We start from the raw sequence: 57,671 nt of genomic DNA, 5'->3' as shown, positions 1-57,671 counted from the left end.
AGCATGTCGCCCATTTCGGCGTCGAATTGAAGAACGTGGTGTTCGGCAAATCACAGCTGACACCCGAGGCCGACGACCGTCGTTTCAACGACCCGGCGTGGACCCAGAACCCGCTCTACAAACGTTACCTGCAAACCTACCTGGCGTGGCGCAAGGAGCTGCACGACTGGATCGGTGACAGCAACCTGTCGGAACACGACATCAGCCGCGGCCACTTCGTCATCAACCTGATGACCGAAGCCATGGCGCCCACCAACAGCGCAGCCAACCCGGCGGCGGTCAAACGCTTCTTTGAAACCGGCGGCAAGAGCCTGCTGGATGGCCTGTCCAACCTGGCCAAGGACATGGTGCACAACGGCGGCATGCCGAGCCAGGTCAACATGGGCGCCTTTGAAGTGGGCAAGAGCCTGGGCACCACCGAAGGCGCCGTAGTGTTTCGCAACGATGTGCTGGAGCTGATCCAGTACCGGCCGATCACCGAGCAGGTGCACGAACGTCCGCTGCTGGTAGTGCCGCCGCAGATCAACAAGTTCTATGTATTCGACCTGAGCCCGGACAAGAGCCTGGCGCGCTTCTGCCTGCGCAATAACCAGCAGACGTTTATCGTCAGTTGGCGCAACCCGACCAAGGCCCAGCGCGAGTGGGGCCTGTCGACCTACATCGAGGCGCTGAAAGAAGCGGTCGATGTGGTGAGCGCGATCACCGGCAGCAAAGACATCAACATGCTCGGCGCCTGCTCCGGCGGCATCACCTGCACCGCCCTGCTGGGCCACTACGCGGCGCTGGGCGAGAAGAAGGTCAACGCCCTGACCCTGCTGGTGAGCGTGCTGGACACCACCCTGGACACCCAGGTGGCATTGTTCGTCGACGAACAGACCCTGGAAGCGGCCAAGCGCCATTCCTACCAGGCCGGTGTGCTGGAAGGCCGCGACATGGCCAAGGTGTTTGCCTGGATGCGCCCCAATGACCTGATCTGGAACTACTGGGTCAACAACTACCTGCTGGGCAACGAGCCACCGGTGTTCGACATCCTGTTCTGGAACAACGACACCACCCGCTTGCCGGCCGCGTTCCATGGCGACCTGATCGAACTGTTCAAGAACAATCCCTTGGTGCGGGCCAATGCCCTGGAAGTGTGCGGCACGCCGATCGACCTGAAGCAGGTCACTGCCGATATTTATTCTTTGGCCGGCACCAACGACCACATCACACCGTGGCAGTCCTGCTACAAGTCGGCGCAGCTGTTTGGCGGCAAGGTGGAGTTTGTGCTGTCCAGCAGCGGGCATATCCAGAGCATTCTGAACCCGCCGGGCAATCCAAAATCGCGTTACCAGACCAGCGATACAATGCCGGGCAAGGCCCTGGACTGGCAGGAGAACGCCACCAAGCACACCGATTCGTGGTGGTTGCATTGGCAGGCGTGGCAGGCGGAGCGGTCGGGCAAGTTGAAGAAGGCGCCTGCGAACCTGGGCAACAAGACTTATGCAGCGGCGGAAGCGGCGCCGGGCACATACGTTCACGAAAGGTAGGCGGGAATGGGATCAAATGTGGGAGCTGGCTTGCCTGCGATGGCATCAACTCGGTGTGCCTGATACACCGTAGCGTCTGCATCGCAGGCAAGCCAGCTCCCACATTGACCGTGTTCCCGCAGGGAAATAGCGCCATTTTGCAGGGTAAGCCCATGCCGCAACCGTTCATCTTCCGTACCATCGACCTGGATGGCCAAGCCATCCGCACGGCGGTACGCCCGGGCAAGCCTCACTTGACGCCGCTGCTGATTTTCAACGGCATCGGCGCCAACCTTGAGCTGGTGTTTCCGTTCGTCCAGGCCCTGGACCCGGACCTGGAAGTGATTGCCTTTGATGTGCCAGGCGTCGGCGGCTCGTCGACCCCCAGCCGGCCTTATCGCTTTCCCGGCCTGGCCAAACTCACCGCGCGCATGCTCGACTACCTGGACTATGGCCAGGTCAACGCGGTGGGCGTTTCCTGGGGCGGCGCGCTGGCGCAGCAGTTCGCCTATGACTATCCGGAACGCTGCAAGAAGCTGATTCTGGCCGCCACCGCCGCCGGTGCCTTCATGGTGCCGGGCAAGCCGAAGGTCTTGTGGCTGATGGCCAGCCCCCGGCGTTATATCCAACCGTCCCACGTGGTGCGCATTGCACCGATGATCTACGGCGGCTCCTTCCGTCGGGATTCGAAACTGGCCGCCGAACACGCGAGCAAAGTGCGTTCGGCGGGCAAGCTGGGTTACTACTGGCAACTGTTCGCCGGGCTTGGCTGGACCAGCATCCACTGGCTGCACAAGATCAAGCAGCCGACCCTGGTGCTGGCCGGCGACGACGACCCACTGATCCCGCTGATCAACATGCGCATGCTGGCCTGGCGCATTCCCAACGCCCAACTGCACATCATCGACGACGGCCATCTGTTCCTGATTACCCGGGCCGAGGCCGTGGCGCCGATCATCATGAAGTTTCTCCAAGAGGAACGCCTGAGGGCGGTGATTCACCCGCAACCCGCACTTTAGACGGCGGCGGTCAGGACGACCGCGCCGCGCAACTTGGCCAGAACCGACTATGGTTCTGAATTGGCGTGCTTGTTGATGGCTTGACGAAGGAGTGTTGGCGCATGCGAGAAAGACCCGTATCGAACCCGGTGCCCACACCCGCCGCGTTCATCAATATTGAAAGTGCGATCACCGGCCTGCGCGGCCGGGATTTGCTCTCGACCCTGCGCAGCGTCGCCGCACACGGCTTGCGCAATCCGGTGCACACCGCCCGCCACGCCTTGAAGTTGGGCGGGCAATTGGGCCGCGTGCTGCTCGGGGAAACGGTGCACGAGCCGAACCCGAAGGACAGCCGCTTCGCCGACCCGACCTGGCAGCTCAACCCGTTTTATCGGCGCAGCCTGCAAGCCTACCTGAGCTGGCAAAAACAGACCCGCCACTGGATCGACGACAGCAACCTCAGCGCCGACGACCGGGCGCGGGCGCACTTTGCCTTTGCCCTGCTCAACGATGCGGTGTCGCCATCCAACACCCTGCTCAACCCGCTGGCGATCAAGGAGCTGCTCAACTCCGGCGGCAACAGCGTGGTGCGTGGCGTCAGCAACCTGTTCGACGACCTGCTGCACAACAACGGCTTGCCGCGCCAGGTCACCAAGCAGGCCTTTGAAGTCGGCAAGACGGTGGCCACCACACCCGGTTCGGTGGTGTTTCGCAATGAACTGCTGGAGCTGATCCAGTACAAGCCCATGAGCGAAAAACAGTACGCCAAGCCGCTGCTGGTGGTGCCGCCGCAAATCAACAAGTACTACATTTTCGACCTGAGCCCGAACAACAGCTTCGTCCAGTTCGCCCTGAAAAATGGCCTGCAAGTGTTTATGGTCAGCTGGCGCAACCCGGATGTACGCCACCGGGAATGGGGCTTGTCCACCTACGTCGCGGCTTTGGAAGAAGCGCTGAACGTAACCCGCGCAATCACCGGCGCCCGTGAGGTCAACCTGATGGGCGCCTGCGCCGGTGGCCTGACCATCGCCGCGCTGCAAGGCCATCTGCAGGCCAAGCGCCAGCTGCGCCGCATCTCCAGCGCCAGCTACCTGGTGAGCCTGCTGGACAGCCAGATCGACAGCCCCGCCACCCTGTTCGCCGACGAACAGACGCTGGAAGCCGCCAAGCGCCGCTCTTACCAGCAAGGCGTACTCGACGGCCGGGACATGGCCAAGGTATTCGCCTGGATGCGTCCCAACGACCTGATCTGGAACTACTGGATCAACAATTACCTGCTGGGCAAGGAACCGCCGGCCTTCGACATCCTGTACTGGAACAACGACAACACCCGCCTGCCCGCCGCGCTGCATGGCGACTTGCTGGACTTCTTCAAGCACAACCCGCTGAGCCACCCCGGCGGCCTGGAGGTGTGCGGCACGCCCATCGACTTACAGAAAGTCACGGTGGACAGTTTCAGCGTAGGCGGCATCAACGACCACATCACGCCGTGGGACGCGGTGTACCGCTCCACCCAGCTGCTGGGCGGCGACAAGCGCTTCATTCTGTCCAACAGCGGGCATGTCCAGAGCATCCTCAACCCGCCGGGCAACCCCAAGGCCAACTACGTCGAGAACCTCAAGCTGAGCAGCGACCCGCGCGCCTGGTACTACGACGCCAATCATGTCGAGGGCAGCTGGTGGCCCAACTGGCTGGAGTGGATCCAGCAGCGCTCCGGTGTACAGCGCGAAACACTGACCGCCCTGGGCAACCAGAATTACCCACCGATGGAAGCGGCGCCGGGCACCTATGTGCGAGTCCGCTGAGCCCCACGACGACTTTAAGAAGACTGGATGAAGACCCGCGACCGTATCCTTGAATGTGCCTTGCAGTTGTTCAACCACAAGGGCGAGCCGAACGTGTCGACCATGGAGGTGGCCAATGAAATGGGGATCAGCCCCGGCAATCTCTATTACCACTTCCATGGCAAGGAACCGTTGGTGCTCGGGCTGTTCGAGCGCTTTCAAAACGAATTGGCGCCGTTGCTCGATCCGCCGGAAGACGCACAACTGGCGGCCGAGGATTACTGGCTGTTCCTGCACCTGATCGTGGAGCGCATGGCGCACTATCGGTTTCTGTTCCAGGACCTGTCGAACCTGGCGGGCCGCCTGCCGAAATTGGCCAAGGGCATCCGCAACCTGCTGACGGCGCTCAAGCGCACGCTGGCCTCGTTGCTGGCCCGCCTCAAGACGGATGGGCAACTGGTCAGTGAAACCCAGGCGCTGGGGCAGTTGGTGGAACAGATCACCATGACCTTGCTGTTTTCCCTGGACTACCAGCGGATTCTCGACCGAGAAGGTGAGGTGCGGGTGGTGGTGTACCAGATCATGATGCTGGTGGCCCCGCATCTGCTGATGCCGGCGAGGCTGGCGACAGAGAGGTTGGCGCTGCGCTACCTGGACGACGCGGACTAAAATGTGGGAGCGGGCTTGCTCGCGAAAGCGGAGTGTCAGTCAATACATGTGTGACTGATCCACCGCTTTCGCGAGCAAGCCCGCTCCCACATTGGATTTGTGTTGTTCTGTAGATTCCATAAAAAACGCCCGACCTTCGCAGGCCGGGCGTTTTTATGTGTCCCGTAAAAATCAGGACTGACTGGTAGGCGTCGGGGTTGCCGGCGTTGCAGTCGGGGTAGCAGCAGGCGTCGGTGGCGTGACCGAGTTGGTCGCCGGCGCTGCAGTTGCAGGCTTGGCCGCTACCGCTGGCTTCGGCGCTGCTGGCTTTTTGGCTACGGCAGGCTTCTTCGCCGCAGCCGGTTTTGCAGCTGGCTTGGCCGCTGCAGGTTTTGCAGCCGCAGGCTTGGCGGCGGGTTTGGCAGCAACCGGCTTGGCTGCAGGTTTCGCAGCGGCTGGCTTGGCAGCAGGCTTCGCTGCAGCAGGTTTGGCGGCAGCGGTTTTCGCCGCTGGCTTGGCTGCTGCTTTTGCTGCCGGCTTGGCTGCAGGTTTCGCCGCAGGTTTTGCAGCTGCTTTAGCGGCCACTGGTTTAGCGGCAGGCTTGGCGGCCGGTTTAGCCGCTGCGGTTTTCGCCGCAGGCTTGGCAGCCGGTTTTGCAGCAGCTTTGGCCGGCGCCTTGGCTGCCGGTTTGGCGGCGGCCTTGACCAGCGGTTTAGCGGCGGTTTTAGCAGCAGGCTTGGCCGCTGCAGTTTTCGCCGCAGGCTTGGCAGCCGGTTTAGCCGCTGCAGTTTTAGCCGCAACTGGCGCAGCTTTAAGGCCGGTGAGTTTTTCGATTTGCCTGGTCAAGGTATCGACCTTGCTGTGCAGCGCTTTCACTTCAGTACGGCTAGGTACGCCGAGTCGCGAAATGGCACTGTTCAGGCGCTTGTCAAAAGCCCCTTCCAGTTCGCCCCACTTGTCGCTGATACGTGATTTGGCAGAACCGGCGGAAGCCTTTGCCGCATCGACTTGTTTACCCACTGTGCTCTTGGTCAACTTCTCGGCCTTCTCGCCGTCTTTAACCAAAGTCTCGAAGTATTTACCGCCGTCACTGCTCACCTTCGAGTACACGCCTAAACCGGCCAGCCAGATCTTGCGGGAGTATTTTTCAACTTCCCCGATCCACGAGCTGCCTTCTTTATCAGTAGTCTTTTTACCAGCCATCCCGTTGTCTCCTTAGTGTTTACGCGCGACACGTTCGAGCAATGCCGTCAGCTCATCGAGCTTAGCAGAGAGTGTCTCCACGTCATGTTTAGACGGAATGCCGATCCGATTCAAGGCACTTCCAACACGACTATCAAAAGCGCTTTCAACTTTATCCAGTTGCACTTCGACTCGACCTTTGATGCCGAAGACTTCGCTCTTGACTTGATCAATCTGACTGTTGGCTGCATCAAGTTGTTCAATCACAACTTTTTTGCCTTTAGTTTCAACATGTTGACCAGTCTTAACCAGCTCTTTGAAGTACTCGGCGCCCTCGCTTCCGACCTTGGCGTAAGCCCCCAAACCGGCCAGCCAGATCTTGCGGGCATAGGATTTAACGTCAGTCAGGGCGTTAGTTCCGGTAGCAATTTTTTTCTTCAAAATAACTTTGGCCATGGTGCACCTCACGCATAAAGGGGGGAGGAACTGCCCACAGAAGTTGGGGGCTTGGGCACAAAGTAGGCAGAAAAATTAGAATCGGCACCCTAAGAAGGTCGCAAATCAGGCCAGGGCTTTATCCAGTGCCTTCTCGATTTCGGACTTGATGGTGCCACTCATGGCCGACATCAACAGACCCAGCTCGACTTCAATCCGCAGGGAATCTTCCGCCACTTTCACGGTGCCTTTAACGCCCGAACGTTTGAGGTTCAGTGTGTCGCCGGCCCAGGAAGACTCCAGGCCATATTGCTCCTTGAGTTTGCTCGCCAACTTGTCGGCTTTTTCTCGGGCAGCGTCTTTGCCCAGTGTGTGGGCACGTTCAACCTGTATACGGGCCATTTGAATGACTCCTCGTTATAGAGACTTGTCGACCCGCCATGCGGCAAAAGGTCTCGGTGACCACCTATCTTACCTTCAGCCTTGCCAAGACAAAGCATGCCTTGGGGATTAGAATGCCCCCATTCTCTTTTGGTGACAGCGATATGACTGATCAGCGCAAAGGCAGCGATGCCGAACCCACCACTCACTTCGGCTTCAAGAACGTCCCGGAAAGCCAGAAAGCGGAAAAAGTCGCCGAGGTGTTCCACTCGGTCGCCGCCAAGTACGACTTGATGAACGACGTGCTCTCCGGCGGCATGCACCGTCTGTGGAAGCGCTTCACCATTGAGTTGTCGGGTGTACGCACCGGCAACCGTGTGCTGGATATCGCCGGTGGTACGGGCGACCTGGCCGCCAAGTTCTCCAAGCTGGTGGGCCCCACCGGGCAGGTGGTACTGGCCGACATCAACGGCTCGATGCTCAAGGTCGGTCGTGATCGCCTGCTGGACAAAGGTGTGGCGGGCAATATCGAGTTCGTCCAGGCCGACGCTGAAAAGCTGCCGTTCCCGGACAACCACTTCGACTGCGTGACCATCGCCTTCGGCCTGCGTAACGTGACCCACAAGGAAGACGCGCTGCGCTCGATGCTGCGCGTACTCAAGCCCGGCGGTCGCCTGCTGGTGCTGGAGTTCTCCAAGCCGACCAACGCACTGATGTCCAAGGTCTACGACACCTACTCGTTCGCCTTCATGCCGTTGATGGGCAAGCTGATCACCAATGACGCCGAAAGCTACCGCTACCTGGCCGAATCGATCCGCATGCACCCGAACCAGGAAACCCTGAAGTCGATGATGGTAGAGGCCGGTTTCGACCGCGTGACCTACCACAACATGACCTCGGGCATCGTCGCCCTGCACCGCGGCATCAAGCCCTGATGCTGTTCGCAGGCCTTCTCGCCAGCGTCGAACACGGCCTCAACCGTGTACTGCGCCTGGACAGCACCGCCCTGGCACGGCTGGCGCACCTGAACGGCAGGATCATCGCCGTCGACTGCACCAGCCCCGCCTTGCAGCTGTTTATCCTGCCCAGCGATGAAGGCCTGTTGCTGGCGTCCCACTGGGCCGCCGACGCCGACTGCACCCTGCGTGCTTCCGGCTCAAGCCTGCTGCGCCTGGCCCTGAGCCGGGACAAGACGGCGATCCTCCACGGCCCGGACGTGGAACTTGAAGGCGACAGCGCGGTGCTGATGGACCTGGCCGCCGTGCTGCAAGACCTGGAACTGGACTGGGAATACGAGCTGTCACGTTGGCTCGGCCCGGTGGCCACCCAACTGATCAGCGGTCATCTGCGCAGCCGCACGCGCTGGTACCAGCAGGGTTTCGCCAGCCTGAACCAGAACCTCGCCGAATACCTGAGCGAAGAATCGCGCACCCTGGTCGGACAACGGGAAGCGGAAGCGCGCTTTCGCGAACTCGACCAGGCCAAACTCGACCTGGAACGACTTGAGGCGCGCTTCGAGCGCCTGAGCCGCTCCCTTGATTCAAGCGATAACGCATGAAGCTGCTCGCCGTCCGCCGTTTATTTCGTATCCAGCGCGTCGTAATCCGCTACCGCCTCGATGACCTGCTGTTCGCCCTGCCGCTGCCGTGGTTCCTGCTGGCGGTGCGCTATGTGCTGCCGTGGCGCTGGTTCCCGCGCAAGACCCTCGAGCTGAGCCGTGGCGCGCGCCTGCGCCTGGCGTTGCAGGACCTGGGGCCGATCTTCATCAAGTTCGGGCAGATCCTCTCCACCCGCCGCGACCTGTTGCCCGAAGATATCGCCGACGAGCTGATGCTGTTGCAGGACCGCGTGCCGCCGTTCGACTCGCAACTGGCAGTCACGCTGATTGAAGAACAGCTGGGCAAGAAGATCAGCGAAGTCTTCAGCCGCTTCGACATCGCGCCGCTGGCCTCGGCCTCGGTGGCCCAGGTGCATGCCGCGCAACTGAAAAGCGGCGAAGAAGTGGTGGTGAAGGTGATCCGCCCGGGCCTCAAGCCGATCATCGGCCAGGACCTGGCGTGGCTGTTCATCCTTGCCCGCGCCGCCGAGCGCTTTTCTGCCGATGCACGCCTGCTGCACCCGGTGGACGTGGTGCTGGACTACGAAAAAACCATCTACGACGAACTCGACCTGCTGCGCGAAGCGGCCAACGCCAGCCAGCTCAAGCGCAACTTCGAAGGCTCGCAGCTGCTGTACGTGCCGCAAGTCTATTGGGACTGGTGCCGCCCGAAAGTGCTGGTGATGGAGCGCATCTACGGCGTGCAGGTCACCGACCTGGCGACCCTGGCCGACCAGCGCACCGACATGAAGATGCTTGCCGAGCGCGGCGTGGAGATTTTCTTCACCCAAGTGTTCCGCGACAGCTTCTTCCACGCCGACATGCACCCCGGCAACATTTTCGTCAGCACCGTGAACCCGTGGAGCCCGCAGTACATTGCGATCGACTGCGGCATCGTCGGCAGCCTGACCCCGGAAGACCAGGATTACCTGGCGCGCAACCTGTTCGCTTTCTTCAAGCGTGATTACCGCCGCGTGGCGCAGTTGCACATCGATTCGGGCTGGGTGCCGGCCGAAACCAAGCTCAACGAATTCGAAGCGGCGATCCGCACTGTGTGCGAGCCGATCTTTGAAAAACCGTTAAAGGATATTTCCTTCGGTCAGGTGCTGATGCGTCTGTTCCAGACGGCGCGGCGCTTCAATATGGAAGTGCAGCCGCAGTTGGTACTGTTGCAAAAGACCCTGCTGAACATCGAAGGCCTGGGCCGCCAGCTGTACCCGGACCTCGACCTGTGGAACACCGCCCAGCCGTTCCTCGAGCGCTGGATGCGGGACCGTATCAGCCCGAAAACCCTGCTGGGCAACCTGCAAAGCCAGGTCGAGCAACTGCCGCACCTGGCCAACATGACCCGCGACCTGCTGGAGCGCATGTCCCAGCCCCACGCCCAGGACCCGGCACCGCCGTGGCACAAGCGCAAGGACGACTGGTTCCTGCGCCTGCTGGGCGCCGCGCACCTGGTGGGCGGTACGATACTGGCCGCCGGCGGGCCGCTGAATGAACTGGGCCACTGGCCGGCCGGCATCATGGTCGCGGTGGGCGTGTATCTGATCGTGCGTCGATAGCCAATCCGGTTATACACTGTCGCAAATTGCCGGAGCCGAAAATGAAAGACTGGCTGGACGAGATCAAGTGGGACAGTGACGGCCTGGTGCCGGCCATTGCCCAGGACTACAAGACCGGGCGCGTGCTGATGATGGCCTGGATGAACCGCGAGGCCCTGAGCCTGACCGCCGCCGAGAACCGCGCCATCTACTGGTCACGTTCCCGTGGCAAACTGTGGCGCAAGGGCGAAGAGTCCGGGCACGTGCAAACCCTGCATGAGATGCGCATCGACTGCGATGCCGATGTGGTGATCCTCAAGGTCGAGCAGATCGGCGATATCGCCTGTCACACCGGCCGTCACAGCTGCTTTTACCGCGTGTTCCAGAACGGCGAGTGGAAGACCGTCGAGCCCGTGCTCAAAGACCCGCACGCTATCTATTCGGCAGGACACTGAACATGAGCGATACCCTCAACCGTGTGGCCCAGGTGCTGGAAGACCGCAAAGGCGCGGACGCCGACAGCTCCTACGTCGCCAGCCTGTACCACAAGGGTCTGAACAAGATCCTGGAAAAACTCGGCGAAGAATCCGTCGAGACGATTATTGCGGCCAAGGACGCGCAAATCAGCGGCGACTGCAGCGACGTGATCTACGAAACTGCCGACTTGTGGTTCCACAGTCTGGTCATGCTCGCCCAACTGGGGCAGCATCCACAGGCAGTGCTTGATGAACTGGACCGTCGCTTCGGCTTGTCCGGGCATGCCGAAAAGGCCTCGCGCCCGTCCGCCTGACCAACTTTTACAGAGGAATTGCAGCATGGGCATTTTTGACTGGAAACACTGGATCGTCATTCTTGTGGTCGTTGTGCTGGTGTTCGGCACCAAGAAACTGAAAAACCTCGGCACCGACGTCGGTGAATCGATCAAGGGCTTTCGCAAGGCCATGAACGACGACGAAAAGCCTGCCGACCCGGCCGTCAATCCGGTGCCACCGGCGCAGCCTGTACACCCGCAGGCCACTCAGCCGATCACTGAACGTCGCACCTTCGACGTGCAGGCCGAGCACGTCAAAGAGCAGAACCAAAAAGACTCGTGAGTACTGAATAATGTTTGGTATCAGCTTCTCTGAACTGCTGCTCGTCGGCCTCGTGGCCCTGCTGGTACTGGGGCCGGAACGCCTGCCCGGTGCCGCGCGCACGGCCGGCCTGTGGATCGGGCGCCTGAAACGCAGTTTCAACGCCATCAAACAGGAAGTTGAACGGGAAATCGGCGCCGACGAAATTCGCCGGCAACTGCACAACGAACACATTCTGTCGTTGGAGCAGGAGGCACGGAAGATTCTCTCGCCGGTGCAGGAAACGCCCAAGCCGGTCGAGCCTGTGGCCGAGCATTCGATTGCTCCGCCCGCCGCACCCGCGCCTGCACCGGTCGCTGAACCCGTGCACGCCGTCGAGCCTGCGCCCACTGCGCCCGTGCCCCCGACCGAACCCGCGCCGACACCTGCCGTGTCGCCCGCGCCCCACGACCCTACATTGCCGCCGCGAGCCCCATGAGCGCTGATAAACCGGAAACCGACCAGCACATGCCACTGGTCTCGCACCTCACCGAGTTGCGCACCCGCCTGCTGCGCTGTGTCGCGGCGATCTTCATCATCTTTGCCGGGCTGTTTGCCTTCACCCAGCAGATCTACACCTTCGTCTCCACGCCGCTGCGCGACTACTTGCCGGCTGGCGCGACGATGATCGCCACCGACGTGTCGTCACCGTTCCTCACGCCGTTGAAGCTGACGATGATGGTTTCGCTGTTCCTGGCGATCCCGGTGATCCTGCATCAGATTTGGGGCTTTATCGCGCCGGGCCTGTACAAGCATGAAAAACGCATCGCCGTGCCGCTGCTGGTGTCGAGCATCCTGCTGTTCTACACCGGGATGGCCTTTGCCTACTTCCTGGTGTTCCCGCTGATCTTCAAGTTCTTCGCCGCCGCCACCCCGGCCGGTGTGGAAATGATGACCGACATCACCAGCTACCTCGACTTCGTGATGACGCTGTTCTTCGCCTTCGGCGTGGCCTTCGAAATCCCGGTGGCCGTGGTGCTGCTGGTATGGATCGGCGTGGTCGACGTCAAATACCTGAAGAAAATCCGCCCGTACGTGATCATCGGCTGCTTCGTGGTCGGCATGATCCTGACCCCGCCGGACATCTTCTCGCAGACCCTGCTGGCCGTACCCATGTGGATGCTGTTCGAGATTGGCATCCTGTTCGGCAGCCTGGTGAGCAAGCGTGGCGATCACCCGGATGACCAACCCGCCGACGACGACCAGCCGCCAGCGACCCAGCCGTGAACCTGCTGCTGCTTGAGGAGGCCGACTTTATCGCGGCCGACCGGGTGGTGCTGCGTGATCGGCGCCTGGTGCATATGCAGGAAGTCCACCGTGCCGCCGTAGGCGACAGCCTGCGGGTCGGACGGATTGGCGGTTTGATGGGCAACGCGCAGTTGCTGCGCCTGGAAGCCCGGGAAGCCGAGCTGGAAGTGACCTTCGACCAGCCGCCGCCGGCCAAACTGCCCCTGACCCTGCTGCTGGCCCTGCCCCGTCCGAAAATGCTGCGCCGGGTGCTGCAAACCGTGGCGTCCATGGGCGTGCCGCGAGTGGTGCTGGTGAACAGCTATCGCGTGGAAAAGAGCTTCTGGCAGACGCCGTTCCTGGAGCCGGAAGCGATTCGCGAGCAATTGATCCTCGGCCTGGAACAGGCCCGGGACACGGTGCTGCCCGAGATCGTGATCGAAAAGCGCTTCAAGCCATTCGTCGAAGACCGCCTGCCCGCCATGGCGCAAGGCACCCTCGGCCTGATTGGTCACCCTGGCGACTATCCGCCCTGCCCTCGCGGGCTGGATGAGCCGGTCACCCTGGCCATCGGGCCGGAAGGCGGCTGGATTCCCTACGAGGTGGACCTGCTGGCCAAGGCCGGGTTGCAGCCGGTGCAACTCGGCGCGCGCATCCTGAGAGTCGAAACCGCCGTCACCGCGCTGCTCGCCCGCCTTTTCTAACACCGCCCTCTCCTGTAGGAGCGAGCTTGCTCGCGAAAAACTCAAGGACACCGCGCTCACTCAGAATGCCCGCGTTATCGTTGACGACCTTCGCGAGCAAGCTCGCTCCTACAGAAACATCCGAATCTGCCGATACGCTCTGAATAAGTCCAAGCCTTGTTCCAGGGGAGTTCGCAGCATGTATCGTTGGTTAGCCGAGAAACTGGGGAATGTCAGCGTCAACCGCAAGCTGAGCATAGGCTTCGGCCTGGTATTGGTCTTGACCCTATTGATCACCTTCACCGGCTGGACCGGCCTCAGCGGCGTGATCAGCCGTGGCGACAAGCTGGGCTACATCTCCAGCCTCAACGGGCTGACCAAGGACCTGCGCCTGGCGCGACTGGACTTCGAAATGCGCCGTGGCGAACAAGGCACCAGCGCGGTCAACGACCTGATCACCCAGCTGGACAGTGGCCTGAAAACCGCCGCAGACCTGATCGAGCAACCCGACGACAAGCTCGTGGTAGAGCAGCAACAGGATGCCTTGGGCCAATACAAAAAAGCCTTCGGCGCCATGGTGCAGGCCGGCCTCAAGCGTGAAGGCGCCCGCAGCAAACTGGGCGATACCGCCGACAACGCCGTCGCAAAAATCAACGAAGTGGAAAAATCCCTGCTGCAAGGCGACAGCGTCACCCTGTTCAACAGCGTGGTCGACCTGAGCAAACTGATCCAGCAAGCGCGCTTCCAGGTGCGCGGCTACACCTACAGCGGCAAGGTCGAAGCCGAACAACCGGCCCTGGATGCCATCGACAACGCCCTGAAGAAAATCACCGACCTCAACGACCAGTTGCCCGAGCAATATCGGGCCAACCTGCAAGAGGCCAGCGTCTCGCTGCAGGCCTACCGCGCCGCCGTGAGCCAGTACCGCGACTCCCAGGTGGCCAGTGCCGCCGCGATGAAAATCATGGGCGAGCAAGGCGATATCCTGCTCGACCGCAGTAACAAACTCACCACTTCGCAAACCGTGGTGCGTGATACCGATGCCGCCCACGCCAAGAACCTGCTGTTACTGGCCACCGCCCTCGCGCTGGCGTTTGGTGTACTCGCCGCCTGGGCCATTACCCGGCAGATCGTGATTCCACTGAACCAGACCCTCAAAGTCGCCGAGCGCGTGGCGTCCGGCGACCTGAGCCACAACCTGATCTCCCGGCGCCAGGATGAACTGGGGCAACTGCAACGGTCGATGCAAAGCATGACCGTGGGCCTGCGGGAGCTGATTGGCGGTATCAGCGACGGCGTCACCCAGATCGCCAGTGCCGCCGAGCAGCTATCGGCCGTTACCGAGCAGACCAGCGCCGGGGTCAACAGCCAGAAGGTCGAGACCGACCAGGTGGCCACCGCCATGAACGAAATGGCCGCTACCGTGCAGGAAGTCGCCCGTAACGCTGAAGAAGCCTCGGAAGCCGCCGTAGCCGCCGACCAGCAGGCCCGTGAAGGCGACAAGGTGGTCGGCGAGGCCATCGCCCAGATCGAGCGCCTGGCCAGCGAGGTGGGCAACTCCACCGAAGCCATGGGCCATCTCAAGCGTGAAAGCGACAAGATTGGCAGTGTGCTGGACGTCATCAAGTCGGTAGCCCAGCAAACCAACCTGCTGGCCCTTAACGCAGCGATTGAAGCGGCGCGCGCCGGTGAAGCCGGACGCGGTTTTGCGGTGGTTGCCGATGAAGTGCGCAGCCTGGCCCAGCGGACGCAGAAGTCCACCGAGGAGATCGAAGAGTTGATCGTCGGCCTGCAAAGCGGCACCCAGCAGGTGGCGACCATCATGGATAACAGTCGCGGCCTGACCGACAGCAGCGTCGAGCTGACCCGTCGGGCCGGCAATGCCCTGGAGAACATCACCCGTACCGTCTCGGCGATCCAGGCGATGAACCAGCAGATCGCCACCGCCGCCGAGCAGCAAAGCGCCGTGGCCGAAGAGATCAACCGCAGCGTGCTCAACGTGCGGGACGTTTCCGAACAAACCTCGGCGGCCAGCGAAGAAACTGCGGCTTCCAGTGCAGAGCTGGCGCGCCTGGGGGTTTACCTGCAAAGCCTGGTAGGTCGCTTCAAGGTCTGACCCGCTTGCGGCGGCCATCAGGGCCGCCGCTCCGACAATATGTGAAATTTCCTACGCGTTTTTCAGGTCGTGGATCACACACCTGGCGCCGAATAAAAGTAGCGTTTCAACTCCCCTGACCATTGTTGGCCGGACGCTTGAGACGCTCCTTTTGATTCGTTGGAGGTTCACCATGTTTCGTCCACTGACCCGCCTGCTCGGAAACATCAGCATCAGCCTCAAACTTGCCCTGGGCTTTGGCCTGGTGCTCAGCCTCAGCCTGATCATCGCCTCTACCGGCTGGCAAGCCTTGAGCGCATCCCTCGAGCGCTCCCAAAAACTCACGCTGCTCTCGCAATTGGCAGTCGTCGGCGAAGAGTTGCGCGCTGATCGCATCGTCTATCGCACCCTTAACGACCCGGCCAGCCTGTCCAAAATAGAGCTGCACATGGACAAGATCGACCAGTTCCTGGTGGATCTTTCCCCGCGATTTACCGACCCGGTCAACCAACAACAGCTGCAGGAAAGCCGACGCTTCGTCACCAGCTTCAAGACCGCCTTAAGCGGCCTGGAGGGGCTGATCAAGCAACGTGAAAACGCCCGTGAACAGCTCAAGCGCAGCTCAGTCCAGGGCAGTGACAGCCTCTCTGAACTGTCGAGCAACCTGCCCAATCAAGACGATGAAAAGGCCCTCGATGCCGTGGAACAATTGCGCCAGGCCCTGGAACAAGCCGAAGACCGCGCCCAGAGCCCCGCCTGGGCGGCTGCGTCATTGGACGCCTATGCCAAGGGCGTGGGTGATGCGCTACTGGCCCTGGATGGCGCCCAGGCGGCGGTAGGCGCGCTGCCGGTTGACGCCAGCGCCCTGAAAAAAGTTCTGCTCGATTTTCGGACTCACCTGACACGCCTCAAGGACGCCCAACTCAGCGCCGAAACCACCCAGAACCAGCTTGAACAGTGGCTGGATCAATTGCTCACGGAAAGCGACCTGCTGAGCCAGGACCAGACCGCCAAGCGTGACAACGAAGCCAGCCTCGCCCGCACCCTGCTGCTCAACGTTACTGCAGCGGCGCTGTTGCTCGGCGTCGTGGCCGCCTGGTTGATCGCCGGCCAGATCGTCGCACCACTGCGCCAGGCCCTGTCCGTGGCCAACCGGATTGCCGAAGGTGACCTGAGCCACGACATCCAGGCCTCGCGCCAGGATGAACTGGGGCAGTTGCAGCGCAGCATCGGGCAAATGACCCTCAACCTGCGGGGCTTGATCAGCGGCATCGGCGACAGCGCCCAGCAGATCGCCAGCGCCGCCGAGCAACTCTCGGCGGTCACAGAGCAAACCCGCGACGGGGTCGACGGCCAGAAGCAGGAAACCGAACAGGTGGCCACCGCCATGAACGAGATGCTCGCCACCTCCCAGGAAGTTGCGCGCCATGCCGAGCAAGCGTCGCTGGCTGCTGCCGAGGCCGACCGGCAGGCGGGCCAGGGCGATCAGGTGGTGGCTGAGGCCATTACCCACATCGAGCACCTGGCTCAGGAGATGGCGCGTTCAAGCCAGGCCATGCAAGGCCTGCAACAGGAAAGCCGGAAGATCGGCAGCGTGCTGGAGGTGATCAAGTCGGTATCGGAACAGACCAACTTGCTGGCCCTCAACGCCGCGATCGAGGCGGCCCGCGCAGGCGAAGCCGGCAGGGGGTTTGCCGTGGTCGCCGATGAAGTGCGCAGCCTGGCACAACGCACCCAGCAGTCGGCCGAGGAAATCGAGGAGTTGATCAGCGGCCTGCACCGGGGCACGCAGCAGGTGGCCGACATCATGGACAACAGTCGCAGCCTCACCGACAACAGCGTGCAACTGACCCGCCGCGCAGGAGAGGCACTGGCGGGTATCACCCGTACCGTGTCAGTGATTCAGGAGATGAACCCGCAGATTGCCGCTGCCGCCGAGGAACAAACCGCAGTCGCCGAGGAGATCAATCGCAGCGTGTTGAAGGTCAAGGATGTGTCGGAACAGACCTGGGCCGCGAGTCAGGACACTGCGGCGGCCAGTGTCGAACTGGCGCGCCTGGGGGCGGATTTGCAGGTGTGGGTGGGCAAGTTCAAGGTCTGAAAAACCCAACCTGTGGCGAGGGAGCTTGCTCCCGCTGGAGTGCGCAGCGCTCCTATCTTTTTTGGGAGCCGCTACGCAGCCCAGCGGGAGCAAGCTCCCTCGCCACAAGAAGCATTCCCACGCATTTATAGAACCTGGCGCAGGAAGGCTTGGGCGCGAGGGTCCTTCGGCGCATCGAAGAATTGCGCCGGGGCGGCGTCCTCCAACAGTTTGCCGTGATCGAAGAACAGCACGCGATCAGCCACTTCCCGGGCAAAGCCCATTTCATGGGTGACGCAGACCATGGTCATGCCTTCCAGGGCCAGGGTCTTCATCACGTCCAGCACTTCGCCGACCATTTCCGGGTCCAGGGCCGAGGTGGGCTCGTCAAACAGCATCACCTTGGGCTCCATCGCCAGCGCGCGGGCAATCGCGACGCGTTGCTGCTGGCCACCGGAAAGCCGCGACGGGAACTCGTGGGCTTTCTGGGCAATGCCGACTTTCTCCAGGAGCGCCAGGGCCTTGGCCTCGCGCTCTTTCTTGCCGCGCTTGCGCACGACTTTTTGCGCCAGGCAGAGGTTTTCCAGCACGGTCATGTGGGGGAACAGGTTGAAGTGCTGGAACACCATGCCGACTTCACGGCGATAGGCGTTCACGTCGGTCTTCGGGTCTGCCAGTTGCAGGCCGTCGATGCTTACCGAGCCGGAATCGAATTCCTCCAGGCCGTTAAGGCAGCGCAGGAACGTCGACTTGCCGGAACCGGACGGGCCGATCACCACCAGCACTTCACCCCTGGCCACCTGCGTGGTCACGTTATCCACCGCGCGCACGACGTGGCCACGGGTGTCGAAGACTTTTACCAGATCGCGGACTTCAATCACTTTGCGCGAGCCTCCGCTCAAGCCGGCTGGCGATTTTCGACAGCGGCAGGTTGATCAGCAGGTACAGGCCTGCGACGCAGAACAGGATTTCGAACGGCGAGAACGAGGTGGTGATGACCTCGCGGCCGCTTTTGAGCAGCTCGGTAATCGCGATCACCGACACCAGGGATGTGTCCTTGACCAGGCTGATAAATTGCCCGGCCAGGGGCGGCAGCACGCGCTTGAAGGCTTGCGGCAACACCACGTGGCGCATCGACTGGCCAGCACTGAGCCCCAGGGAACGTGCCGCCTCATTCTGCCCACGGGCAATCGACTGCACGCCGGCACGGATGATTTCCGCCACATACGCGCCGGTAAACAGTGACAGCGCGGCGATCCCGGCGAATTCCCGGGACAGGTTGAGCACCGTGCCGATAAAGAAATAGAAAATGAAGATCTGCACCAACAACGGCGTACCGCGTACCAGTTCGACGTAGATCGTCGACAGATCGCGTAAAGTCGGGTTGTTCGACAGGCGACACAATCCGGTCGCCAGGCCGATCAACAGTCCCAGCACCCCGGACACCACCGATAGCCACAACGTAGTCCACAAGCCCCACAGCAGAGGGCCCGCAGCCCAATGCCGGGTGACGCCGACCACATCGCCCTCGGCCACGTCATCGCCCTTGGCCACTTGCAGACTGTTCTCGGCCACGGTCAGGTGCTGTTCGTTGCCCTCGTCATTACGCAGGGTGACGTCAGCCACATCGCCCTTGCGTACCAACTCGCTGACGGTGGAAATGTCCGACGCACGCTGGGATTCTTCGGCCTGGTAGACGAAGTACTGCGGCACGCGGTTCCAGCGCCATTCGTAGGACATCAGCGAGGTGGCGTAATACAACGCGCCGGCCAGGCCGACCAGCACCAGCACCGTCAGCAGGTGCCAGGGCCATTGGGCTTTTTTCTGTTTCATTTCAGGTTCCGGGATGTGTATCGCCTGGCAGGCCCTATTCGCGAGCAAGCCCGCTCCCACATTTCGACCGCGATCTAATGTGGGAGCGGGCTTGCTCGCGAAGGGCTCGACTCGGTATTAAGCCAACCTTATTCCATGTCCTTGAGCCACTCAGAGCTCTTGAACCACTTGTCATGGATGCGATCGTAGGTGCCGTCGTTGCGGATCTGGTGCAGGAAGTTGTTGATGAAGTTGATGCTGTCGTAGTCGCCCTTCTTCAGGCCGAACGCCAGGGGTTCAAAGGTGAACGGCTGATCAAGGAACACCAGTTTGCCGGCGCCGACCTTGTTCACGGCCACCACGTTGTACGGGGCGTCATAGACGAAGGCGTCAGCCTTGCCGTTGACCACGTCCAGAACAGCTTCCTGCTCGTTGTCATAGCCGTGGTACTTGGCTTTGGAGATCAGCTTCTTGGCCACCATCTCGCCGGTGGTGCCGAGCTTGGAGGTCAGGCGGTATTTCTCGTCATTCAGGTCTTTGTAGGACTTGATGGTGCCCTCCAGCTCCTTGCGGATCAGCAGGGTCTGGCCGACCACGATGAACGGTTCGCTGAAGTTCAGGCGCAGGTTGCGTTCCTGAGTCAGGGTCATGCCGCTGCCGATCATGTCGAACTTGTCGGTCAACAGGGCCGGGATGATGCCGTCGTAACCGGTGGAAATCGGCTCGAACTTCACGCCCATCGACTTGGCCATGGCCTTGAGGATGTCGACTTCAAAGCCGATGATTTCACCGCGTTTGTTGGTCATCTGGAACGGCATGTAGGTCGGGTCCATGCCGACTTTCAGCGTACCGCGCTTGACCGCATCATCGATGGCGCCGGCATGTGCCGCGTTGACCGCCACCAGTGCGGTGACGCCCAGCAGCAGCATCGAAAGATACTTTTTCATCATCAAGTCCCCTGAACTCATTTTCTTGTGAGGTCGGCGCGCAAAAGGGCTGCACCATTTCGGGGTGCGATCCTAACTCACTCACCGCCGGGTACAAAGGTTTCGCCGGGATTTGTTGCCAAGGTATGACAGAAAAGCCCCACAACCGTGCAGAGAAAGGCATGGCTAGACACCTCGACCCACGGCCCAGCCAATTGCTTGATGTGTAAGCAGTTATGACTACCAGCCCACTTCCGCCATCCAACCCGAGTCCTTGAACCACTTGTCATGCAGCCGATCGTAGGTGCCGTCCTGGGCCACCTGGTTGAGGAAATGATTGATCCAGTTGAGGCTGTCGTAATCGCCCTTTTTCAAGCCGAACGCCAGGGGCTCGTAGGTGAAGGGTTGCTCCAGCGCCAACAGCGCACTGTTCTGGGGCTTGGTAATGGCGATCAGGTTATACGGCGCATCATGGATAAACGCATCGGCCTTGCCCTCCACCACCTGGCGCACGCCTTCTTCAGGTGTTGGAAAACTGCGCAGCCGTGCAGTGCCGAGAAACCTTTTCGCCGCCGCCTCGCCTGTGGTGCCTTCGGCGGCCACGATCCGGTAACCGGCCTCGTTCAAGTCCTCGATGCTCTGGACCTTGTCGGCCAACCGAGGGTTCAGCAGCACGGTCTGGCCGACGATGATGAACGAGTCGCTGAAATTGAGGGTCAGGTTGCGCTCCTGCGTGACAGTCATGCCGCTGCCGATCAGGTCGAACCGGCTGGCCAGCAGGCCGGGAATCAGGTCGATATACGGTACCGAAACCAGCTCCAGCTTGACCCCCAGCGCCTTGCTCATCTCCCGAAGCAGGTCAATTTCAAACCCGACGATCCGGCCTTTCTTGTCGGTCATCTCAAAGGGCACGTAGGCCGGATTGGTGCCGACTTTCAACACCCCCCGCCGAACGGCCTCATCTATGGCTCCGGCATGCGCCAGGTAACCGTGGGAAAATGTGACGATGCCGAGCAGCAGCATCGACAAATACCTTTTGATCATGAAAAAAGCCCCTGTTCCATTAAACACTCCCACACCCGGCCACGCGCAAGATCGCGTAAGCCGCAGGCTTCGAGTCAGATTTGGGGGGCGATGCTAACCCACTCGCAGGCACGGCAATATGCCTCGGAGAAGGGTCTTTTGTTTCGAAATAACAAGGAGTTAGCGCGATACAGCAGAAGGGAAAAACAACGTAGGACGGTTATCGCAAACGCCCCCGAGGTGGCACCTCGGGGGCGTCGGAATCAGGCCGGTTGAGCCTGGGACGACAGCGGCTTCAATGGCAGCAATGGCGCATGCGGATCGGCCTTGACCGATTCGCGCCAGGCGCTCAGCCACTCGGCGTGGCCTTCGCTCCAGACCTGCTCGTGCAAGCGTGCCAGGGCGACCGGGTCGCTGAGCAAGGCCAGGCGTTCACCGTTGTTGAGGCCGGCCGGGCCGACTTTCAACGCGTGGCGAACCCGGTCAACACGCAGCCACTCAATCGGCTCCGCCTGCCCGTGACGGGAAGTTGCCAAGGCGCACGCCAGGGCGTTCTGCTGCGGATCGACCACCGCCCGCACAAAACCGTCATTGAGCGCATGCCAACGGTTTTCGTGGGTGTACTTGTCGGTCGACAACAGCGCCTGGGGCGGATTGTATTCCTCGGGGATCAGGAACAGGCTCTCGTCGCGAGACTTGAGGCCCAGTTTGACCCGGCTGGAAATCACCGACACCGGAATCGACAGCATCAGCGAACCGACGATCGGCACCAGCCACCACAGGAAGCTTGGGTTCAACCACACCACCAGCAGCGCCCAGAAGAAGCCGAGCAGGGTCTGCGGACCGTGGCGCTTGACTGCCTCGCTCCATGGTGTGGAGTCGTCGTCACGCTGTGGCGAGTTCCAGGTCGCCGCCCAGCCGAGGAACGCGGCCAGTACGAAACGGGTGTGGAAAATCATCCGCACCGGCGCCAGCAACATGGAGAACAGCATCTCCAGCAGCATCGACAGGGTCACCTTGAACTTGCCGCCGAACTCTTTCGCGCCCTTGGCCCAGATCAGGATGATGCTCAGCAATTTAGGCAGGAACAGCAGCACGATGGTGGTGGAGAACAGCGCCACCGCCTTGTCCGGATGCCATTGTGGCCACAACGGATACAACTGGCGCGGCGCCATGAAGTACTGCGGCTCCATCAGTGTGTTGACCGCCAGCAAGGCCGTGGACAGCACCAGGAAGAAGAACCACAACGGCGCCGACAGGTACGACATCACGCCGGTGAGGAACACCGCACGGTGCACCGGGTGCATGCCTTTTACCAAAAACAGGCGGAAGTTCATCAGGTTGCCGTGGCACCAGCGACGGTCACGCTTGAGTTCGTCCAGCAGGTTCGGCGGCAGCTCTTCGTAGCTGCCCGGCAAGTCGTAGGCAATCCACACGCCCCAGCCGGCACGGCGCATCAGCGCCGCTTCAACGAAGTCGTGGGAAAGAATCGCACCGGCAAACGCACCTTTACCCGGCAACGGCGCCAGGGCGCAGTGCTCGATAAACGGCTTCATGCGGATGATCGCGTTGTGACCCCAGTAGTGGGATTCACCCAGCTGCCAGAAGTGCAGACCGGCGGTAAACAGCGGGCCGTACACCCGGGTGGCGAACTGCTGCATGCGCGCATACAGGGTATCCATGCCCGACGCACGTGGCGCGGTCTGGATAATCCCGGCATCCGGCGTGGCTTCCATCAGGCGCACCAGGCTGGTCAGGCATTCGCCGCTCATCACGCTGTCGGCGTCGAGCACCACCATGTACTTGTAGTCACCGCCCCAGCGACGGCAGAAGTCGTCGAGGTTGCCGCTCTTGCGTTTGACGCGACGGCGACGGCGGCGATAGAAGATCTTGCCGAAGCCACCGGCTTCGCGGCACACGTCGAGCCAGGCTTGCTGCTCGGCGATGCAGATGTCGGCCTCGTTGCTGTCGCTGAGGACGAAGAAGTCGAAACGGTCCAGGTCACCGGTGGCAGCCACCGATTCGAACGTCGCGCGCAGGCCGGCAAATACCCGGGGCACGTCTTCGTTGCAGATCGGCATGACCAGGGCGGTGCGGGCGTCTTTCGGAATCGGCTCGTCACCGGCACTTTTACCGGAGATACGGTATTTATCGTGACCGGTCAGCAGTTCCAGGAAGCCCATCAGCGCGGTCCAGAAACCGGCCGAGACCCAGCAGAACAGAATCCCGAACAGCACGAGGATGCTGGTTTGCAGGGCGTAAGGCAGTACCTGGGTCGCGGTTTGCAGCAGGGTCTGGTTGCGGATCTCGTCAAAGTCGACGAAGGACCAGCCCTGGTACGGCATGATGCCTTTCATGTACCAGCCGGCAACGATCGTCTGGCCGAGCATCAGCACCAGCAGGATATAGCGACGGATCGAACCGACGGTGCGCCAGCGGGCGGCCGGCAGTACGCGCTCATCCTTCGGCGGGGCCGGTGGATTCGTGCGGCCGGTCAGGCGGCGCCAGCCACGCACCAGGATATTGGTGCGCCACGGCTCAGGCACGACCTTGGTCCGACGGATCGGCGGCGTGGCCTTGAGGCAAACCCGGCCGCTGGCGTCGAGCACCAGCATTTCGGCGTCTTGCAGCTCTTCGGCAGTGTTGAGGGTCAGCCGGGCGCCTACCGATGCCTGGGCAGCGTCGGCAGGCGCGTCGAACGTGGACGATGACAGGCGCTTGTGCAATTCACTGAAGGACTCGCAGCCCGCCAGTTCGGCGCGCTGCTCATCGGTCATCGGTAGATGCGCCAGGTACTCGGCAAGAGTCTCTGGCTGGACTTGAGAATTACTCATCGGCAGGCAACTGATAGCTCCAGGTTTCGGTCAGGACTTGCTCTGTCTTGGCCTGATCCTGGGTAGGGAGTGGTGTGGCTGGGGCAGCCGCTTCCGGCTGCTTGGCGTCCTTGTCCTTGGCGTCTTTCTTGGCCGCTTTCTCGTGCTGTTTAGCCAGTACTTTGTCGGCTTTCAACACTTGGGTCGAAACCTTCTCCGGTTCCGGCTGCACGATGTCCTGAACCAGAGCAGCGCGCATTTCAGTCGGCTTGCCTGCGTCCTTGATCTTCATGCGCAGGGTCAGGCGCCAGCCTTGGGTGTGCGGGTTGTAGCGCACGCTGTTTTCAACGATTTCGGCGTTGTCGCCCACGCTGACCTGGCTGCGAACCGGTGCGTCAGCTGGGAGTTTCTTCAGGGACGGGCCCTCGAAGTCCACCAGGTAAGCCACGCTGCCGTCTGGCTGACGGATCAGGTTGGATTGCTTGACGTCGCCGGTGGAACGCAGGGTCTGCTTGACCCAGGCGCTTTCTGGCGAATGGAACTCGGCGTCTTGCAATGTCCAGTGCAGGCGGTAGGCAACGTCCAGCGGCTTGCCTGGCTCCGGCAGTGTTTCCGGGCTCCAGAACGCAACGATGTTGTCGTTGGTTTCATCGGCGGTCGGAATCTCTACCAGGTCGACGGAGCCCTTGCCCCAATCGCCTTCAGGCTCGATCCAGGCGCTTGGGCGCTTGTCGTAGTTGTCGTCGAGGTCTTCGTAGTGGCTGAAGTTGCGGCCGCGTTGCAGCAGGCCGAAACCACGCGGGTTTTCCACGGTGAAGTTGCTGACCGACAGGTGTTTGGGGTTGTTCAGTGGGCGCCAGATCCACTCGCCGTTGCCGGCATGGATCGACAGGCCGCTGGAATCGTGCAGCTCGCGACGGTAGTTGAGGACCTTGGACGGCTGGTTGGCGCCGAACAGGAACATGCTGGTCAGCGGGGCGATGCCCAGCTTGGTGACCTTGTCACGCAGGTACATCTGGGATTTGACGTCGACGATGGTGTCGGTACCCGGGCGCAGGATCAGGCGATAAGCGCCGGTGGCCCGCGGCGAATCCAGCAGGGCGTAGATCACCAGCTGTTTCTCACCCGGTTTTGGACGCTCGATCCAGAACTCGGTGAAACGCGGGAATTCTTCGCCGGACGGCAACGCAGTGTCGATCGCCATGCCGCGGGCAGACAGGCCGTAGACCTGGTCCTTGCCCACGACGCGGAAATAGCTGGCGCCGAGCATGGTCATGATTTCGTCTTGCTTGTCGCCCTTGTTGATCGGGTACAGCACACGGAAACCGGCATAACCCAGCTGTTCGGTGGATTTGGGATCAAACTTGACGTCGCCGAAATCGAAGCGGGACGGGTCGTACTTGATTTCCTGAACGCTGTCGGCGGTGACTTCGTTGATTTTCACCGGTGTATCGAAATGCATACCCTGGTGGTAGAAGGACAGCTTGAACGGGGTGTTCTGATCGGCCCACTCGGCTTTTTCGTTGCGGAAACGAATTTTCTGGTAATCAGCGAATTTCATTTCGCGGAATTCGTTCGGCAAATTGCTGCGCGGAGCTTCGTATTTCTGCCCGGCCAGCTCTTTTGCCTTGGCCGACACATCATCCAGACTGAATGCCCACAGTTGACCCGCGCCGAACAGGCAAAACAGGGCAGAGCCCGTCACCAGTACGTTTCGTAACCGTTTGGCAGACAATTTTGGTGCATTACAGGGACTAACAATCACGAGCAACCCTCGCCGAAAACAGATCAAAAAACCAACGGCCAGCTATCTATATGCCAGGTTGGCGAGCATTGTTCCGACTCCCATGGGGCTAAATGATTCCCCAATGGCTATCGGACAAGTCTCTACCTAAGTCAAAAATGGACCAATTAACGCTGATCCCCGTAGCGCGCGATTATCTAGTAGCCCGCGTGACAACGCATCAGGGTCAGCGAAGTATTTGTAGCGAAAACCCGGTTTTTTGGGCATCACAAGTCGTTTTCAGTACATTCACGTCTGTAACAGGAAGGTGACCGGCCCATCATTGACCAAATGCACCTGCATATCAGCGCCAAAACGCCCTGCCGCTACCGTGCCATGCAATTGTTGCGCTTGTAACAGCAGATAGTCGAAAAGCGCCTCGCCCAACGCCGGCGGTGCCGCCGTGGAGAAGCTCGGCCTCAGCCCACTCTTGGTGTCTGCCGCCAGGGTGAACTGCGACACCAGCAGCAAACCGCCGCCAATGTCTTTCAAGGACAGGTTCATCTTGCCCTCGTCGTCGCTGAACACCCGATAGTTAAGCAGCTTATGCAGCAGCTTGTCGGCGCTGGCTTGCGTGTCCGAAGGCTCGACAGCCACCAGCACCAGCAAACCCTGGTCTATCGCCCCGACCACCTGCCCCTCTACCTCGACCCGGGCGCCGCGCACCCGTTGCAAAAGGCCCTTCATGCTTCTTCAGGCGGCAAATCAAGCAGGCGCCGTGCCATTTCACTCGCCGCACGCACCAGCGCATCGGTAATTCCGGGTTCGGAAGCCGCATGGCCGGCCTCGCGGATGATCTGCAGCTCACTGTTGGGCCAGGCCTGATGCAGCTCCCAGGCATTGTCCAGCGGGCAGATCATATCGTAGCGGCCATGCACGATTACGCCAGGCAGGTGGGCGATCTTGTGCATGTCGCGGATCAACTGGTCAGGTTCAAGGAACGAGTTATTGGTGAAGTAATGGCATTCGATACGGGCAATCGACAGGGCGCGCTGGGGTTCGGAGAAACGCTCGATCAATTGCGGGTTCGGGCACAGGCCCAACATGCGCCCTTCCCACGTGGACCAGGCCTTGGCGGCGTGCATCTGGGCGATCTGGTCGTTGCCGGTCAGGCGCTTGTGGTAGGCGCTGAGCAGGTCGTGCCGCTCCTCCGCCGGGATGGGCGCCAGGTAGTCCTGCCAGTAATCGGGGAACAGCCGGCTGGCGCCAGCCTGGTAGAACCACTGAATGTCCTGGGGGCGGGCCAGGAAAATGCCCCGCACGATCAGGCCGTGCACACGCTCCGGGTGGGTTTGCGCGTAGGCCAGGGCCAGGGTCGAGCCCCAGGAACCGCCGAACAGCACCCATTTTTCGATGCCCAGGTGTTCGCGAATCCGCTCAAGGTCGGCCACCAGGTCCCAGGTGGTGTTGTTTTCCAGGCTGGCCCGTGGGGTGGAGCGCCCGCAGCCACGCTGATCAAAAGTAACAATTCGGTACAGATTAGGATCGAAATAGCAGCGGCTATTGGCATCACACCCGGCGCCGGGGCCGCCATGGATGAACACAACGGGCAAGCCTTCCGGGGAACCGCTTTCGTCGACGTACAGGACGTGGGTTTCATCGACGGCCAGATCGTGCCGGGCGTAGGGTTTGATCTGCGGGTACAAAGTCTGCATTGCGCGCTCCGTAAGGGGTCGAGTTCATCCCTGGGGGGACGTCTATTATTTTGCCGTCTGGCATCATAAACCCGAATTGTGCAATGAGCATGTCCTCGTGGACCTAGACCTGTGTCAGCAGAACACCACGCAGGTAGTCCAGCAGATAAACGTACAGCCGGTCGACCTCCAACACCTGGCCCCGGGCCCGCAGGCAGCCGTGAACCAGGCCTTTGCCGGGATACAGCGTGGCCGCCACCCCGGCGCCTTGCAGGCGTTCGGCGTAGAGCATGCCGTCGTCCCGCAACGGGTCGAACTGGGCGACAGCGATCAAAGCCTGCGGCAACCCGCTGAAATCCACGGCCAGCAATGGCATGGCGTAGGGCGACGGCTTGTCCGGCCCACGCAGGTAAAGGGCGAGGTAGCACTCGGTGTCGGCGGTACTGAGCAATGGCGCGTCGACGCAATCGCGGCGGGACGGCAGGTCGGCGGGGCCGCCCAGGCCGGGGTAGATCAGGACTTGCGCCAGGGGCTGCGGCTGATGGTCATCCCGCAGGCCCAGGCACAGGGCCGCCGCCAGGTTACCGCCGGCGCTGTCACCAGCCACCACCAGACGCCGAAGGTTGATCGGCTGGGGCGCTTCGCCCACCTGGATCGCCTGCCAGACCGCACGGCAATCCTCAAAGGCGGCCGGAAACGGGTGTTCGGGTGCCAGGCGGTAATCGATGGCGATGACCAGCACTTGCAGTGAGTCGGCCAGCTCAGCACACATGAAGTCATGGGAATCCAGGCCGCCGACCACCCAGCCGCCACCGTGCATATAAAGGATGCATGGCCAGCCGCTATCAGGGGTTGGCGTCGCCGGTTGATAAATGCGTACGCCCACGCCACCCAGGGAAACGTCTGACACCTGTAACCCTTCGGGCCGCGCCGGGGTGAACGCCTGGCACATGCGGTCATAGCCTCGGCGCAATCCGGCCAGCGATGTGTCGTCGCTGGTGAAGGATTCGGTTTTTTCGACGAAGGCGCACATCTGCGCGGAAATCGGGTAATGGGACATCGAAGGATCGTCCTGAAGATAAGGATTTAACAGCCGCCACGAATCCAATGTGGGAGCGGGCTTGCTCGCGAATGCGGTGTATCAGTCAATACTTGTGTGGCTGACCCACCGCATTCGCGAGCAAGCCCGCTCCCACATTTTGATCTTCATTTGCTCAGGGCTTGAGGCTGGCCTGCACCGCCGCCACGCCGTCTTTTCCATCCAGGGTCGTTACACCCGCCAGCCAGCGCTGCAAATCCTCGGGATTGTCGCGCAGCCACTGTCTGGCCACATCCTGCGGCGTCTTGCGGTCCATGATCGGCACCATCAACTGGCTTTCCTGGGCCGCGGTGTAGGTCAGGTTCTCCAGCAGGCGTGTCACATTGGGGCAACGTTCGGCGTAATCCGGCGCCGTCACCGTGGAGACCGTGGCCATGCCTTCGTTGGCACCGAACACATCTTCACTGCCGGTCAGGTACGCCATTTTCATGTTGATGTTCATCGGGTGCGGGGTCCAGCCGACAAACACCACGAACTCCTTGCGATTCACTGCCCGCTGCACCGCCGCCAGCATGCCTGCCTCGCCGGACGCCACCAGCTTGAAGCCGCCAAGGCCAAAGCGGTTGCTGTCGATCATTTTCTGGATATCGGTATTGGCACCGCTGCCCGGCTCGATGCCATAGATCTTGCCGCCCAGCTTGTCCTTGAAGCGGGCAATGTCGGCAAAGGTTTTCAAGCCGGCGTCGGCAACGTACTGCGGCACCGCCAGCGTCGCCTGGGCGTCGGACAGGCTCGGCTTGTCGAACACCTTGACCTGCTTGGCCGCGAGGAATGGCGCGATGTTGTTGTCCATCGCCGGTTTCCAGTAGCCCAGGAATATATCCAGGCGCTTGTCGCGGATGCCGGCAAAGATGATCTGCTGCACGGCGCTGGTTTGCTTGCTGTCATAGCCCAGGCCATTGAGCAGCACGTCGGCCATGCCGCTGGTGGCGATCACGTCAGTCCAGCTGACCACGCCCATGCGCACGACCTTGCACGAGGCCGGGTCGGCAGCCATCGCATTGGCGCTCAAGAGTGCGGCGCCGGTGAGAATCAACAGACAACGGTTGAACAGTCTTTTCATCGATGCGGTCTCACTCGGCAGTTTTTATTGTGGGAGTGGCGTCTGACGCGCCGTGCCCAACACCTTACCCAGCGAGACCTTGATCAAAGCGAACTGTGGCGACAGGGATTTGCACACAGACGACTTGGGAGGTGTGTTGCTGTTGAGGGCCTCTTCGCGAGCAAGCCCGCTCCCACATTCGACCGTGTTCCTCCTGAAGAAACACGGTCGAATGTGGGAGCGGGCTTGCTCGCGAAAGCTATCTCAGCAGCGACGCCACTCAGGAGTAATGCCGCTTGCCCCACGCCAGGAACCCTTCCAGCAGTTCCTTCAACACCACCCGCGTCGGCTCGGCCAGGTCGGCGCGATAACGGAAGGGCTCAAACTCTTCCATGTAGGTGCACTGCCCCAACTCCAGCTGCACGGCGTGAATGTTCTCGGCCGGGTTGCCGTAGTGACGGGTGATGTGCCCGCCCTTGAAGCGCCCGTTGAGCACATGGCTGTACTGCGGGTGGCCGGCACAGATGGCTTCCAGTTCGCTGGCCAGCTGCGGATCGCAGGCCGCGCCGTTGAAGGTGCCGAGGTTGAAGTCCGGCAGCTTGCCTTCGAACAGGTGCGGGATCACCGAGCGGATCGAGTGCGCATCAAACAGCAGCGCATAACCGAACTCGGCCTTGAGCCGGGCCAGTTCGTTCTGCAAAGTGCGGTGATACGGCGTCCACACCTGCTCCAGGTACGTGGCGCGCTCGGCCTTGGACGGTTCCAGGCCTTCGCGGAACAGCGGCACACCGTCAAACAGTGTCGCCGGGTACAGGCCGGTGGTTGCGCCAACGTACAGCGGCTTGTCGTCTGAAGGCCGGTTCAGGTCGATGACAAAGCGCGAATACTCCGCCGCCAGGGTGCTGGCGCCCAGCGCTTCGGCGAAGTCGTACAGCGTGGGAATGTGCCAGTCGGTGTCCGGCAGGCTTTGCGCCTCGGGGATCAGCCCGGCTTGCACCGCCGGCGTCAGGCGCAGCCCCGCGTGGGGCATGCTGATCAGCAGCGGCACACGGCCTTGTTTGAAGTTCAGAACCTTATCCACAGCGGTACTCCTTAAACGGTGACTTCGACGCCGTGGCGCACGACGCGTTTATCCAGCTCGCCACCCAGCCAGTAGGCCAGGTCGGCGGGACGATCAATCTGCCAGGCGACAAAATCCGCGACCTTGCCCACTTCCAGCGAGCCATGGCTGTTGCCCAGGCCCAGGGCGGTGGCCGCGTGTTGCGTGGCGCCGGCCAGGGCTTCTTCCGGGGTCATGCGGAACAGGGTGCAGGCCATGTTCAGCATCAGGCGCACCGACAACGCCGGCGAGGTGCCCGGGTTGAGGTCGCTGGCGATCGCGATCTTCACGCCGTGCTTGCGCAGGGCATCCATCGGCGGCAACTGGGTTTCCCGCAGGAAGTAGAACGCGCCCGGCAGCAGCACCGCGACGGTGCCGGAAGCGGCCATGGCGATGGCGTCTTCCTCGGTCATGAATTCCAGGTGGTCCGCCGACAGCGCCTGGTACCGCGCCGCCAGGCTGGAGCCGTGCAGGGACGACAACTGTTCGGCGTGCAGTTTTACCGGCAAGCCAAGTTTCCGGGCGGCGATGAACACGCGCTCCACCTGCTCCGGTGAGAACGCCAGGTACTCACAGAAGGCGTCGACCGCGTCCACCAGGCCTTCCGCTGCCAGCGCCGGGAGCATTTCGGTGCAGATGTGATCGATGTAGGCATCGGCCCGGTCCACGTACTCCGGCGGCAACGCATGCGCCGCCAGGCAGGTGCTGCGCACACTGACCGGCAACTCGGCGCCGAGGCGACGGATCACCCGCAAAATCTTGCGCTCGCTGGCCAGGTCCAGGCCGTAGCCGGACTTGATCTCGACGGTGGTTACACCGTCGCGCAGCAAACTGCGCAGGCGCTTGTGGCCGCTGGCAAACAGTTCATCTTCGCTCGCCGCACGCGTGGCGCGCACGGTGCTGGCAATACCGCCACCGGCCGCTGCGATCTCGGCGTAGCTCACGCCTTGCAGCCGCTGCTCGAACTCGCCGCTGCGATTGCCGCCGAACACCGTGTGGGTGTGGCAGTCGATCAGCCCGGGCGTGACCCACGCCCCTTGCAGGTCATGGGTGGCTGCGTAGTTCGCATCCGGCAGATCGGCGCGCGGGCCGATCCACTCGATGAGCGTGCCCGAGGTAACAATGGCGGCGTCCTCGATGATCGAGTAGTTGCCCTGGGCCATGGTTGCAACGTGGCAGTGTTGCCAAAGCGTTTTCATCAACGCCTCCATTAGGTTATCGATGAGACAAAGCCGGGTCGTAGTGGACCTTGGCCGTTTGCCCGGCGGCGGGCTTGACCCACAGCAGATAGGCGACGATCAGCAAGACGATCCACACGGCGCCGACCATAAGAGCGGCCTGGGTGTCCGGGAAATAACCCAGCACGCCGAAGATGAACAGCATGAACACGATGGCGGCCGCTGGCGCGTAGGGCCAGAACGGCACCGGGAATTTCAGCTCGGCAATCTGTTCCCTGGTCATCGAGCGACGCATGGCCACCTGGGTGACCAGGATCATCAGCCACACCCACACCGTGGCGAAGGTCGCAATCGAGGCGATGACCAGGAACACGTTTTCCGGGATCAGGTAATTGAGCACCACACCGCCGAGCAACGCGGCGCCCATCACCACTACGGTCATCCACGGCACGCCCTGGCTCGACAGTTGGGCAAAACCCTTGGGCGCCTGCCCTTGCTGGGCCAGGCCATACATCATGCGACCGGCGCCGAAGATGTCGCTGTTGATGGCCGAGACGGCGGCCGAGATCACCACAATGTTAAGAATGGTCGCCGCCGAGCCTATCCCCAGGTTGCTGAAGATCTGCACGAACGGGCTGCCCTGGCTGCCGATCTGCGGCCACGGGTAGATCGCCATCAGCACAAACAACGTCAGCACGTAGAACAGCAGGATACGCAGCGGCACGGCGTTGATTGCCTTGGGGATCACCCGCTGCGGGTCCTTGGCTTCGCCGGCGGTGATGCCGATGATTTCGATGCCGCCAAACGCAAACATCACCACCGCGAAGGACGCGATCAAGCCACCCACGCCGTTAGGCATGAAGCCACCGTGGGCCCACAGGTTGCTGAGGCCGGTAGCGGGTGCTTCGCCCGCCGAGTGAATGCCGAACAGCATGATGCCGAAGCCGCCGAGGATCATTGCGACAATGGCACCGACCTTGAGCAGCGACAGCCAGAACTCCATTTCGCCAAAGACTTTGACGTTGCACAGGTTCAGGCCGCCGATCAGCAACACGATGCCCAGCACCCAGACCCAGCGCGCGACTTCGGGAAACCAGAAGCCCATGTAGATGCCGAAGGCGGTGACGTCGGCGAGGCAGACGATGATCATTTCAAAGGCGTAGGTCCAGCCGAGGATAAAGCCGGCCATCGGGCCCAGGTAGGTACTGGCGTACTGGCCGAAGGAGCCGGACACCGGGTTATGCACGGCCATTTCGCCGAGGGCGCGCATGACCATGAACACCGCGGCGCCGCCGATCAGGTAGGCCAGGAGCACGGCGGGGCCGGCCATCTGGATGGCGGAGGCGGAGCCGTAGAACAGCCCGGTACCGATCGCGGAACCGAGGGCCATGAAGCGAATATGTCGGGCGGAGAGCCCGCGTTTTAAACCTTTTTCCGAGTGCATTTCTCGTCCCTAATTATTTTTATCCTGAGAAAATTCGAAGCGGTGCGAACAATCTTTTTGTGGCGAGGGAGCTTGCTCCCGCTCGGGTGCGCAGCGCCGGCAAGCTTTTGGGGCCGCTACGCAGCCCAGCGGGAGCAAGCTCCCTCGCCACAAAGAGGGGTTCGATGTCCTTAGAGGCTCGGCAACAATTTCGCCGGCACCAGCTCGTTCAGGCAACGCGTTGCCAGCAGCTCACTGGCGGCATTGATGTCCGGCGCAAAGAAGCGGTCCTTCTCATAAAACGCGACTTTGCTGCGCAGGATCCCGCGCGCCTTTTCCAGCGCCGGCGAGGTTTTCAAACCATTGCGCAGGTCCAGGCCCTGGCAAGCCGCCAACCATTCCACCGCCAGCACACCGCGGGTGTTCTCGGCCATTTCCCACAGGCGCTTGCCCGCCGCCGGGGCCATCGACACGTGGTCTTCCTGGTTGGCTGACGTCGGCAGGCTGTCGACGCTATGGGGATGCGCCAGTGCCTTGTTCTCGCTGGCCAATGCCGCCGCCGTCACCTGGGCGATCATAAAGCCGGAGTTCACACCGCCATTGCCCACCAGGAATGGCGGCAGTTGCGACATGTGCTTGTCCATCATCAACGAGATGCGACGTTCGCTCAGGGAGCCGATTTCCGCGATGGCCAGCGCCATGTTGTCCGCCGCCATGGCCACCGGTTCGGCGTGGAAGTTGCCACCGGAAATCACGTCACCTTCAGCCGCAAACACCAGCGGGTTATCCGACACAGCGTTGGCTTCCACCACCAGCACTTCGGCCGCCTGGCGGAACTGGGTCAGGCAGGCGCCCATGACTTGTGGCTGGCAACGCAGGGAGTACGGGTCCTGGACCTTGTCGCAGTTCTCGTGGGATTGCGACACTTCGCTGCTTTCACCCAGCAGGGCGCGATACGCGGCCGCAGAGTCGATCTGGCCGCGTTGGCCCCGGGCAGCGTGAATGCGTGCGTCGAACGGCGAGCGCGAACCCAGCACGGCTTCCACCGTCAGGGCGCCACAGGCCAGGGCACCGGCGAACAGATCTTCGCCCTCGAACAGCCCACGCAATGCATAAGCGGTGGAAACCTGGGTGCCGTTGAGCAGCGCCAGGCCTTCCTTGGCCGCCAGGGTCAGCGGCGCCAGGCCGGCAACTTTCAGCGCTTCGGTAGCTTCCAGCCATTCGCCTTTGTAGCGGGCCTTGCCTTCGCCCAGCAGCACCAGCGACATGTGGGCCAATGGCGCCAGGTCACCGGAGGCGCCCACCGAACCTTTCAGTGGAATGTGCGGGTAGACCTCGGCATTGATCAGGGCGATCAGCGCGTCGATCACCTGCCGGCGAATCCCGGAGAAGCCCCGGCTCAGGCTGTTGACCTTGAGCACCATGACCAGCCGTACCAGCGCATCGCTGATGGGCTCACCGACGCCGGCGGCGTGGGACAGCACCAGGGAACGCTGGAGGTTTTCCAGGTCTTCGCTGGCAATGCGGGTCGAGGCCAGCAGGCCGAAACCGGTGTTGATGCCGTAGGCGGTGCGGTTCTCGGCGAGAATCTGCTCCACACAGGCGACACTGGCTTCGATCTGGGCCGAGGCGCTGTCATCCAGACTGAGGGTTACCGGCTGCTGGTAGATGGCCCGCAGTTGGGCAAGGCTCAGTTGGCCTGGAATCAGGTTTAGCGCAGTCACATTCATGCTCCTTTTGAGAGTGTTGTTAACTACCAGTCGCTCCGGATGCTTCCGTTATCCGCCGCTGTGCTCTTTTAGAGGATCAGTCGGCTTGGCACGCTGGTTATTGTTGGGAAAAGGTCAGTGCAAATTCGGTAGCGTGCGTTGCAGTAAATCGGCGTCCTTGAGCAACGCGGCGGTGGCTGCGATGTCTGGCGCCAGCCAGCGGTCCTGGTCGTAGGCCGGGACGTGTTCGCGCAGCAAACGCCAGGCGGCATCGGTGCCGGCGCCGAAGCGTTGCTCCTGGAGGAACTCGAACGCCTGGGCCGCCAGCAAGTACTCGATGGCGAGGATCTGGGTGACGTTTTCCAGCACCGAATACAGCTTCAGCGCGGCGTTGGTGCCCATGCTCAGGTGGTCTTCCTGCAGGCCCGAGGTGACGAAGTTGTCGAGCACCGCCGGTTGCGCCAACTGGCGGTTTTGCCCGCACAGCGAGGCGGCGACGTACTGCACGATCATCATCCCGGAGTTGACCCCGGGGTTGCTCACCAGGAACGCCGGCAAACCACTGACGTGCGGGTTGATCAGACGGTCCAGGCGACGCTCGGCGATGGAGCCGATTTCGGCCATGGCGATGGCCAGCATGTCTGCCGCCAGGGCCACGGACTGCCCGTGGGGATTGGCCTGGGACACCACGCGGTAGCTGTCTGGCGTGCCGAGCACCAGCGGGTTATCGGTGGCACCGTTGAGTTCGGTTTCGATCTGCCGGGTGGCGTGTTCCAGTTGGTCGCGGGCCGCGCCGTGCACCTGGGGAATCGAACGGATGCTCAGGGCGTCCTGGGTACGAATGCCTTTGCTGCTGGCGATCACTTCGCTGCCGTCCAGCAACGCGCGCAGGTTGATGCCCACTTGCTGCATGCCCGGGTGCGGCTTGAGCGCGATGATTTCTTCGTCGAAGGCGTCGATCTGGCCGCGCTGGCCTTCGAAGCTCATGGCACCGATCACATCGGCCCATTGCAGCAGGCGGTGCGCATCGGCCAGGGCCAGGCTGCTGAGGCCGGTCATGCACGGCGTGCCGTTGACCAGGCACAGCCCGTCCTTGGCGCCGAGCACTACGGGCTGCAAACCTTCTTCAGCCAGCGCCTGTTGTGCGGGAACGATACGGCCCCGATAGCTGACGTCGCCGACGCCGAGCAAGGCGACGCCAATGTGCGCCATGTGGGTCAGGTAACCCACGGACCCCTGGGACGGCACTTGCGGCGTGATGCCATGGTTGAGCAGCCCCAGCAGCGAATGCACCACCTGCGGATGCAAGCCGGATTTGCCGTAGCTGTAGTTAATGATCGCCGCGCAAATGATCGCGCGGGTTTGCTCCACACTCAGTGGCGCACCGACGCCGCAGGCATGGCTGAGCAAGGTATTGCGCGACAGCCGGCTCAGTTGTTCGTCCTTGAGCGACACGTTGCACAAGGCGCCCAGGCCGGTGTTGATGCCGTAGGCGCGCTCGCCGCTGGTGACGATGCGCTGGACGATGGCCTGTGCATTGTCGATGCGAGCCCAGGCCTGGCCCGAGAGTTCGAGGATCGCACCGTGGCGAGCCACGGCGACCACGTCCTGCCAACGCATCGGGGCGTCGGCGATGATGATTTTTTCAGCCTGGGACATCGTTGACCTCTTCATGAAATTCGCAATTGTTGTGCAGCTTCACTGGCCTCATCGCAAGCGAGCCAGCTTCCACAGGGGAAACGCATTCCAAATGTGGGAGCTGGCTTGCCTGCGATAGCCTCAGCCAACCCACCACAAATATCGGATCAAACCACCGCCACCCGCCGCTGGACAAACCGGTTCACGTACTCATCCGCCGGTGAATGCAAAATCTCGCGGGGCGTACCGACCTGGATCAGCTTGCCGTCCTTGAGGATCGCAATGCGGTTGCCGATGCGCACCGCCTCATCGAGGTCGTGGGTAATGAACACGATCGTCTTGTGCAGGGTCTTTTGCAGCTCCAATAACTGGTCTTGCATCTCGGCACGGATAAGCGGGTCGAGCGCACTGAACGCCTCGTCCATCAGGATGATGTCGGTGTCGGCCGCCAGCGCCCGGGCCAGGCCTACACGCTGACGCATGCCGCCGGAAAGTTGATGCGGGTATTTGTTTTCATAGCCCTTGAGGCCCACGGTTTCGATCCAGTGCAGCGCACGCTCGGCGCACACTTGCCTGGTTTCGCCACGCACTTTCAGGCCGTAGGCAACGTTGTCCAGCACACTCTTGTGAGGCAGCAGGCCAAAGCTCTGGAACACCATGCTGATCTTGTGCCGGCGGAATTGGCGCAAGGCTTCCATGTCCAGTTGCAGGATGTCTTCACCGTCCACCAGGATCGCACCGCTGGTAGGGTCGATCAGCCGGTTGAAGTGACGCACCAGGGTCGACTTGCCGGAACCCGACAGCCCCATGATCACGAAGATTTCACCGGTGTCGACGCTCAGGGACAGGTCGTTCACACCCACCACGCAACCAGTCTCGGCCAGCACCTCGTCCTTGGTCTTGCCCTGGCCAATCAACGCCAGTGCATCCTTGGAGCGGTTGCCGAAAATCTTGAATACGTTTTTGACTTCAATTTTGCTGACAGTAGTCATTTGCTCGCCTCATGCCGTGGACGACCATAGGCTTGCGTAATGCGGTCGATGACCACGGCAAGAATCACGATCGCCAGACCGGCTTCAAGGCCGCGTCCAACGTTGAGGGTCTGGATGCCCACCAGTACATCTTCACCCAGGCCACGGGCGCCGATCATCGAAGCGATCACCACCATCGACAGGGCCATCATGGTGGTCTGGTTGATCCCGGCCATGATGCTCGGCAGGGCCAGCGGCAGTTGCACGCCGAACAGTTGCTGCCAGCGGTTGGCACCGAAGGCGTTGATCGCTTCCATGACTTCACCGTCCACCTGGCGAATGCCCAGGTCGGTGAGACGAATCAGCGGCGGTGCGGCGTAGATCACCGTGGCGAAAATCGCCGGGACCTTGCCCAGGCCGAACAGCATCAACACCGGGATCAGGTACACGAAGCTGGGCATGGTCTGCATGATGTCCAGCAGCGGCATCAGCACCGAACGCAGGCGGTTGCTGCGGGCCGACAGAATCCCCAGGGGAATGCCGATCAGCACCGAGATCACCGTGGCCACCATCATCAGCGCCAGGGTTTGCATCAGCTTGTCCCACAGCCCGACCGCGCCCACCAGAAACAGCAGGCCGACGATCACGACGGTGGTGAACCACTTGCGAGTGGCATGCCAGGCAATACCGCCGACAATCAGCAACATCAACCACCAGGGCGCTGCGCGCAGCAAACCTTCCAGGTTAACGATGGCCCACAGCAACGTATCGGAGATGTGCCGGAACACATCGCCGTAGTTGGTCACCAGCGCATCGACCCAACTGTTGACCCAGTCGGCGATGGAAAACGTAAAACTCTCAGGAAACATAGTGTGCTCTCGATCCAGTGGATTGTGGCCGGACGCCCGGTTGCCTGTGGCGGCAACCGGAAACGCTCAACCTACAAGGCCGCGTCGATTTTCTTGGCTGCGTTGTCGCTCACCATGCGTGCCAGAGTTCAGGATGTCCCTTGAGGAAAGTTTTCGCCAGTTTTGCTGTTTCAATTCGCTGTTTGTCATGCGTACCGGGTTCTGGTTAAGCAGGTTGAGCAGCGGCGCCCTGCACATCGGGCAGCACGAGGCGCTCAGGAATCGGGCTGTGCCATTTTTTCGCAGCCCAGTAGTACAACGCCGCCGGCACCACCAGCCCGATGATCCACGAGATATCGGTGTCGCCCAGGCTCGCGACCAGTGGGCCGGTGTAGAAATGCGTCGAGATGAACGGCATCTGAATCAGCACGCCGAACACGTAGATGCTGATGCCCATCAGGTTCCAGCGACCGTAGCGACCGTTGGGGTTGGACAGGGCCGGGATGTCATAGCGCTCTTTGGTGATGCAGTAGAAGTCCACCAGGTTGATCGCACTCCAGGGCGTGAAAAACGCCAGCAGGAACAGGATGAACGCGGAGAAATCCTTGAGGAACGAGTCCTTGCCCAGCAACGCCAGCGCGGCGGCAATCGACACCATCACGAAGATGTACAACAGCCGCGTGCCACTGCCGATATGCCGGCTGCCACGGAAACCACTGATGATTGTCGCGATCGACATGAAGCTGCCGTAGGCGTTGAGGGTGGTGACGGTGACCTTGCCGAAGGCGATGCTGAAATACAGCAGCGCCGCGACGATCCCGGTGCCGCCCAGGCCGACGATAAACGACACTTCGTGGTGAGCGAATTGCGAGCCTGCCAGGGCTGCCGCAAACACACCGAACACCATCGAAGCCTGCGCGCCGATCACCGAACCGAGGCCCACGGCCCAGAAGGTTTTCGAGGCCTGCGTGCTGCGCGGCAAGTAGCGCGAGTAGTCCGCCACATACGGGCCGAACGCAATCTGCCAGGACGCCGAGAGGGAAATCGCCAGCAGGAAACTGCTGAGGGAAAAATGCTTGTTGCCCAGCAACGCACCGATGTCGTTACCGGCCAGCAGCCTGTAGAACAAGTACACGAAGGCAACCACCCCCAGCACGCTGGCGATGCGACCGATGCCGTGGATCACCCGGTAGCCGAAGATCGTGAATACCATGATCAGCCCCGCGAACAATACGATGCCGACCCAGTCTTCAACGTGAAGCAACTGCGCCACCGCCTGCCCCGCCAGCAATGAGCCGCTGGCGGAAAAACCGATGTACATCAGGCACACCAGCACCAGGGGAATCACCGCGCCATACACGCCGAACTGCACGCGGCTGGAGATCATCTGCGGCAAGCCCAGTTGCGGGCCTTGCGCCGCATGCAACGCCATGACGCCACCGCCCAGCAGTTGACCGATCAACAGACCGATCAACGACCAGAACACATCACCGCCCAGCACCACGGCCAGGGCCCCGGTGACGATCGCAGTGATTTGCAGGTTGGCACCCAACCACAGGGTGAACTGACTCAATAGACGGCCGTGTCTTTCCGCTTCCGGGATGTAGTCGATCGAACGCCTTTCGATCAACGGGGTGGTGCTTGCACGAGCGTCTTTTACTGCCATTTATGTTCAACCTCTGATGGATTGTTTTTGGGTGAAACGCAGATCACATGTGGGAGCGGGCTTGCTCGCGAAAGCGATGGGTCAGCTAACGACTTCAGTGACTGATACACCGCATTCGCGAGCAAGCCCGCTCCCACATTAGTTATTTGATCATCGGGAGATTGAGGCCCTGCTCTTTGGCGCAGTCGATGGCGATCTGGTAGCCCGCATCCGCATGACGCATCACGCCGGTCGCCGGGTCGTTGTGCAGCACGCGCGCGATACGCTCGGCGGCTTCGTCGGTACCGTCGCAGACAATCACCATGCCCGAGTGCTGGGAGAAGCCCATGCCGACGCCGCCGCCGTGGTGCAACGAAACCCAGGTCGCGCCGCTGGCGGTGTTGAGCAAGGCGTTGAGCAGTGGCCAGTCGGACACGGCGTCGGAGCCGTCCTGCATCGATTCGGTTTCACGGTTGGGGCTGGCCACCGAGCCGGAGTCCAGGTGGTCGCGGCCGATCACGATGGGTGCCGACAGCTCGCCGCTGCGCACCATTTCGTTGAATGCCAGGCCGAGCTTGGCGCGCTGGCCCAGGCCAACCCAGCAGATACGCGCCGGCAGGCCCTGGAAGCTGATGCGCTCGCGGGCCATGTCCAGCCAGTTGTGCAGGTGCGCGTCGTCCGGGATCAGCTCTTTGACTTTGGCGTCGGTCTTGTAGATGTCTTGCGGGTCGCCCGACAGCGCAGCCCAACGGAACGGGCCGATGCCACGGCAGAACAGCGGACGGATGTAGGCCGGGACGAAACCCGGGAAGTCGAAGGCGTTTTCCACGCCCACTTCTTGCGCCATCTGACGGATGTTGTTGCCGTAGTCGAACGTCGGGATGCCTTGTTTCTGGAACTCGAGCATGGCCTTGACGTGCACGGCCATCGACTGCTTGGCGGCCTTGATCACTTCGGCCGGTTCGGTCTTGGCGCGGGCGCGGTATTCGTCCCAGGTCCAGCCGGCGGGCAGGTAGCCGTTGAGCGGGTCGTGGGCGCTGGTCTGGTCGGTGACCATGTCCGGGCGCACGCCACGCTTGACCAGTTCCGGAAGGATTTCAGCGGCGTTGCCCAGCAACGCGATGGAGATCGCCTGGCCGGCCTTGGTGTATTTGTCGATGCGCGCCAGGGCGTCGTCGAGGTCGGTGGCTTGTTCGTCGACGTAGCGGCTGCTCAGGCGGAAGTCGATGCTGACCTGCTGGCATTCGATGTTCAGCGAGCAGGCACCGGCCAGGGTCGCGGCCAGTGGCTGGGCGCCGCCCATGCCGCCGAGGCCGGCGGTCAGGACCCAACGGCCCTTGAGGTCATCGTTGTAGTGCTGGCGACCGGCTTCGACGAAGGTTTCGTAGGTGCCCTGCACGATGCCCTGGCTGCCGATGTAGATCCAGCTGCCGGCGGTCATCTGGCCGTACATGGCCAGGCCCTTGGCATCCAGTTCGTTGAAATGCTCCCAGCTCGCCCAGTGCGGTACCAGGTTGGAGTTGGCGATCAGCACGCGCGGGGCGTTGCTGTGGGTCTTGAACACGCCGACGGGTTTGCCGGATTGCACCAGCAGGGTTTCGTCGTCGTTGAGGTTGGTCAGGCTTTCGACGATCTTGTCGTAGCATTCCCAGTTACGTGCCGCACGGCCGATACCGCCGTACACCACCAGTTCTTTCGGATTTTCGGCAACCTGCGGGTCGAGATTGTTCATCAACATGCGCAGCGGCGCTTCAGTCAGCCAGCTTTTGGCGGTCAGCGTGTTGCCGCGTGCGGCACGGATTTCAACGTCACGGTATTGGGTAGGCTTGGTCACAAAAAAATCCTCAACGATCAATGCGCGAACATTGATGGGTGCGAAGAGGATGTTCATGGACTCTTACGCACACATCTTTACTTGTACATACAAGCATATGCAATCAAGCGGCCAACTTTGCGCGCAAGGTTTGAAGATTTTTCCGGGACGAGGGTGGAAGCCTTGGAAAACAAGGCTTCGCAGCATGATGAATTTTCTTACGGGGGATTTTTACAGTGCGGGAGACTTGTCATCGAGGCAGGGCTTTGCGCCATGCTGGGGCGTTCGGTAACAAGTTGGTGCGGGAAGAGGGAAACAAAATGTGGGGGAAGAAACCCCCACCTGTTCAGGCGGCGGCAGTCAATTCGATAACGCAGCAACGGCCAGTCACGCTGACGTCCAGCAGGCCGGTGTTACCGTCCAGTTGCAGGCAGTCGTGACGGTTCAGCCGCTCACCGAGCACCTTCACTTCATCGGCCACGCTGAACACCAGCACGGTGTGCGCGGCACTGAAGAAACGCTGCGTGCCGTCCATCCATTGCAACCGCGCTTGATAGCGCTGCGGCGAATAGATGAGGTTGAAATCGCGGATCGGCCCGCCGATCAAGCGGCAGGACACCTGGCTGTCACCCTTGAACGGGAATGGCTGCAGCGGTAACAACCCGAGTTGTTCCTCGCCATCCACCGTCAGCACCATGCCCGAGCCTTGCAGCACGGTGATAATGCGCTGGTACCCGGCAAAGGTGGAGAACCCGCCCGACTCGGCGATATCGGCAATCGACAGGCGCCAGCCGAAACCGTCCAGGCCCTCCCCCGCGTCACGGGTGATTTCTTCAGTGCTGCCGCCACCGTTTTTCCACGGCATGCGAATGTAATCGGTAGCGCGCCAGACTTTCATCGAACTCATTTACTGAAACGTCCTTCCAGGCTATGACGGGAACCGGGGTGGATCAAACGTGCGGCCGTGACCGGTTGGCGGCCAGACCAGGTGCGGCGGCGAATCAGCAGGCACGGCTCGCTGGTTTCGATTTGCAGCAGCTTGCATTCGTCGGCGTCGGCCAGGATCGCCTCGACCACGTGCTCGCCTTCGGTCAGCGGCGCCACCTGGTTGAGGTAGGCATAGGGCGTTTGCTGGGTGAAATCCTGCTGCAGGTATTCCGGTGCTACCAGGGCGTTGACGAAACGGTCTTCGATTTGCACCGGAATGTCGTTTTCGTAGTGCACGATCAACGAGTGGAACACCCGCCCGCCTTCGCGCATTTCCAGCGCGACGGCGCGCTCGGAACCGGCGGCTTCTTCCCCGAGGGTAATGACCTTGCACGTATGGCGATGACCGCGGGAGGCGATCTCATCGGCAATGTTGTGCACTTCAAACAGCGCCGACTGGCTCTTGGGCTCGGCGACAAAGGTGCCCACACCTTGCATGCGTACCAGCAGGCCTTCGGCAGTCAACTCGCGCAGGGCGCGGTTGATGGTCATGCGGCTGAAGCCCAACTGGTTGACCAGTTCGCTCTCCGAAGGCACGCGATAATGCGGCGGCCAGTTGCCGTTGAGAATCTGCTGGCTGATCATCTGTTTGACGCGGGCATACAAGGGCGCCGGACTTTCGTCCATGTGGGCAGCCAGTGGAGACTTGGCGGGCGGAGTCGACACAGGAAATCCTTGTAGGTGAAAAAGAAGCATAGCTTGCCGGAGTTTACCGAGCAGGCAAACGTCTGTATATGTATATACAAATAAACACACGACTGGGGTGCCTGAATCATGTCCGCTTTCTTTGCCGAACGCGCGCTGCTGCCTAATGGATGGGCCAACGATGTACGTCTTGAAGTCAGCGCCGATGGCCTGCTGACCAAGGTTGAGCCCAACGCCAGTGCAGACGGTGCCGAACGGCTCAGGGGCCCCGTGCTGGCGGGCATGCCGAACCTGCATTCCCACGCATTCCAGCGCGCGATGGCCGGGCTGGCGGAAGTGGCCGGCAACCCGAATGACAGTTTCTGGACCTGGCGCGACCTGATGTATCGGATGGTCGGCAAAATCCGCCCCGACCAGTTGCAGGTCATCGCGCGCCAGTTGTATATCGAAATGCTCAAGGCCGGCTACACCTCGGTGGCCGAATTTCACTACGTGCACCACGACGTCAGCGGCCAGCCCTATGCCGACCCTGCGGAGCTGTCGCGGCAAATCAGCCAGGCGGCCGCCAGCAGCGGTATCGGCCTGACGTTGTTGCCGGTGCTCTACAGCCACTCCGGTTTCGGCGGCCAGGCACCCAATGAAGGCCAGCGCCGCTTTATCAACAGCACCGAAAATTACCTGAGCCAGCAATCACGCCTGCAACCGATTCTGGCCGCGCAACCGGCACAACGGCTGGGCCTGTGTTTCCACTCGCTGCGCGCCGTCACACCGCAACAGATCAGCGAAGTGCTGGCCGCCAGCGACAAGGCGTGCCCGGTGCATATCCACATCGCCGAGCAGCAGAAGGAAGTCGACGACTGCCTAGCCTGGAGCGGCCAGCGCCCGCTGCAATGGTTGTATGACCATGTTGAAGTGGATCAGCGCTGGTGCCTGGTGCACGCCACCCACGCCAATCCGGAAGAAGTGACGGTGATGGCCAGGAGCCGGGCGATTGCCGGGTTGTGCCTGACCACTGAAGCCAACCTGGGCGACGGGATTTTCCCGGCGGTGGACTTCCTGGCCCAGGGCGGGCGCATGGGGATTGGTTCCGACAGCCATGTATCACTGAGCGTGGTGGAAGAATTGCGCTGGCTGGAATATGGGCAGCGGCTGCGGGACCAGCGGCGCAACCGGCTGTATCGCAGCGATCAGCCGATGGTTGGGCGTACGCTGTTCGATGCCGCGCTGGACGGCGGTGCCGAAGCGTTGGGGCAGCCGATTGGGCGCCTGGAAGTTGGCAAGCGTGCGGACTGGCTGGTGCTGGACGGCAACGATCCGTACCTGGCGACAGCGAACGAAGACGGGATCCTCAATCGCTGGTTGTTTGCCGGTGGTGATCGCCAGGTGCGCGACGTGCTGGTCAACGGGAAGTGGGTGGTGCGCGACGGGCATCACGCCGCCGAAGAAGACAGCAGCCGGGCGTTTACCCAGGTCTTGCGGGATTTGCTGGGCTGACAGACGACACATAACAAATGTGGGAGCGGGCTTGCTCGCGAAAGCAGTGGATCAGTCAATACATGTGGTGACTGTCACACCGCCTTCGCGAGCAAGCCCGCTCCCACATTGGATTGGCGCTGTTTCGTATTACTGCGAGGTCTTCGCCATCTGCTTGTCCGACGTACGCCAGATCAAACGCGTGGTGTCATACCCCTGCTGCCGCGCCCTGCTCAGGAGGTCTTCGCGGGTGTCGGCGCTGACCGTCGGCGTGCGCGACAGCAACCACATGTAGCGCCGGCTCGGGCTGCCGACAATGGCGGTCTTGTAGTCATCGCTGACGTACAGCACCCAGTAATCGCCCTTGGCCACGCCCGGCAACAGCGAGGTGAACCAGTTATTGAATTCGACCCACAGTTTGTCGGTCTTGCCGGCGACCTGCGGCGTTGCGGTGCCCTTGGCTTCCTGCCACTTCCACTCTGGGGTCAGGCAGCGGTTGAACACCGACATGTTGCCATCGGGCAACAGCGTGTAGCGGGCTTCGGACTGCGCACAATTGCGCTGGAAGTACATCGGCAAACGGGCCAACTCATACCAGGTGCCCTGGTAACGCTTGAGGTTGACGCTGCCAACAGTCTTGGGTTGCAGATCATCGCCAGAATGGCTGGCGCAGCCCGCCAAAAACAGGCTGGCGCAGAGGTATAGAACGAAACGCATCATGTTGTTTTTCTCCCGCAGGCTTTCGCCCCGGTTTACTTCAGGCCTTGCCCGGAAAAAATCAGTACTTTGTCACCGGCATATTGCACGCTGATAAAGCTGTTTTTATCGCCCCAGGTGCAACTGGACATACCCAGCGCGCCAGAACAATCAGTCGGCTTGCCCAACAACGACTCCACCTCGGCCTTTGGCATGCCGGCCGACAGTTTTGCGTAATTTTCTTGAGTGACCTTGCTGCAAGCGGCCAGAAGCACGCAAAACGACAACAGGGCGAGACGGCGTAACGACATGGAAAAACTCCTGGAGAGACGAAGCAGCTTGGGGGTCTGCCAGAAGCTTAGAAGGGAAAAGAGGTGTCTGGTTCCCGACGAGCGAAAACAAAAAAGCCCCGAAAACGCTGAAACGTTTCGGGGCTTTTGCTTACCGCAAGGACTTACGCCTTGTGGTAGCCGGTCACACGCTCAACTTCTTCCTTCGAACCCAGGAACACCGCCACGCGCTGGTGCAGGCCTTCAGGCTGGATGTCGAGGATGCGCTGGTGGCCGTCGGTGGACGCACCGCCCGCCTGCTCAACCAGGAACGACATCGGGTTGGCTTCGTACATCAGGCGCAGCTTGCCTGGCTTGGACGGCTCGCGGCTGTCGCGTGGGTACATGAACAGGCCACCACGGGTCAGGATGCGGTGCACGTCGGCAACCATCGCAGCCACCCAGCGCATGTTGAAGTTCTTCTTCAACGGGCCTTCCTCGCCGGCCATCAACTCACCCACATAGCGGGTAACCGGCTCTTCCCAGTGACGCTGGTTGGACATGTTGATTGCAAATTCCTGGGTGGACGCAGGAATGGTGATGTCTTCGTGGGTGAGCACGAAGCTGCCCATTTCGCGGTCCAGGGTGAAGCCCTTGACGCCGTCGCCCAGGGTCAGCACCAGCATGGTCTGTGGGCCGTAGATCGCGTAACCGGCAGCTACCTGCTCGGTGCCCGGCTGCAGGAAGGCCTTTTCGTTCAGGGCTTCGTTCTGGCTCAGGTATTCGTTCGGGCAACGCAGTACCGAGAAGATGGTGCCGACTGGCGCGTTGATGTCGATGTTCGACGAACCGTCCAGTGGGTCGAATACCAGCAGGTACGCGCCTTTCGGGTATTTGCCCGGGATCTGGTAGGCATTGTCCATTTCTTCGGACGCCATGCCGGCCAGGTGACCGCCCCACTCGTTGGCTTCGAGCAGGATTTCGTTGGAGATCACGTCAAGCTTCTTCTGCACTTCGCCTTGTACGTTTTCAGTGCCCATGCTGCCCAGGACACCACCCAGCGCGCCTTTGGACACGGCGTGGCTGATTTCCTTGCAAGCACGCGCCACCACTTCGATAAGGAAGCGCAGATCGGCAGGCGTGTTGTTGCTGCGGGTCTGCTCGATCAAATAGCGACTCAGGGTAACGCGGGACATGGAAGGCTCCGGAAAGTGGGGGCTAAAAACCCGCGCAGTTTAACGCGAGTCGGGGCGTATTTCCTCCTATCAGAGGATTTAAACCCAATAGAGTTCATGGACTTTATTTAACGTGCCACCGGCGGCTTGCGCAGCAAACTGTAGGCCATGGCGCCCAGCGCCGCCACACCGAGCAGCAGCACGGCCCAAAGACCGAGCTTTTTCCAGTTCGGCCCGGCATCAACCGGGGCCGCGACCGCAGGCGATGTCACCACCGCCTCGCCCGCCACCTTGGCCTGCCCAAGCCCCGCGAGACGTTCGGCGCTGTAGTCCGGAATCAGGGTCGACAGCGGCAAGTTCGCGCCTTTCACCGACGGATTGCCGAGCACAAGGGTGAACGGTGGCTCGCCCCGCGCCAGGAACACCAACTGCGTGGCCCGCACCGCAAAGCTCAAGGTCGGCGCCTCCACGCCCAGGCCTCCCCCACGCTCGTCCACGTCGAGCTTGAGCTGCGCAACAGCCTGGCCCGGCAACTGCAGTTCGTTCTGTAAAACGTCCTGGCCATTTTGTGTCAACCGGTAGAGCAAACCGCTGCTCATGGGTTGCCAGGCCTGATTAGTTTCCCGGCGGCCCGACAAGGTGACCGGCGCCAGGCTGTTGGGTTGGCTCAAGTCGATTCGCAAGCGTTCGACGTTCAGTGCGTTGGGCAACTGCCAGCTGTATTCCCCGGCCTTGAGCCGGCTGCCCGACAACGGCTGCGACCACACCAGCGGCAACGGCAGGCTGTGGGCGCTGACACTCTCCAACTGCGCCGACGTCAGCGCCGGTGCCGCCTGGCCTTTCCACAGCAGACGCAGATACCGCGCCGACTGCCCCGGCAAACTCACTTCATGCTGCTCGACGCGCTCATCGGCAAACGACAACCGCGCCACCTGCCCTTCGCCCCAGGCGCGCCAGTGCTGCAAGTCGTCGCTGGCTTCGATGCTGAAACGCTGGAAGCCGTCGCGCTCGCTCGTCCAGTCGAGGATCAGTTGCTGCAACGGGGCCTTGATCGCACTCGCATCGAGCAGCCAGCCGCGCAGCACTTCTTCGCCGGCCTCCAGTTGGCTCGGCGGCTGCACTTGCACCAGCGTGCCGGTGGACGTGGATTGCACACGCACGCTGGGCACGGCTTCGGAGGAGTCAGCCGCAGCGTACAACGGGAACCACTTCACGTTGGACAGGCTGCGGCTTTCGGTGCTTTGCGCCGACTGCCGCGCCAGTGCGTAAGCCTGGGGCTCGCCAGCGGCGTTGAACACCCGCACATCACCCAGGTCGGCCTGGCGGGCGCTCAATTGCACCGCCAGCGGCAGTTCCAGGCGGTACCACGGGCCTTCGCCACTGACCGTCAGCGGCACACGCGTGGTGAAATCGGCGGGCGTCTCCTGGGCCCAGGCCGATAACGTCGTGCACAACCCCAACAGCGCCACACTCAGCTTGCCCATCAAGAGGCCACTCCTTCAGTTTCAACCACCGGCTCGGAGCGCTTGGGGGGCAGCGGGGCGAAATAGCCCACCACCAGCAACAGCCCGCCCACACCGATAAACGATACGATCCGCGCCAGCCCGCCACGGTTGCTCAATTCGACGAAGAACAATTTGGCCACCACCACGGCAATCAATGCCGCACCGATCAGCCACACCTCACGCCGATGACGCAGATGGCCGCCGATCATCAGGCTCAGGGCAATCAGGGTCCACACTATCGACAGCCCGGCCTGCACCAGCATCGACTCCAGCAACGCATCCAGATGGAACGGCACGCCACCCCAGTGATGAGCCGTGCGCATCACCAGCGCAGTGAAGAAGGCGAACAACGAGACACCGGAGACCGCCTGGGCGACCAGTTCGGCGCGCGGCCCGCGTTGCGGTGCGGCACTGCGGGACCACAGGTACACACCCAGCAGCGCGAATAGCAATCCAATATCCAGCGGGTTGAGCAGCGGCACATACGGCAGCGGCTCGGCGGTGCCGTCGCTGAAGATATTCGCCAGCCAGAACCAGCCGAGCATCAACACCGCCAGCGGCAACGCGGCATACAACCGGTACTCGCGCGGGTACGCCGACACCGGCCACGGCCAACTGCGTGGCGCGGCGGCCAGCACCAGGTATAGGCTCGGCAGGATCGCCCAGCCCAGCCAGCGCCAGGCGTTGTATTCCTCGGACAGCAGCAACAGGCCGTAGCGCAGCTCCAGCGCCAGCACGCCGATCAGCAGCCAGCAACCAAGCACATGCGCGGCGCTCAGGGCTTTCTCCGGAATGACCGAAGCCAGGCGTCGCAGCGACACGAAGTGCACCGCAAACACCGCTGCCCATGCCAGCCAGGCGAAGTTCGCCGCCGGGTGATAACGCGAGCCCCACGCGCCCAGCAACACCACGCCCGCCGCCGGCATCAACAGCGTGCACAGCAAGCCCAGCGACGCCCATTGCAGCCTCAGGGCCAATACCGCCCAGATCGCCACACTCACCGCCGCTACCGCCAACAGCCAGGTGCCTTGCAGCATCGATGGTGCAAACCGCAGCACTTCGCTGACCAACGCCAGCGTCCACCAACCCGCACCCCACGCCAGCAGCACGTCGGACAGCCGCTGCAAACTCAACGCCTCGAACACCGGCGCGTGAGGTCGACGCTGCAAGCGCCAGGCACCGACCAGCGCCGCCAGCCCGAGCACCATTGGCGTCCAGAAACCGCTATGGCCCAAAGGACGCAAACCCTCGCTGGTCAGCGGCCCGAGCAGGTCCGGCACCGCGATCAGGAACGAAGCGCCGCCGATCACTTGCAGCAACAACCCGAAGACAAAACTGACGCGCTGTTGCAGGTACAGGCTCAGCCAGATGATCAACAAACCACTGGCCGCCCACACGCCGCTGGCGGTCTCCCACGGCAGCACAAACAGCACCGCCAGGTTGATCAGCACCAACCCGGCGAGCAACACCACCGACAGGCCACGCAACAACCGCACATCGCTGCGCACCAGGGTGTCCCGCGCGGCCAGCAGCATGCCGCCGATCAATGCCAGGCCAATCAGCGATGCGGTGAGCAAGCCGCTCCAGCCCGCACTGAACACCGCGCCTGAATCAGCACCCGCTTGCAGGCGCAGCAGGAACAGCGCGCCACCCAGCAGTTGCACGGCAAACGCGGTGAAGAGGAACGTACGCGAGCCGATGCGCAGGCCCACCAGCAAGGTCGCAAGACCGGCAAGCGCCCAACTGATGGCCGTGCCTTGGGTCCACAGCAGCAACGGTGCGAGCAGGTACAAGAAGCCCAGGCCGACGCAGGCCAATACCGGCAAACCTCGACGCTCCCACTGCGCCGCGTGCTCCACCGGCGCCTTGCGCAATTGGTCGAAACTGAACAGCAAGGCCGCCCCCAGCAACAACGCACCCAAGGGTGCACCGTCCAGCAGGCTGGTCTCGCCAATCCGCAATTCGCTGAGGAACGCCAGCGCCGAACCGACTTGCAACAGCAAGCCAAACGCCCGTGCCAAAGGCCGCTGCTGACGCAGGCCGAGCCAGAAAATCCCGGCGCCTTCCACGGCCCAGGCCGCCGCGGTCCAGCGTGCGTCGAGGCCCAACGGAATCGCCAGGCTGGCGAAGATCACACCCAGCGCCAGGCAGGTTTCCGCCAGCAGCAAGGCGCGCCCGCCACTCAGCAAACGAGCCAGGCCCATATAGATAATGCCCAGGGCCAGCGCGCTGAACGCAGCGGCAAATTCCAGGTGCTGCACCAGCGCAAACTGCAAACCGAAGCCCACCAGCGGCGGACCGAACAGCATGCTGCCGTCGACATAATCGCCCTTGGCCGCCGACCAGCGCAGCAACGCGCCACGGCTGTCATCGTCCGGCGCGTCGCGCATCTCCAGCAACTTGCGCCGGGCGAACAACAGGCCGATGCCCAGGTACATCAGGAAAAATAGAATCAGGAACGGCTCGGTGCTCCACAGCAGCTCCGGTGTATAGGAGCGCATGCCCCAGGCGAAGCCGATGCCGAAGGTGCCGACAAAACCGATCAAATTGAGCAGGCGCCAGGCCTTGAACCAGGCGATGGCGAGAATGCCTGCGTTGAGCAGGGCGAAATAGCTGAACAGCGCCACATGGTTGCCGGCGCCGGTGGACGTGAGGATCGGTGCCGCAAAACCGCCGAGGGCGGCGGCGCAGGCCAGGCCGAGGGCGTCCTGGGTAATCGCCAGGATCGCCGAGAAAACGGTGACCGCCACCAGCAAGCCGAGTGCCGCGCCGGGGTCGAGCAGCGGGTGCAGGCGCATCGCGGCGAACACCGTGAGGTACAACACCGCAATGCCGGTGCCCTGCAGCATCAACCCGTAATTACTGTTGCGCAGCCGCAGCCACCAACCCAGGCCCAGCAGTGTCAATGCGCAACCGGCGACACCTGCGTAACGCAACTCGATTGGCACCACCATGCCTTCAGTGGCATAGCGCAGCAGGAAAGCCAGGCCGAGGAACAACAACACCACGCCGACCCGCAGCACGGTGTTGCCACCGAACAGCCAGTTGCGGGCACCGCTGATTGCGCGCTCGATAAAGTTGGGGCCGCGAGGCACCGCAGGCGCGGCAGGTTGTTCAGGGATTTTCGCGCTCGGTTCGGCCCGCCACACATCAGCCGGCAATGGCTGGCTGGGTTCGGCCACCACACTTGAGTAGGCAGGTTCCAGTTCGGCGGGTAATTCCCAGACGAGTTCAGGCGGCGCCGCTACCGGCAGCGGCTCTTCGACAAACACAGGTCCGGGGGTTTCAACGGCGGCAGGCCTTTCCAGCAAGGCCAGGCGTTGCTCGACCACTTTCAGGGCGTTGCGGGCAGACTCCAGCTGACGGCCTTGTTCCTCCGTACGCGAGGCGAGCATCGACAGGCGAATCGCCTGGCCAATGCCCAAACCGAGCAGCGCTCCAATGCCCGCATCACTGAACGACTCATCGAGCGTCCAGCCGAGCACCAGGCCAATCAGCATGAAAATCCATTGCATGGTCGATATCCCTAAGCAGCCCGAAGCGGGCAAAGGCGATGCTCAGTATATCGACACGGACCCCATGTGGGAGCGGGCTTGCTCGCGAAGGCGGTGGATCAGTCACAAATTTGTCGACTGACGCTGCGCTTTCGCGAGCAAGCCCGCTCCCACATTTTTTATTGCAGTGTCTAATCCAACGCTTTCCAGATTTCCGTCGCGTATTCGCGGATGGTCCGGTCCGACGAGAACCAGCCCATGCGCGCGGTATTGAGCACCGCCGAACGCCACCATTCCTTGGAGTCGTGCCAATGGGCCTCGACCCGCGCCTGGGCATCCCAGTAGGAATCGAAGTCGGCACAGACCAGGAAGCGGTCGTAGTCGATCAGCGAATCCACCAACCCGGCATAACGGCCCGGATCATCCGGTGAGAACACCCCACCACGAATCGCTTGCAGCACATCATTCAAGCGATGGGACGCGGCGATCTCTGGCCCGGCGTTGAATTCGCCCGCGTGTTTGCGCGCTTCCACCTGCTGGGCGCTGAGGCCGAAGATGAACATGTGGTCGGCACCCACGCGCTCGTGCATCTCGACGTTGGCGCCGTCCATGGTGCCGATGGTCAGCGCGCCGTTGAGGCCGAATTTCATGTTGCTGGTGCCCGAGGCTTCAAAGCCGGCGGTGGAAATCTGCTCCGACAAGTCGGCCGCCGGAATGATGCTTTCCGCCAGGCTGACGTTGTAGTTGGGCAGGAATACCACCTTGAGCAACCCGCGCACGGTGGGGTCGTTGTTGACGGTACGGGCGATGTCGTTGGTCAGCTTGATGATCAGCTTGGCCTGGTGATAGCTGGCCGCGGCCTTGCCGGCGAAGATCTTCACCCGCGGCACCCAGTCGGTGCCCGGCTCGGCCCGGATCGCCTGGTACAGCGCGACGGTGTGCATCAGGTTCAGCAGCTGGCGCTTGTACTCGTGGATCCGCTTGACCTGCACATCGAACATCGCCGCCGGGTTGACCGAAATCCCCAGGCGCTCGTGAATGATGTCGGCCAGTGCCCGCTTACTGTGCAGCCGCTGTTCGGCGAAGGCCTTGCGAAAGGCTTGCTTCTCGGCAAACGGTTCCAGGTCTGCCAGGCGCTGTTCGGGGTTATCCAGCACGTCCGGGCCCAGTGCCTCCACCAGCATCGCCGTGAGCTTGGGGTTGGCCTGGTACAGCCAGCGGCGGAAGGTAATGCCGTTGGTTTTGTTGTTGATGCGGTCCGGGTAGAGCTTGTGCAGTTCGGAGAACACCGTGCTGCGCATCAGTTGCGTGTGCAGGCCGGATACGCCGTTGACACTGTGGGAGCCGAGGAACGCCAGGTTGCCCATGCGTACGCGGCGACCGTTGTCTTCTTCGATCAGCGAGACGGCACGCAGCACGTCGAAGTCATGGATGCCCTTGGCCCGCAGCGAGTCGATATGCTGGGCGTTGATCAGGTAGATGATCTGCATGTGCCGCGGCAGCATGCGCTCCATCAGGCCGACCGGCCAGGTTTCCAACGCCTCGGGGAGCAAGGTGTGGTTGGTGTACGAAAGGGTTTCGACGGTGACGTCCCAGGCGGCATCCCACGGGATGTCGTGCAGGTCCACCAACTGACGCATCAACTCGGCCACCGCGATCGAGGGGTGAGTGTCGTTGAGCTGGATGGCCGCATGCTCGCCCAGGCTCAATACCGAGCCGTGCATGTTCTTGTGGCGACGCAGCAGATCCTGCAACGAGGCGGAGACGAAGAAGTACTCCTGGCGCAGGCGCAGCTCCTGCCCTGCTTCGGTGCTGTCGGCCGGGTAAAGCACTCGGGAGATGCTTTCGGCGCGGGCCACTTCGGCGACGGCGCCCAGGTGGTCACCGGCGTTGAAGCGCTCCAGGTGCAGGTCTTCGACGGCCCGGGCGCGCCACAGGCGCAGGGTGTTGACGCTGGCGCCGCGCCAGCCGACGACCGGGGTGTCATACGCCACCGCGCGTACGGTTTCATTCGGCGACCAGACCTGGATCGACTTGCCGGACGCATCCAGCACGGTTTCCACACCACCGCCAAAGCCGATCGGGTAGATCACTTCGGCGCGCTCGAACTCCCAGGGGTTGCCGAAATCCAGCCAGCGTTCGGTTTGCTCCTGCTGCCAGCCATCGACAATCGCCTGGCGAAACAGCCCGTGCTCATACCGAATGCCATAGCCATGGCCGGCGATGCCCAGGGTCGACATGCTTTCCATGAAGCAGGCCGCCAGGCGGCCAAGGCCACCGTTGCCCAGGGCCGCGTCGGGCTCCAGCAGGCGAATGCGCTCCATGTCCACACCCAACTCGCTCATGGCCTCACGGGCCACGTCCAGCAAGCCAAGGTTGCTCAGGCTGTCGTAGAGCAGACGGCCGATCAGGAATTCCAGCGAGAGGTAATAGACCCGCTTCTGTCCCTTGCGGTAGATGTGCCGCGTGTGGTCCATCCAGTGGTCGACCATGTGGTCGCGGGCGGCCAGTGCGATGGCTTCAAACCAATCGTGGTCGAAGGCGTGATCGGGGTCCTTGCCCACCGCATAGGTAAGTTTGGTCAAGACGGCATCGCGAAATGCGGCTACCTCTGCTTCTCGTACAAGCGGTTCCTGAGACATCGATGCGACCTCGGGCGAGATAGAAGGAGTTGCTAGAGCCTAGACGGTCTGACAGACGGTAGACGCTCTGGTTCGGCAGTTTTTTAACTCATTCACCTTTGCGGGAATTTGATGCAGGGGCCGTGCCCGTTTGTGGCCCGGCACAGCCTTCGAGCTGAAAGCTGGAAGATATTGTTCAAAAAACCACCAGTTCCGGTATGATCCCGCGCCGGATAACACCCCTCTTGGAAACCTGATGAAGCCTCAACTGATCGCCGCCGCGGAACTCGACCGTCTCGAGACCTGGCAGAAATACTCAAGCCATATGTGTGGCGGCTGTGTGTCGAGCTGCTGCACCCTGCCGGTTGAGGTGAAGATCAAGGACCTGATCCGCATCGGCATCGTCGATGAGTTCGAGCGTGGCGACCCGCCGAAGAACATCGCCAAGCGCTTGCAGAAGGAAGGCATCGTCGAGCGCTTCAACGCCAAATCCGAGATCTTCACCCTGCAGCGCATGAGCAACAACGATTGCCTGTACCTGGATCGTAAGAGCCGCTTCTGCACTATTTATGACAAGCGCCCGGATACTTGCCGCAATCACCCGAAAATCGGGCCGCGCCCGGGGTATTGCGCGTACAAGCCGAAGGAAGTGGTGCGCGAGACCAGGTTCAAGACCCTCGACAAGTTCTGATCCAGATTTTTTATTGCTTGAACTACCGCTTTCGCGGGCAAGCCCGCTCCCACACTTGACCTCATTCATCCTGAAAAAACGCGGTCGAATGTGGGAGCGGGCTTGCTCGCGAAGGGGCCCGCACAGTCACTACAGATATTGCAGGCATAAAAAAACGCCCCCGGCCTTTCGACCGGGGGCGTTTTTCATTCAGCCTGAGTTAACTCAGTTCTTGGCTTTCTTGGCAGCGCGGGTACGCTCGCCTTCGTCCAGGATCTTCTTACGCAGGCGGATCGACTTAGGCGTAACTTCGCACAGCTCATCGTCCTGGATGAATTCCAGAGCCTGTTCCAGGGTGAAGCGAACAGGTGGAACCAGAGCGATGGTTTCGTCTTTACCCGAAGCACGCATGTTGTCGAGCTTCTTGCCTTTGGTTGGGTTGACGCCCATGTCGTTGTCACGGCTGTTCAGGCCAACGATCTGACCGTTGTAGATCTCTTGACCGTGTTCAACGAACAGCTTGCCACGCGCCTGGAGGGTTTCCAGGGAGTAGGTCAGCGCCTTGCCGGTTTCTACCGATACCAGAACACCGTTCTGACGGCCGGACATGTCGCCGGACTTCATGGTGTCGTAGCGATCGAAGATCGAGGTCAGGATGCCAGCACCGTTGGTCAGGGTCAGGAACTGGTTACGGAAACCGATCAGACCACGAGCAGGGATGTTGTATTCCAGACGCACACGGCCTTTGCCATCCGGCACCATGTTGGTCAGGTCGCCCTTACGCAGGCCCATCTCTTCCATGACCTTGCCCTGGGATTCTTCAGGGGTGTCGATGGTGACGTTTTCAAACGGTTCCTGCTTCACGCCGTCAACCTGACGGATGATCACTTCAGGACGACCAACGCCCATTTCGAAGCCTTCGCGACGCATGGTTTCGATCAGTACCGAGAGGTGCAGCTCACCACGGCCGGAAACCTTGAACTTGTCAGCCGAGTCGCCTTCTTCAACGCGCAGAGCAACGTTGTACAGCAGCTCTTTGTCCAGACGTTCCTTGATGTTACGGGAAGTCACGAACTTGCCTTCTTTACCGCAGAAAGGCGAGTCGTTTACCTGGAAGGTCATGGAAACGGTTGGCTCGTCAACGGTCAGAGGCTTCATCGCCTCGACGTTGTCCGGCTGGCACAGGGTGTCGGAGATGAACAGCGAGTCCATACCGCTCACACACACGATGTCACCGGCAAACGCTTCTTCAACGTCGATGCGGTGCAGGCCGTGGTGACCCATCAGCTTCAGGATACGACCGTTGCGCTTCTTGCCGTCGGCGCCGATGGCGACCACCGGAGTGTTCGGCTTGACGCTACCACGAGCGATACGGCCAACACCGATAACACCCAGGAAGCTGTTGTAGTCCAGTGCCGAGATTTGCATCTGGAACGGGCCTTCACGGTCAACTTTCGGAGCCGGTACGTTGTCGACGATCGACTGGTACAGCGGGGTCATGTCTTCAGCCATGTCGGTGTGTTCCAGACCGGCAATGCCGTTCAGGGCCGAGGCGTAGACGACTTTGAAGTCCAGCTGTTCTTCGGTGGCACCCAGGTTGTCGAACAGGTCGAAGATCTGGTCCAGAACCCAGTCCGGACGCGCGCCTGGACGGTCAACCTTGTTGATGCACACGATCGGACGCAGGCCGGCTTCGAAAGCCTTCTTGGTCACGAAACGGGTTTGCGGCATAGGGCCGTCTTGAGCGTCAACCAGCAGCAGAACGGAGTCAACCATCGACATTACGCGTTCAACTTCGCCGCCGAAGTCGGCGTGGCCCGGGGTATCCACGATGTTGATGTGGTAGCCGTTCCAGTTGATGGCGGTGTTTTTCGCCAGAATGGTAATACCGCGCTCTTTCTCCTGGTCGTTGGAGTCCATCACGCGCTCGTCGTTGAGCTCGTTGCGCTCCAGGGTGCCGGATTGACGCAAGAGTTTGTCTACCAGGGTGGTCTTACCATGGTCAACGTGAGCAATGATGGCGATGTTGCGTAGATTTTCGATCACTTGTGTATCTCGATCAGAGGATTCGGTGTGCTGACAGGTCGTGGCAGCGATTAACAGTAGAGTCAGGCCTTGCCGTTACAGCTTGACGGCAGAGTCGGGGGGCCGGTGACGCAGGCCACAGGCAAACAGCCCCGGGCTCTTAGCTCGGTCGATAAACGCGCACATTGGCATGCCCCTCACTGAGCAAATGGTGGGCATGCAGGCGACTCATCACGCCTTTGTCGCAATACAACAGGTACTGACGGCTGTCATCCAGTTCCTTGAAACGCGCATTCAATGCATAGAACGGCAGCGTTTGTACGTCGATGCCAGCAATTTCCAGCGGCTCGTCTTCAGCGGCATCCGGGTGACGGATGTCGATGA

General features: G+C 61.6%; 48 protein-coding genes and 3 pseudogenes (2 of these 51 running past the window's edge). 18 read left to right on the top strand and 33 right to left on the bottom strand.

Going from position 1 to position 57,671, the window contains the following annotated elements; genetic code table 11:
- The 4 genes from phaC (AC3WKX_RS10395) to AC3WKX_RS10380 form a co-directional block, all read left to right on the top strand.
- A protein-coding gene (gene phaC, locus AC3WKX_RS10395) for a class II poly(R)-hydroxyalkanoic acid synthase (RefSeq protein ID WP_102605853.1) crosses the window boundary here: on the top strand, positions 1–1,529 show its 3' portion. Its footprint begins 151 nt before the window's first position; only the last 1,529 of its 1,680 coding nucleotides appear in the window; the start codon falls outside the window, past its left edge; its stop codon occupies positions 1,527–1,529.
- Positions 1,530–1,681: 152 nt separating this feature from the next.
- Positions 1,682–2,527, top strand: coding sequence for a poly(3-hydroxyalkanoate) depolymerase (phaZ, locus tag AC3WKX_RS10390; RefSeq protein ID WP_003209316.1), 846 nt, complete (start codon positions 1,682–1,684; stop codon positions 2,525–2,527).
- A 101-nt stretch (positions 2,528–2,628) separates the two neighbouring features.
- Positions 2,629–4,311 carry a class II poly(R)-hydroxyalkanoic acid synthase gene (phaC, locus tag AC3WKX_RS10385; RefSeq protein ID WP_102605852.1) on the top strand — a complete coding sequence of 561 codons (1,683 nt, stop codon included), beginning with the start codon at positions 2,629–2,631 and terminating at the stop codon, positions 4,309–4,311.
- Positions 4,312–4,338: 27 nt separating this feature from the next.
- Positions 4,339–4,959: a TetR/AcrR family transcriptional regulator gene (locus tag AC3WKX_RS10380; RefSeq protein ID WP_003209312.1), complete on the top strand. Its 621-nt coding sequence runs from the start codon at positions 4,339–4,341 to the stop codon at positions 4,957–4,959.
- A gap of 171 nt (positions 4,960–5,130) precedes the next feature.
- On the opposite strand, the gene AC3WKX_RS10375 is transcribed toward AC3WKX_RS10380, so the two are convergent.
- The 3 genes from AC3WKX_RS10375 to AC3WKX_RS10365 form a co-directional block, all read right to left on the bottom strand.
- Entirely contained in the window at positions 5,131–6,141 is a 1,011-nt protein-coding gene (locus AC3WKX_RS10375; protein ID WP_102605851.1) for a phasin family protein, read from the bottom strand.
- A gap of 12 nt (positions 6,142–6,153) precedes the next feature.
- A complete protein-coding gene (locus AC3WKX_RS10370; RefSeq protein WP_102605850.1) occupies positions 6,154–6,576 on the bottom strand; it encodes a phasin family protein in 423 nt (140 codons plus the stop codon).
- 105 nt (positions 6,577–6,681) lie between these two features.
- Positions 6,682–6,957 (bottom strand): polyhydroxyalkanoic acid system family protein, encoded by a 276-nt coding sequence (locus AC3WKX_RS10365; RefSeq protein ID WP_008439272.1) that lies wholly within the window; start codon positions 6,955–6,957, stop codon positions 6,682–6,684.
- 143 nt (positions 6,958–7,100) lie between these two features.
- On the opposite strand from AC3WKX_RS10365, the gene ubiE reads away from it, so the two are divergent.
- From ubiE to AC3WKX_RS10305, 12 genes and pseudogenes are all read left to right on the top strand, one after another.
- The gene (ubiE, locus tag AC3WKX_RS10360) at positions 7,101–7,871 is read left to right on the top strand and encodes a bifunctional demethylmenaquinone methyltransferase/2-methoxy-6-polyprenyl-1,4-benzoquinol methylase UbiE (protein ID WP_003209306.1); all 771 of its coding nucleotides are present in this window, start codon (positions 7,101–7,103) and stop codon (positions 7,869–7,871) included.
- The gene (locus AC3WKX_RS10355; RefSeq protein WP_003209304.1) at positions 7,871–8,494 is read left to right on the top strand and encodes a ubiquinone biosynthesis accessory factor UbiJ; all 624 of its coding nucleotides are present in this window, start codon (positions 7,871–7,873) and stop codon (positions 8,492–8,494) included. Before ubiE ends, AC3WKX_RS10355 begins: the two co-directional genes overlap by 1 nt.
- On the top strand, positions 8,491–10,095 hold the full coding sequence (ubiB, locus tag AC3WKX_RS10350; protein ID WP_087692911.1) for a ubiquinone biosynthesis regulatory protein kinase UbiB: 1,605 nt from the start codon (positions 8,491–8,493) through the stop codon (positions 10,093–10,095). The genes AC3WKX_RS10355 and ubiB overlap by 4 nt, the downstream gene beginning before the upstream one ends.
- A 41-nt stretch (positions 10,096–10,136) precedes the next feature.
- Positions 10,137–10,529, top strand: a complete 393-nt coding sequence (hisI, locus tag AC3WKX_RS10345) for a phosphoribosyl-AMP cyclohydrolase (RefSeq protein WP_003209300.1) — start codon at positions 10,137–10,139, stop codon at positions 10,527–10,529.
- A gap of 2 nt (positions 10,530–10,531) precedes the next feature.
- Positions 10,532–10,864, top strand: a complete 333-nt coding sequence (locus AC3WKX_RS10340; protein ID WP_003209299.1) for a phosphoribosyl-ATP diphosphatase — start codon at positions 10,532–10,534, stop codon at positions 10,862–10,864.
- A 25-nt stretch (positions 10,865–10,889) separates the two neighbouring features.
- The gene (locus tag AC3WKX_RS10335; RefSeq protein ID WP_003209298.1) at positions 10,890–11,168 is read left to right on the top strand and encodes a twin-arginine translocase TatA/TatE family subunit; all 279 of its coding nucleotides are present in this window, start codon (positions 10,890–10,892) and stop codon (positions 11,166–11,168) included.
- A gap of 10 nt (positions 11,169–11,178) precedes the next feature.
- Entirely contained in the window at positions 11,179–11,625 is a 447-nt protein-coding gene (tatB, locus tag AC3WKX_RS10330; RefSeq protein WP_102605849.1) for a Sec-independent protein translocase protein TatB, read from the top strand.
- Positions 11,622–12,413, top strand: coding sequence for a twin-arginine translocase subunit TatC (gene tatC / locus AC3WKX_RS10325; RefSeq protein ID WP_026078063.1), 792 nt, complete (start codon positions 11,622–11,624; stop codon positions 12,411–12,413). The genes tatB and tatC overlap by 4 nt, the downstream gene beginning before the upstream one ends.
- On the top strand, positions 12,410–13,117 hold the full coding sequence (locus AC3WKX_RS10320; protein WP_003209293.1) for a 16S rRNA (uracil(1498)-N(3))-methyltransferase: 708 nt from the start codon (positions 12,410–12,412) through the stop codon (positions 13,115–13,117). The genes tatC and AC3WKX_RS10320 overlap by 4 nt, the downstream gene beginning before the upstream one ends.
- A gap of 178 nt (positions 13,118–13,295) precedes the next feature.
- A pseudogene (locus AC3WKX_RS10315) lies at positions 13,296–14,354 on the top strand (methyl-accepting chemotaxis protein); the annotation flags it as partial.
- Entirely contained in the window at positions 14,340–15,212 is an 873-nt protein-coding gene (locus AC3WKX_RS10310) for a methyl-accepting chemotaxis protein (RefSeq protein ID WP_371103578.1), read from the top strand. The pseudogene AC3WKX_RS10315 and the gene AC3WKX_RS10310, both read left to right, overlap by 15 nt.
- 172 nt (positions 15,213–15,384) lie before the next feature.
- A complete protein-coding gene (locus AC3WKX_RS10305; protein WP_102605847.1) occupies positions 15,385–17,292 on the top strand; it encodes a methyl-accepting chemotaxis protein in 1,908 nt (635 codons plus the stop codon).
- 125 nt (positions 17,293–17,417) lie between these two features.
- Here the strand turns inward: AC3WKX_RS10305 and AC3WKX_RS10300 are convergent, their stop codons facing one another.
- The 22 genes and pseudogenes from AC3WKX_RS10300 to hutC all read right to left on the bottom strand — a co-directional run bounded on the left by AC3WKX_RS10300 (position 17,418) and on the right by hutC (position 43,410).
- Positions 17,418–18,152, bottom strand: a complete 735-nt coding sequence (locus AC3WKX_RS10300; RefSeq protein WP_087692909.1) for an amino acid ABC transporter ATP-binding protein — start codon at positions 18,150–18,152, stop codon at positions 17,418–17,420.
- Positions 18,145–19,104, bottom strand: coding sequence for an amino acid ABC transporter permease (locus tag AC3WKX_RS10295; protein ID WP_003209286.1), 960 nt, complete (start codon positions 19,102–19,104; stop codon positions 18,145–18,147). The genes AC3WKX_RS10300 and AC3WKX_RS10295 overlap by 8 nt, the downstream gene beginning before the upstream one ends.
- Positions 19,105–19,232: 128 nt before the next feature.
- The gene (locus AC3WKX_RS10290; protein ID WP_003209284.1) at positions 19,233–20,030 is read right to left on the bottom strand and encodes a transporter substrate-binding domain-containing protein; all 798 of its coding nucleotides are present in this window, start codon (positions 20,028–20,030) and stop codon (positions 19,233–19,235) included.
- A gap of 219 nt (positions 20,031–20,249) precedes the next feature.
- Positions 20,250–21,053 carry a transporter substrate-binding domain-containing protein gene (locus AC3WKX_RS10285; protein ID WP_102605846.1) on the bottom strand — a complete coding sequence of 268 codons (804 nt, stop codon included), beginning with the start codon at positions 21,051–21,053 and terminating at the stop codon, positions 20,250–20,252.
- A gap of 237 nt (positions 21,054–21,290) precedes the next feature.
- A pseudogene (gene mdoH / locus AC3WKX_RS10280) lies at positions 21,291–23,866 on the bottom strand (glucans biosynthesis glucosyltransferase MdoH); the annotation flags it as partial.
- Complete coding sequence (locus tag AC3WKX_RS10275) at positions 23,859–25,610, bottom strand: glucan biosynthesis protein G (protein WP_008439280.1); 1,752 nt, start codon at positions 25,608–25,610, stop codon at positions 23,859–23,861. The gene AC3WKX_RS10275 and the pseudogene mdoH, both read right to left, overlap by 8 nt.
- A 267-nt stretch (positions 25,611–25,877) precedes the next feature.
- A complete protein-coding gene (gene dtd / locus AC3WKX_RS10270; RefSeq protein ID WP_087692908.1) occupies positions 25,878–26,315 on the bottom strand; it encodes a D-aminoacyl-tRNA deacylase in 438 nt (145 codons plus the stop codon).
- The gene (gene pip, locus AC3WKX_RS10265; protein WP_008439282.1) at positions 26,312–27,283 is read right to left on the bottom strand and encodes a prolyl aminopeptidase; all 972 of its coding nucleotides are present in this window, start codon (positions 27,281–27,283) and stop codon (positions 26,312–26,314) included. The genes dtd and pip overlap by 4 nt, the downstream gene beginning before the upstream one ends.
- A gap of 103 nt (positions 27,284–27,386) precedes the next feature.
- Positions 27,387–28,322: an alpha/beta hydrolase gene (locus tag AC3WKX_RS10260; protein ID WP_102605845.1), complete on the bottom strand. Its 936-nt coding sequence runs from the start codon at positions 28,320–28,322 to the stop codon at positions 27,387–27,389.
- 154 nt (positions 28,323–28,476) lie between these two features.
- Complete coding sequence (locus AC3WKX_RS10255) at positions 28,477–29,424, bottom strand: choline ABC transporter substrate-binding protein (protein ID WP_008439284.1); 948 nt, start codon at positions 29,422–29,424, stop codon at positions 28,477–28,479.
- Between the two features lie 259 nt (positions 29,425–29,683).
- Positions 29,684–30,484 (bottom strand): N-formylglutamate deformylase, encoded by an 801-nt coding sequence (gene hutG, locus AC3WKX_RS10250; RefSeq protein WP_087692905.1) that lies wholly within the window; start codon positions 30,482–30,484, stop codon positions 29,684–29,686.
- An 11-nt stretch (positions 30,485–30,495) separates the two neighbouring features.
- Positions 30,496–31,701 (bottom strand): imidazolonepropionase, encoded by a 1,206-nt coding sequence (gene hutI, locus AC3WKX_RS10245; RefSeq protein ID WP_102605844.1) that lies wholly within the window; start codon positions 31,699–31,701, stop codon positions 30,496–30,498.
- Between the two features lie 16 nt (positions 31,702–31,717).
- Entirely contained in the window at positions 31,718–33,124 is a 1,407-nt protein-coding gene (locus AC3WKX_RS10240; protein WP_008430271.1) for an amino acid permease, read from the bottom strand.
- A 170-nt stretch (positions 33,125–33,294) separates the two neighbouring features.
- Entirely contained in the window at positions 33,295–34,833 is a 1,539-nt protein-coding gene (gene hutH / locus AC3WKX_RS10235; RefSeq protein ID WP_102605843.1) for a histidine ammonia-lyase, read from the bottom strand.
- A gap of 114 nt (positions 34,834–34,947) precedes the next feature.
- A complete protein-coding gene (gene hutH, locus AC3WKX_RS10230) occupies positions 34,948–36,471 on the bottom strand; it encodes a histidine ammonia-lyase (protein WP_102605842.1) in 1,524 nt (507 codons plus the stop codon).
- A gap of 146 nt (positions 36,472–36,617) precedes the next feature.
- A complete protein-coding gene (locus AC3WKX_RS10225) occupies positions 36,618–37,442 on the bottom strand; it encodes a quaternary amine ABC transporter ATP-binding protein (protein ID WP_008430269.1) in 825 nt (274 codons plus the stop codon).
- Entirely contained in the window at positions 37,439–38,290 is an 852-nt protein-coding gene (locus AC3WKX_RS10220; protein WP_003209260.1) for an ABC transporter permease, read from the bottom strand. Before AC3WKX_RS10220 ends, AC3WKX_RS10225 begins: the two co-directional genes overlap by 4 nt.
- 71 nt (positions 38,291–38,361) lie before the next feature.
- A pseudogene (locus AC3WKX_RS10215) lies at positions 38,362–38,509 on the bottom strand (histidine ABC transporter substrate-binding protein); the annotation flags it as partial.
- Complete coding sequence (locus AC3WKX_RS10210) at positions 38,496–39,935, bottom strand: purine-cytosine permease family protein (protein ID WP_087692903.1); 1,440 nt, start codon at positions 39,933–39,935, stop codon at positions 38,496–38,498. The gene AC3WKX_RS10210 and the pseudogene AC3WKX_RS10215, both read right to left, overlap by 14 nt.
- A 142-nt stretch (positions 39,936–40,077) precedes the next feature.
- Positions 40,078–41,748 carry a urocanate hydratase gene (hutU, locus tag AC3WKX_RS10205; protein ID WP_102370210.1) on the bottom strand — a complete coding sequence of 557 codons (1,671 nt, stop codon included), beginning with the start codon at positions 41,746–41,748 and terminating at the stop codon, positions 40,078–40,080.
- 325 nt (positions 41,749–42,073) lie between these two features.
- Positions 42,074–42,634: a HutD/Ves family protein gene (locus AC3WKX_RS10200; RefSeq protein WP_003217978.1), complete on the bottom strand. Its 561-nt coding sequence runs from the start codon at positions 42,632–42,634 to the stop codon at positions 42,074–42,076.
- Positions 42,631–43,410, bottom strand: a complete 780-nt coding sequence (gene hutC, locus AC3WKX_RS10195; RefSeq protein WP_173406113.1) for a histidine utilization transcriptional repressor HutC — start codon at positions 43,408–43,410, stop codon at positions 42,631–42,633. Before hutC ends, AC3WKX_RS10200 begins: the two co-directional genes overlap by 4 nt.
- 78 nt (positions 43,411–43,488) lie before the next feature.
- Between hutC and AC3WKX_RS10190 the strand changes: the two genes are divergently transcribed.
- On the top strand, positions 43,489–44,853 hold the full coding sequence (locus AC3WKX_RS10190; protein ID WP_102604475.1) for a formimidoylglutamate deiminase: 1,365 nt from the start codon (positions 43,489–43,491) through the stop codon (positions 44,851–44,853).
- Between the two features lie 129 nt (positions 44,854–44,982).
- On the opposite strand, the gene AC3WKX_RS10185 is transcribed toward AC3WKX_RS10190, so the two are convergent.
- The 6 genes from AC3WKX_RS10185 to AC3WKX_RS10160 all read right to left on the bottom strand — a co-directional run bounded on the left by AC3WKX_RS10185 (position 44,983) and on the right by AC3WKX_RS10160 (position 54,613).
- Positions 44,983–45,552 carry a lipocalin family protein gene (locus AC3WKX_RS10185; RefSeq protein ID WP_003217984.1) on the bottom strand — a complete coding sequence of 190 codons (570 nt, stop codon included), beginning with the start codon at positions 45,550–45,552 and terminating at the stop codon, positions 44,983–44,985.
- A 32-nt stretch (positions 45,553–45,584) separates the two neighbouring features.
- Positions 45,585–45,839, bottom strand: coding sequence for a hypothetical protein (locus tag AC3WKX_RS10180; protein ID WP_003217986.1), 255 nt, complete (start codon positions 45,837–45,839; stop codon positions 45,585–45,587).
- 143 nt (positions 45,840–45,982) lie between these two features.
- Positions 45,983–46,993: a class 1 fructose-bisphosphatase gene (locus AC3WKX_RS10175; protein ID WP_003217989.1), complete on the bottom strand. Its 1,011-nt coding sequence runs from the start codon at positions 46,991–46,993 to the stop codon at positions 45,983–45,985.
- Positions 46,994–47,100: 107 nt separating this feature from the next.
- Positions 47,101–48,456, bottom strand: coding sequence for a DUF3999 domain-containing protein (locus AC3WKX_RS10170; protein ID WP_087693347.1), 1,356 nt, complete (start codon positions 48,454–48,456; stop codon positions 47,101–47,103).
- A complete protein-coding gene (locus AC3WKX_RS10165) occupies positions 48,456–51,992 on the bottom strand; it encodes a DUF2339 domain-containing protein (RefSeq protein WP_102604474.1) in 3,537 nt (1,178 codons plus the stop codon). The genes AC3WKX_RS10170 and AC3WKX_RS10165 overlap by 1 nt, the downstream gene beginning before the upstream one ends.
- Positions 51,993–52,162: 170 nt before the next feature.
- A complete protein-coding gene (locus AC3WKX_RS10160; RefSeq protein WP_003217995.1) occupies positions 52,163–54,613 on the bottom strand; it encodes a glycogen/starch/alpha-glucan phosphorylase in 2,451 nt (816 codons plus the stop codon).
- Between the two features lie 235 nt (positions 54,614–54,848).
- On the opposite strand from AC3WKX_RS10160, the gene AC3WKX_RS10155 reads away from it, so the two are divergent.
- On the top strand, positions 54,849–55,283 hold the full coding sequence (locus AC3WKX_RS10155) for a YkgJ family cysteine cluster protein (protein ID WP_003217996.1): 435 nt from the start codon (positions 54,849–54,851) through the stop codon (positions 55,281–55,283).
- A 204-nt stretch (positions 55,284–55,487) separates the two neighbouring features.
- On the opposite strand, the gene typA is transcribed toward AC3WKX_RS10155, so the two are convergent.
- Positions 55,488–57,308, bottom strand: coding sequence for a translational GTPase TypA (gene typA / locus AC3WKX_RS10150; protein ID WP_003217997.1), 1,821 nt, complete (start codon positions 57,306–57,308; stop codon positions 55,488–55,490).
- Positions 57,309–57,447: 139 nt separating this feature from the next.
- A protein-coding gene (gene thiI / locus AC3WKX_RS10145; RefSeq protein WP_023659343.1) for a tRNA uracil 4-sulfurtransferase ThiI crosses the window boundary here: on the bottom strand, positions 57,448–57,671 show its 3' portion. The gene runs 1,231 nt beyond the window's last position; 224 of the gene's 1,455 nt are visible here — the last part of the coding sequence; the start codon falls outside the window, past its right edge; its stop codon occupies positions 57,448–57,450.

The sequence above is a fragment of the Pseudomonas sp. GP01-A4 genome (genome assembly GCF_058780865.1).
The sequence above is the reverse complement of the archived record's forward strand: the minus strand, read 5'-3'. Positions and strand labels throughout refer to the sequence as shown.

Excerpts from the sequence above, each read along its gene's own strand:
- AC3WKX_RS10170 (WP_087693347.1), bottom strand. The coding sequence starts at position 48,456 with ATGGGCAAGCTGAGTGTGGCGCTGTTGGGGTTGTGCACGACGTTATCG.
- AC3WKX_RS10160 (WP_003217995.1), bottom strand. The coding sequence starts at position 54,613 with ATGTCTCAGGAACCGCTTGTACGAGAAGCAGAGGTAGCCGCATTTCGC.
- hutC (WP_173406113.1), bottom strand. The coding sequence starts at position 43,410 with ATGCTTCTTTTTCACCTACAAGGATTTCCTGTGTCGACTCCGCCCGCC.
- tatB (WP_102605849.1), top strand. The coding sequence starts at position 11,179 with ATGTTTGGTATCAGCTTCTCTGAACTGCTGCTCGTCGGCCTCGTGGCC.
- AC3WKX_RS10365 (WP_008439272.1), bottom strand. The coding sequence starts at position 6,957 with ATGGCCCGTATACAGGTTGAACGTGCCCACACACTGGGCAAAGACGCT.
- AC3WKX_RS10380 (WP_003209312.1), top strand. The coding sequence starts at position 4,339 with ATGAAGACCCGCGACCGTATCCTTGAATGTGCCTTGCAGTTGTTCAAC.
- AC3WKX_RS10310 (WP_371103578.1), top strand. The coding sequence starts at position 14,340 with ATGCAAAGCATGACCGTGGGCCTGCGGGAGCTGATTGGCGGTATCAGC.
- AC3WKX_RS10290 (WP_003209284.1), bottom strand. The coding sequence starts at position 20,030 with ATGAAAAAGTATCTTTCGATGCTGCTGCTGGGCGTCACCGCACTGGTG.
- AC3WKX_RS10375 (WP_102605851.1), bottom strand. The coding sequence starts at position 6,141 with ATGGCTGGTAAAAAGACTACTGATAAAGAAGGCAGCTCGTGGATCGGG.
- AC3WKX_RS10185 (WP_003217984.1), bottom strand. The coding sequence starts at position 45,552 with ATGATGCGTTTCGTTCTATACCTCTGCGCCAGCCTGTTTTTGGCGGGC.
- hutH (WP_102605842.1), bottom strand. The coding sequence starts at position 36,471 with ATGTCCCAGGCTGAAAAAATCATCATCGCCGACGCCCCGATGCGTTGG.
- AC3WKX_RS10175 (WP_003217989.1), bottom strand. The coding sequence starts at position 46,993 with ATGTCCCGCGTTACCCTGAGTCGCTATTTGATCGAGCAGACCCGCAGC.
- AC3WKX_RS10305 (WP_102605847.1), top strand. The coding sequence starts at position 15,385 with ATGTTTCGTCCACTGACCCGCCTGCTCGGAAACATCAGCATCAGCCTC.
- hisI (WP_003209300.1), top strand. The coding sequence starts at position 10,137 with ATGAAAGACTGGCTGGACGAGATCAAGTGGGACAGTGACGGCCTGGTG.
- AC3WKX_RS10200 (WP_003217978.1), bottom strand. The coding sequence starts at position 42,634 with ATGAGTTCGATGAAAGTCTGGCGCGCTACCGATTACATTCGCATGCCG.
- AC3WKX_RS10240 (WP_008430271.1), bottom strand. The coding sequence starts at position 33,124 with ATGCACTCGGAAAAAGGTTTAAAACGCGGGCTCTCCGCCCGACATATT.
- AC3WKX_RS10180 (WP_003217986.1), bottom strand. The coding sequence starts at position 45,839 with ATGTCGTTACGCCGTCTCGCCCTGTTGTCGTTTTGCGTGCTTCTGGCC.
- pip (WP_008439282.1), bottom strand. The coding sequence starts at position 27,283 with ATGCAGACTTTGTACCCGCAGATCAAACCCTACGCCCGGCACGATCTG.
- AC3WKX_RS10260 (WP_102605845.1), bottom strand. The coding sequence starts at position 28,322 with ATGTCCCATTACCCGATTTCCGCGCAGATGTGCGCCTTCGTCGAAAAA.
- AC3WKX_RS10295 (WP_003209286.1), bottom strand. The coding sequence starts at position 19,104 with ATGAAACAGAAAAAAGCCCAATGGCCCTGGCACCTGCTGACGGTGCTG.
- hutH (WP_102605843.1), bottom strand. The coding sequence starts at position 34,833 with ATGAATGTGACTGCGCTAAACCTGATTCCAGGCCAACTGAGCCTTGCC.
- AC3WKX_RS10225 (WP_008430269.1), bottom strand. The coding sequence starts at position 37,442 with ATGACTACTGTCAGCAAAATTGAAGTCAAAAACGTATTCAAGATTTTC.
- AC3WKX_RS10220 (WP_003209260.1), bottom strand. The coding sequence starts at position 38,290 with ATGTTTCCTGAGAGTTTTACGTTTTCCATCGCCGACTGGGTCAACAGT.
- phaC (WP_102605852.1), top strand. The coding sequence starts at position 2,629 with ATGCGAGAAAGACCCGTATCGAACCCGGTGCCCACACCCGCCGCGTTC.
- AC3WKX_RS10355 (WP_003209304.1), top strand. The coding sequence starts at position 7,871 with ATGCTGTTCGCAGGCCTTCTCGCCAGCGTCGAACACGGCCTCAACCGT.
- AC3WKX_RS10190 (WP_102604475.1), top strand. The coding sequence starts at position 43,489 with ATGTCCGCTTTCTTTGCCGAACGCGCGCTGCTGCCTAATGGATGGGCC.
- AC3WKX_RS10155 (WP_003217996.1), top strand. The coding sequence starts at position 54,849 with ATGAAGCCTCAACTGATCGCCGCCGCGGAACTCGACCGTCTCGAGACC.
- ubiE (WP_003209306.1), top strand. The coding sequence starts at position 7,101 with ATGACTGATCAGCGCAAAGGCAGCGATGCCGAACCCACCACTCACTTC.
- hutI (WP_102605844.1), bottom strand. The coding sequence starts at position 31,701 with ATGAAAACGCTTTGGCAACACTGCCACGTTGCAACCATGGCCCAGGGC.
- dtd (WP_087692908.1), bottom strand. The coding sequence starts at position 26,315 with ATGAAGGGCCTTTTGCAACGGGTGCGCGGCGCCCGGGTCGAGGTAGAG.
- ubiB (WP_087692911.1), top strand. The coding sequence starts at position 8,491 with ATGAAGCTGCTCGCCGTCCGCCGTTTATTTCGTATCCAGCGCGTCGTA.
- phaZ (WP_003209316.1), top strand. The coding sequence starts at position 1,682 with ATGCCGCAACCGTTCATCTTCCGTACCATCGACCTGGATGGCCAAGCC.
- AC3WKX_RS10285 (WP_102605846.1), bottom strand. The coding sequence starts at position 21,053 with ATGATCAAAAGGTATTTGTCGATGCTGCTGCTCGGCATCGTCACATTT.
- AC3WKX_RS10210 (WP_087692903.1), bottom strand. The coding sequence starts at position 39,935 with ATGGCAGTAAAAGACGCTCGTGCAAGCACCACCCCGTTGATCGAAAGG.
- AC3WKX_RS10340 (WP_003209299.1), top strand. The coding sequence starts at position 10,532 with ATGAGCGATACCCTCAACCGTGTGGCCCAGGTGCTGGAAGACCGCAAA.
- AC3WKX_RS10255 (WP_008439284.1), bottom strand. The coding sequence starts at position 29,424 with ATGAAAAGACTGTTCAACCGTTGTCTGTTGATTCTCACCGGCGCCGCA.
- AC3WKX_RS10335 (WP_003209298.1), top strand. The coding sequence starts at position 10,890 with ATGGGCATTTTTGACTGGAAACACTGGATCGTCATTCTTGTGGTCGTT.
- AC3WKX_RS10370 (WP_102605850.1), bottom strand. The coding sequence starts at position 6,576 with ATGGCCAAAGTTATTTTGAAGAAAAAAATTGCTACCGGAACTAACGCC.
- AC3WKX_RS10165 (WP_102604474.1), bottom strand. The coding sequence starts at position 51,992 with ATGCAATGGATTTTCATGCTGATTGGCCTGGTGCTCGGCTGGACGCTC.
- tatC (WP_026078063.1), top strand. The coding sequence starts at position 11,622 with ATGAGCGCTGATAAACCGGAAACCGACCAGCACATGCCACTGGTCTCG.